Annotated in this window: 43 protein-coding genes, 4 tRNA genes and 1 rRNA gene; 12 read left to right on the forward strand and 36 right to left on the reverse strand. The window is 33.9% G+C overall.

Features of this window, described 5'->3' with window-relative positions:
• Window positions 1-584: 584 nt before the first annotated feature.
• Window positions 585-3,752 (reverse strand): ATP-binding cassette domain-containing protein, encoded by a 3,168-nt coding sequence (locus F9279_RS20860; protein WP_152116128.1) that lies wholly within the window; start codon window positions 3,750-3,752, stop codon window positions 585-587.
• Between the two features lie 377 nt (window positions 3,753-4,129).
• Here F9279_RS20860 and F9279_RS20865 point away from each other — a divergent pair, with 377 nt between their 5' ends.
• Both F9279_RS20865 and F9279_RS20870 read left to right on the forward strand, forming a co-directional pair.
• Window positions 4,130-5,071, forward strand: coding sequence for a DUF1672 family protein (locus F9279_RS20865; RefSeq protein WP_152116129.1), 942 nt, complete (start codon window positions 4,130-4,132; stop codon window positions 5,069-5,071).
• A 64-nt stretch (window positions 5,072-5,135) separates the two neighbouring features.
• The gene (locus F9279_RS20870; protein WP_152116130.1) at window positions 5,136-5,327 is read left to right on the forward strand and encodes a hypothetical protein; all 192 of its coding nucleotides are present in this window, start codon (window positions 5,136-5,138) and stop codon (window positions 5,325-5,327) included.
• Between the two features lie 329 nt (window positions 5,328-5,656).
• On the opposite strand, the gene F9279_RS20875 is transcribed toward F9279_RS20870, so the two are convergent.
• The 25 genes from F9279_RS20875 to F9279_RS20995 all read right to left on the reverse strand — a co-directional run bounded on the left by F9279_RS20875 (window position 5,657) and on the right by F9279_RS20995 (window position 26,891).
• Window positions 5,657-6,640 (reverse strand): macro domain-containing protein, encoded by a 984-nt coding sequence (locus F9279_RS20875; RefSeq protein WP_152116131.1) that lies wholly within the window; start codon window positions 6,638-6,640, stop codon window positions 5,657-5,659.
• A 15-nt stretch (window positions 6,641-6,655) separates the two neighbouring features.
• Window positions 6,656-7,075: a cupin gene (locus F9279_RS20880; protein ID WP_152116132.1), complete on the reverse strand. Its 420-nt coding sequence runs from the start codon at window positions 7,073-7,075 to the stop codon at window positions 6,656-6,658.
• A 173-nt stretch (window positions 7,076-7,248) separates the two neighbouring features.
• Window positions 7,249-7,728, reverse strand: a complete 480-nt coding sequence (rlmH, locus tag F9279_RS20885; RefSeq protein ID WP_152116133.1) for a 23S rRNA (pseudouridine(1915)-N(3))-methyltransferase RlmH — start codon at window positions 7,726-7,728, stop codon at window positions 7,249-7,251.
• A gap of 80 nt (window positions 7,729-7,808) precedes the next feature.
• Entirely contained in the window at window positions 7,809-7,970 is a 162-nt protein-coding gene (locus tag F9279_RS20890) for a CxxH/CxxC protein (RefSeq protein ID WP_152116134.1), read from the reverse strand.
• A gap of 221 nt (window positions 7,971-8,191) precedes the next feature.
• The gene (locus tag F9279_RS20895; protein ID WP_413463234.1) at window positions 8,192-9,412 is read right to left on the reverse strand and encodes a S1C family serine protease; all 1,221 of its coding nucleotides are present in this window, start codon (window positions 9,410-9,412) and stop codon (window positions 8,192-8,194) included.
• A 151-nt stretch (window positions 9,413-9,563) separates the two neighbouring features.
• Window positions 9,564-10,352 (reverse strand): MBL fold metallo-hydrolase, encoded by a 789-nt coding sequence (locus F9279_RS20900; RefSeq protein WP_152116135.1) that lies wholly within the window; start codon window positions 10,350-10,352, stop codon window positions 9,564-9,566.
• Window positions 10,353-10,358: 6 nt separating this feature from the next.
• Window positions 10,359-11,159 (reverse strand): two-component system regulatory protein YycI, encoded by an 801-nt coding sequence (locus F9279_RS20905; RefSeq protein ID WP_152116136.1) that lies wholly within the window; start codon window positions 11,157-11,159, stop codon window positions 10,359-10,361.
• Window positions 11,146-12,474 carry a YycH family regulatory protein gene (locus F9279_RS20910; RefSeq protein WP_152116137.1) on the reverse strand — a complete coding sequence of 443 codons (1,329 nt, stop codon included), beginning with the start codon at window positions 12,472-12,474 and terminating at the stop codon, window positions 11,146-11,148. The genes F9279_RS20905 and F9279_RS20910 overlap by 14 nt, the downstream gene beginning before the upstream one ends.
• On the reverse strand, window positions 12,471-14,300 hold the full coding sequence (gene walK, locus F9279_RS20915; protein ID WP_152116138.1) for a cell wall metabolism sensor histidine kinase WalK: 1,830 nt from the start codon (window positions 14,298-14,300) through the stop codon (window positions 12,471-12,473). The genes F9279_RS20910 and walK overlap by 4 nt, the downstream gene beginning before the upstream one ends.
• A gap of 8 nt (window positions 14,301-14,308) precedes the next feature.
• Window positions 14,309-15,019: a response regulator YycF gene (gene yycF, locus F9279_RS20920; RefSeq protein ID WP_152116139.1), complete on the reverse strand. Its 711-nt coding sequence runs from the start codon at window positions 15,017-15,019 to the stop codon at window positions 14,309-14,311.
• A gap of 607 nt (window positions 15,020-15,626) precedes the next feature.
• A tRNA-Phe gene (locus F9279_RS20925) sits at window positions 15,627-15,699 on the reverse strand.
• Window positions 15,700-15,757: 58 nt separating this feature from the next.
• Window positions 15,758-15,834, reverse strand: a tRNA-Asp gene (locus F9279_RS20930).
• Between the two features lie 32 nt (window positions 15,835-15,866).
• A tRNA-Glu gene (locus F9279_RS20935) sits at window positions 15,867-15,938 on the reverse strand.
• A gap of 20 nt (window positions 15,939-15,958) precedes the next feature.
• Window positions 15,959-16,034 (reverse strand) — tRNA-Lys (locus F9279_RS20940).
• Between the two features lie 173 nt (window positions 16,035-16,207).
• The gene (locus F9279_RS20945; protein WP_152116140.1) at window positions 16,208-17,500 is read right to left on the reverse strand and encodes an adenylosuccinate synthase; all 1,293 of its coding nucleotides are present in this window, start codon (window positions 17,498-17,500) and stop codon (window positions 16,208-16,210) included.
• 231 nt (window positions 17,501-17,731) lie between these two features.
• Window positions 17,732-19,081: a replicative DNA helicase gene (gene dnaB / locus F9279_RS20950; protein WP_193224658.1), complete on the reverse strand. Its 1,350-nt coding sequence runs from the start codon at window positions 19,079-19,081 to the stop codon at window positions 17,732-17,734.
• Window positions 19,082-19,228: 147 nt separating this feature from the next.
• Window positions 19,229-19,678, reverse strand: coding sequence for a 50S ribosomal protein L9 (gene rplI, locus F9279_RS20955; RefSeq protein WP_152116142.1), 450 nt, complete (start codon window positions 19,676-19,678; stop codon window positions 19,229-19,231).
• Window positions 19,675-21,642 carry a DHH family phosphoesterase gene (locus F9279_RS20960; protein ID WP_152116143.1) on the reverse strand — a complete coding sequence of 656 codons (1,968 nt, stop codon included), beginning with the start codon at window positions 21,640-21,642 and terminating at the stop codon, window positions 19,675-19,677. Before F9279_RS20960 ends, rplI begins: the two co-directional genes overlap by 4 nt.
• A 254-nt stretch (window positions 21,643-21,896) precedes the next feature.
• Window positions 21,897-22,133 (reverse strand): 30S ribosomal protein S18, encoded by a 237-nt coding sequence (gene rpsR / locus F9279_RS20965; protein ID WP_152116144.1) that lies wholly within the window; start codon window positions 22,131-22,133, stop codon window positions 21,897-21,899.
• Window positions 22,134-22,174: 41 nt separating this feature from the next.
• On the reverse strand, window positions 22,175-22,690 hold the full coding sequence (gene ssb, locus F9279_RS20970; protein WP_152116145.1) for a single-stranded DNA-binding protein: 516 nt from the start codon (window positions 22,688-22,690) through the stop codon (window positions 22,175-22,177).
• Between the two features lie 57 nt (window positions 22,691-22,747).
• The gene (gene rpsF, locus F9279_RS20975) at window positions 22,748-23,038 is read right to left on the reverse strand and encodes a 30S ribosomal protein S6 (RefSeq protein ID WP_152116146.1); all 291 of its coding nucleotides are present in this window, start codon (window positions 23,036-23,038) and stop codon (window positions 22,748-22,750) included.
• Window positions 23,039-23,159: 121 nt separating this feature from the next.
• Window positions 23,160-24,323: a glycosyltransferase family 1 protein gene (locus F9279_RS20980; protein ID WP_319020781.1), complete on the reverse strand. Its 1,164-nt coding sequence runs from the start codon at window positions 24,321-24,323 to the stop codon at window positions 23,160-23,162.
• Window positions 24,324-24,538: 215 nt separating this feature from the next.
• Entirely contained in the window at window positions 24,539-25,639 is a 1,101-nt protein-coding gene (gene ychF / locus F9279_RS20985; RefSeq protein WP_152116148.1) for a redox-regulated ATPase YchF, read from the reverse strand.
• 197 nt (window positions 25,640-25,836) lie between these two features.
• Window positions 25,837-26,034, reverse strand: a complete 198-nt coding sequence (locus F9279_RS20990) for a DUF951 domain-containing protein (RefSeq protein WP_152116149.1) — start codon at window positions 26,032-26,034, stop codon at window positions 25,837-25,839.
• Window positions 26,035-26,045: 11 nt separating this feature from the next.
• Complete coding sequence (locus F9279_RS20995; RefSeq protein ID WP_152116150.1) at window positions 26,046-26,891, reverse strand: mechanosensitive ion channel family protein; 846 nt, start codon at window positions 26,889-26,891, stop codon at window positions 26,046-26,048.
• Window positions 26,892-27,294: 403 nt separating this feature from the next.
• On the opposite strand from F9279_RS20995, the gene yyaC reads away from it, so the two are divergent.
• Window positions 27,295-27,912, forward strand: coding sequence for a spore protease YyaC (gene yyaC / locus F9279_RS21000; RefSeq protein ID WP_152116151.1), 618 nt, complete (start codon window positions 27,295-27,297; stop codon window positions 27,910-27,912).
• A 46-nt stretch (window positions 27,913-27,958) separates the two neighbouring features.
• On the opposite strand, the gene F9279_RS21005 is transcribed toward yyaC, so the two are convergent.
• From F9279_RS21005 to rpmH, 10 genes are all read right to left on the reverse strand, one after another.
• Window positions 27,959-28,816: a ParB/RepB/Spo0J family partition protein gene (locus F9279_RS21005; protein ID WP_152116152.1), complete on the reverse strand. Its 858-nt coding sequence runs from the start codon at window positions 28,814-28,816 to the stop codon at window positions 27,959-27,961.
• Window positions 28,809-29,570, reverse strand: coding sequence for a ParA family protein (locus F9279_RS21010; protein ID WP_152116153.1), 762 nt, complete (start codon window positions 29,568-29,570; stop codon window positions 28,809-28,811). The genes F9279_RS21005 and F9279_RS21010 overlap by 8 nt, the downstream gene beginning before the upstream one ends.
• A gap of 384 nt (window positions 29,571-29,954) precedes the next feature.
• Window positions 29,955-30,842: a nucleoid occlusion protein gene (noc, locus tag F9279_RS21015; RefSeq protein ID WP_152116154.1), complete on the reverse strand. Its 888-nt coding sequence runs from the start codon at window positions 30,840-30,842 to the stop codon at window positions 29,955-29,957.
• A gap of 205 nt (window positions 30,843-31,047) precedes the next feature.
• A complete protein-coding gene (gene rsmG, locus F9279_RS21020) occupies window positions 31,048-31,767 on the reverse strand; it encodes a 16S rRNA (guanine(527)-N(7))-methyltransferase RsmG (RefSeq protein WP_152116155.1) in 720 nt (239 codons plus the stop codon).
• Between the two features lie 22 nt (window positions 31,768-31,789).
• Entirely contained in the window at window positions 31,790-33,670 is a 1,881-nt protein-coding gene (mnmG, locus tag F9279_RS21025; protein ID WP_152116167.1) for a tRNA uridine-5-carboxymethylaminomethyl(34) synthesis enzyme MnmG, read from the reverse strand.
• Window positions 33,671-33,706: 36 nt separating this feature from the next.
• Window positions 33,707-35,092: a tRNA uridine-5-carboxymethylaminomethyl(34) synthesis GTPase MnmE gene (gene mnmE, locus F9279_RS21030; RefSeq protein ID WP_152116168.1), complete on the reverse strand. Its 1,386-nt coding sequence runs from the start codon at window positions 35,090-35,092 to the stop codon at window positions 33,707-33,709.
• A gap of 334 nt (window positions 35,093-35,426) precedes the next feature.
• Window positions 35,427-36,074 (reverse strand): RNA-binding cell elongation regulator Jag/EloR, encoded by a 648-nt coding sequence (jag, locus tag F9279_RS21035; protein WP_152116156.1) that lies wholly within the window; start codon window positions 36,072-36,074, stop codon window positions 35,427-35,429.
• The gene (spoIIIJ, locus tag F9279_RS21040; RefSeq protein ID WP_152116157.1) at window positions 36,071-36,847 is read right to left on the reverse strand and encodes a YidC family membrane integrase SpoIIIJ; all 777 of its coding nucleotides are present in this window, start codon (window positions 36,845-36,847) and stop codon (window positions 36,071-36,073) included. Before spoIIIJ ends, jag begins: the two co-directional genes overlap by 4 nt.
• Before the next feature lie 103 nt (window positions 36,848-36,950).
• Window positions 36,951-37,298 carry a ribonuclease P protein component gene (gene rnpA, locus F9279_RS21045; RefSeq protein ID WP_152116158.1) on the reverse strand — a complete coding sequence of 116 codons (348 nt, stop codon included), beginning with the start codon at window positions 37,296-37,298 and terminating at the stop codon, window positions 36,951-36,953.
• Between the two features lie 292 nt (window positions 37,299-37,590).
• Window positions 37,591-37,725, reverse strand: coding sequence for a 50S ribosomal protein L34 (gene rpmH / locus F9279_RS21050; protein WP_152116169.1), 135 nt, complete (start codon window positions 37,723-37,725; stop codon window positions 37,591-37,593).
• 808 nt (window positions 37,726-38,533) lie between these two features.
• Between rpmH and dnaA the strand changes: the two genes are divergently transcribed.
• From dnaA to F9279_RS21095, 9 genes are all read left to right on the forward strand, one after another.
• On the forward strand, window positions 38,534-39,877 hold the full coding sequence (dnaA, locus tag F9279_RS21055) for a chromosomal replication initiator protein DnaA (protein ID WP_152116159.1): 1,344 nt from the start codon (window positions 38,534-38,536) through the stop codon (window positions 39,875-39,877).
• A gap of 222 nt (window positions 39,878-40,099) precedes the next feature.
• Window positions 40,100-41,233 carry a DNA polymerase III subunit beta gene (dnaN, locus tag F9279_RS21060; protein ID WP_152116160.1) on the forward strand — a complete coding sequence of 378 codons (1,134 nt, stop codon included), beginning with the start codon at window positions 40,100-40,102 and terminating at the stop codon, window positions 41,231-41,233.
• 214 nt (window positions 41,234-41,447) lie between these two features.
• The gene (gene yaaA, locus F9279_RS21065; protein ID WP_152116161.1) at window positions 41,448-41,660 is read left to right on the forward strand and encodes a S4 domain-containing protein YaaA; all 213 of its coding nucleotides are present in this window, start codon (window positions 41,448-41,450) and stop codon (window positions 41,658-41,660) included.
• A gap of 17 nt (window positions 41,661-41,677) precedes the next feature.
• Window positions 41,678-42,796 carry a DNA replication/repair protein RecF gene (gene recF, locus F9279_RS21070; RefSeq protein ID WP_152116162.1) on the forward strand — a complete coding sequence of 373 codons (1,119 nt, stop codon included), beginning with the start codon at window positions 41,678-41,680 and terminating at the stop codon, window positions 42,794-42,796.
• 20 nt (window positions 42,797-42,816) lie between these two features.
• Entirely contained in the window at window positions 42,817-43,065 is a 249-nt protein-coding gene (gene remB / locus F9279_RS21075) for an extracellular matrix regulator RemB (RefSeq protein ID WP_152116163.1), read from the forward strand.
• A 60-nt stretch (window positions 43,066-43,125) separates the two neighbouring features.
• Window positions 43,126-45,051, forward strand: a complete 1,926-nt coding sequence (gene gyrB / locus F9279_RS21080) for a DNA topoisomerase (ATP-hydrolyzing) subunit B (protein ID WP_152116170.1) — start codon at window positions 43,126-43,128, stop codon at window positions 45,049-45,051.
• A 126-nt stretch (window positions 45,052-45,177) separates the two neighbouring features.
• Entirely contained in the window at window positions 45,178-47,682 is a 2,505-nt protein-coding gene (gyrA, locus tag F9279_RS21085; protein ID WP_152116164.1) for a DNA gyrase subunit A, read from the forward strand.
• 163 nt (window positions 47,683-47,845) lie between these two features.
• Window positions 47,846-48,919 carry an HD-GYP domain-containing protein gene (locus F9279_RS21090; RefSeq protein WP_152116165.1) on the forward strand — a complete coding sequence of 358 codons (1,074 nt, stop codon included), beginning with the start codon at window positions 47,846-47,848 and terminating at the stop codon, window positions 48,917-48,919.
• 316 nt (window positions 48,920-49,235) lie between these two features.
• A 16S ribosomal RNA gene (locus F9279_RS21095) occupies window positions 49,236-49,308 on the forward strand; the annotation flags it as partial.

A 49,308-nucleotide genomic window follows, 5' to 3' on the forward strand; every position in this document is an offset into this window, starting at 1 on the left:
TGTGTTTCACGCTTATGCATTTGGGTCTGCTCATCCAACTACGGGTCTCTCGATTCACCGCATCTCCTTCAAACACTACCTCGCAATAATGCCCTAGATTAGTTTTCATAGGTTGTACCAGTATCCCTATGGGAGGACTTTCACCTCCGAGAGAATCATACCTTCCAGGATTCGGGGCTTGTTATTACCGAAGTAACATCGCCCAACCTATAACAGTAAATTCATGCTTTAAAGCAAAAAGGAGCGACTGCCCGTCGCACAAAGATGACCCCTATTCAATATAGGAATCACCTTCTAGTTGCTTAGTCTCTTTTTTTATTGTGTCCTTGACATGGGTGCCAGTTTAAATCTCCATCTTTTTTTACTAAAACTATGTATGCAGCCATTTAATATAATTTAAGCAAATATTTTTATTAGTTGAACTGAGCTCTATTGCTTTATTCAAAACTTATTATATCCTGGAGAAAAAGGCCTGAACAAATATGATTTATTTGTCCAGGCCTTCATTTATTTCTCTATCATCATTATTGTAGGCTATGCGAGTATATGTCACTACTCAAAATTCATTTATACAACATCATTATTCAAATTTGCTCAAGGCATTGATAAACCGACATCATATCCTGTTTATTTAACTCACGAATACGATTAAAAATCAGGATATCTGCAACATCTTCCGTTAGTAGGCTTTCAGCAACAACATCACTTACTTTGCCTGTTACCCATGTTTGCACGTCTATGCCCTCAACGATTTCCTTGCGCCCTTCATCATTAATGCCACTTGCATAGCAACTTACACATGGAATAGTTAATTTGTACACACCATCATGCAGATTATCTTCTGATATCACTTTCTTTCCTTTACAGAATGGACATGGATGGCTTTTTTTAATTTTATTAATTTGGGTAACTAATTTTTTGTACCCAAATGCTTCATAAACATATGTTAATTTTTTGTATTTTCCATTTGTAAAATACTTATCTATAATCGTTTCTCTTGTTTCATTGATAGCAGGAAAATCACAGATGGTTACTTGATTATTGTTACTGATGGATTCGATATTGTCTTTGATTATATTCCAGAATGGTAAGACATTTTGTAGGACCATTTCATATCCAACAAAGCTTGCTAATTCTAGTTCAAGCATTTTCAGTGCTACTTGTGTTTCCCTTGGTAGCAGAGAGATATCCTCCGTCAAGACCATATCTCCGCCAACAATTGATTTCAATTTTACCAGCTCCGGTAACTTCCCAACTATATTCATTACTTGATCAAGTGGCTGATGAATAATCTCTCGAATATCTGTGTCTCCAAATTGAAGCGGTTTATGGTGATTTAAAACAGTACCATCACAAATGGGGCATGTAATCATTTCTTTAGAAGCTTTCATTTGTTCTTTAATAATTGATTTTGATATGACAATATACCCGCCAATTATGGTGTTAAAGCCTACCCATGTTCTACGTGCCTTACTTTTCTTATCATAAAATGACTTGTCAAAATAACCGTACCAAAATGTATGCTTTTCTTCATCTGACAACTCATTATAGCTTTTTGTGAGATCCTGCCCTAGCTCATTTTTAATCTCTTCAAAGAGAAAATCTATTTTAGGTAATTGATAAAATTTTAATACTTCCATTATTTCTGGATAGAATAGACCATCACAGAATGAAAGATTGCTATCTTGAATCACTAAATCTTTATCAAATATTTCAATCTCAAGACGTCCTGAACATGATGGACAATGATTATCCTGTGAAAAGAAATCAAAACTTCTAGTATTTTTATTAGTTGGATGAGATGCTATTATATGGTTAATCAGACCGCCAATTTCATAAAGAAAACTATACTGGCTATACAAGTGTCTTTCAAGATCAATGGAAATGACTGGTGCAATGGTGTCAGATTCAAATTCACCATAAATCAAACGGGCCATTGATGATAAGCTTTTTAAAATGCCGCCTTTATAGATGTTTTCTGCTCTTTTAAAATACCCTATATGATTTTCTTCTAAATATGTAATGCCATCTTGCTGCTTGAGTGTGGAAGAAATTTTTGATGAAACAGTAAGATCTTCCTTCCTTTTTTCTTCAAAATATTCATCATGGCTGATAACTTCAAGATGCTCCACAGGTGCCGTCTTTCTTTTCCCAAAATCAATTATAAAATCCGAACTTTCTAGCATATAGGCATTATGTTCAATCATTAAGATGGAGACTGATTCATCTTGCAGAATGCCCCTGATACTATCAATGAATTGGTTCAAAATATTTTGCGATAAACCTTTGGAAGGCTCATCAAAAATAAACAACGTATGCGGGTTTCTTGTGTTAGCAAACAACTCTGATACTAAATGAACACATTGAAATTCACCAGTTGATAGTGTTTGTGTTTTTCTTTCTAATGTCAAATAGCCAAGTCCCAGTTTAATCAATAAACTTAAGCGCTTATGAGCGATGTCTTCATTTGGCAGTTCATCAATTATATCTTCAATGGAGCGCTGAAAAATATCATCAATCTCTTCACTATATTTTGTAAGTTTCTTCTTAATATCAAGAAAAGTCGCAACGGTTGACCGATTGGTAATCGATTTGTTTCTGTCTTGACCTACCATAACCAGTTTATCTTTTGGATAACGCTTCAGGAAATCTTTGGTTATACATTCATTGACAAGTGTAGATTTACCGCATCCAGACTCACCCGTAACAGTTACGAGTCTATTTTTGGGAATCTGACATTCAGCCATTTGAATATTACGACAATAAAGGTCATGAAATTGATAGTATTCTGTTGGGATTGCCTGATTTTGTTCCCAATTAATTGGCTGTGGACGTGGTGATTCTTCCACTATTTTTCCACCATATTTTCCACTACCAGGTCCAAAGAACAATTGCTCATCCGTCACATCAAGCACTATGTCAGAATGATCAATGAACCAAATTTGATTCTTATAGCCTAATTGTTTAATTTGTTCTAAAATGTTCAGCAGTGTTTCATGATCAAGACCTACTGAGATTTCATCAATAATAATAACGGTATTTTCACTTACTGCCATGAATTCTGCTAAGTAAAGCCGTGTTAATTCTCCACCTGACAATGTACCCATAATTCGATTTAATGTTAAATAACCAATGTTCATATTGATCATATTTTTAAGAACATGTTGTTTTGCTTCACTAATATGTAAAACTTCTGCTTGTGAAAAAATAGTTTCAATGCTTAAGTTATTGATATCTGAAATCGTATGTGGCTGATCAAATAATTCCATCGTGTATTGTTCCACTTCTTGATTAAAACGTTTCCCCCCACACTTTTTACATTCAACATTTTTGGTCGTTCCACGTCCCTTACAACCTGGACACCAGCCTAATTCATTATTAAATGAAAACATTTCTGGAGATAGCTTAAATTTTTCAGCAAGACACTCACGAATCTCTGTAAACACACCAGTATGTGTGCCAATTGTTGAACGTGGATTGGATGAAATGGATGATCTACCGAGAAAAAGGACTAAAGGCATCTCTTCCATCTTGATAGCACTGAAATTCGTTTCCATAATATTAGAAAACAAATACTGATATTCAGCCTTTGGCAATAAAGAAACAAGACGCTTCTTGGACTCTTCTCCAATGGTTTGACAAAAAGTAGTTTTTCCAGATCCAGACAAACCAGCAATTCCTAATGATTTACCAACTGGAAGCTCTGTATCTAATTTGTCAATATTGTTCGCAATTAATCGGTTTATTTTCATACGTACATCCTCTCTACTCTTATAAGCTCGGTTTTTCCACATTAGTACAGCTACAAATTTAATTGTATTTTTTCGAATCAAAGAACTATTTTATTACTATATCTATTTTATTATTCTTTCACATTGAATTCATTAAAAAACCTATCATTCATCGACAAAAGTTGAGAAGAGATAGGTAAACAATATAATGGAATTGGATAGTCTTCCTTCTTTCTATTATTTCAAGTAACGATATTGAATAGAAAGAACAACTCCCTTAATTTGTTTCCCTATTTATAAAAATGGTAATTCACAACCTTCCTTACTGTAAAGACATCACTATATTCGCTACAATATTAGGTATATGGCACAATCCTTTAGGGAGGATATTCAAAACTATGTACAAGAAGAAAAGAATCTTACTTTGCGGTGTTGGAATAGCAATGATGCTTGGAGGATGCTCAGAAATGGATAATAAAACTACTAATAATGACAATGAAAAGGGAAATGAAGCACATGCTGTACCTTCGAGCGAGACCTTAGTGAGCGTTCAGGATTACACTGGTGAAGGTTATGCTCTTCCATACGGGAAAGAAACCGATAAGCTTGCTGAAGAGAACCGAGATCAGATAGAAAATACAGCTATAAAGTTTTTTAAGAAACAATACAAAACGGATGTTTATATACATAATGTAGTCGGTGCCCTTGATGGGGCTACCATTTTTGTTGAGTCCAAAGAGGAGCCGCATTTCTATACGTATGCGGTTGTACCAATTAATGAACAAGAAAAGAAAGTAATGGCAGATAACATTTGGGTAGATGAATTTAAGGTGGAAAATGCCATTAAAGGTGGTCTGTATCAAATGATTTTTCCTGAAGAATTTAAAAATCTCAATACATACCTCGAATCTCTTGAAGCTAAAGGGGAAGTTACTGGTAAAACAAAAGAAACCCTCCAAAGTGTTGGTGGTCATGGATATATGACTCCCTATTACTTTATAGCTTTAACAAGTAAAGAAGAGGCAATCCAACCAGTTTATGATCTTTATATAAGCAATCCTGATGAAAGTATAGAAAATTTGCATAATGCTTATAATGGAGAATTATTTGCACCTGAAAATTTTAAAATTAACATCCAACTATTTATGAACGACAAGCATGCAAACCCTAGCGTAGATTTATTTAATCAGATCACAAAGGAGCTAGAAGATATGAGCGAGATACCTAAAGGCACCTACAGCTTCTCTCTTAATGATAACTTCATAGATGAACAAAGTGCGGAGGGAGCTAAAGATAATTCACTAAAACGGAGTTATCCGGATTATATTATTAAGGAATAAGTGGGTGAATATGTGAAGATAATGGAGCGGTCACCAAAGGTTAATACAGATAACTTATCCACTATTGGTATTTGAATTACAAATAAGTGGTACCGACTATATAGTATTGGATATTCACTATGAAGATCTAACTGTTCTTGATTCTATGACAGTATTAAATATGGAGATAGAGGAACTATCCATTATTTATGTCGGCACAGTTGCAAGCAGAAAATACGGTAAACAGGTTATCCTTACAGATGACAGCTTTAAGTGAGCTAACTTCAGCAAGAATAGCACCGCGTATATATAGAAGCAGTGCTGTTTCTTTGAAATAGGCAATTTGTAATTGGGTCAGTTAGCAAGTTAAAGAAAATAGTTATCATAAAGAGATTGGGTTGTAATAGTGTTTTCATTTGTAAATTGGAGTTCTCTTTAACATCAATAATAATCTTTAGATATTGTTATAATCTAAAAACCTGAATTACTTATTTATGGTTCAGAGTTATAGTCTAAATATAATATAAAACTGAAATAAAACATAAAAAAATCACTTTTGTATTATTTTAACTTAATTCATAATATTTATTATTAATAATGTCTTTCCTAAACAGCTTCAGCAGTAGGTATATCCCTTTCAATTTCACTTTTAATTTTAGAATATGAAAAACTCCCCATTCCACACTCCATGTCAATATGTCTTTTTATTTCCATAATACTTTCAACTGTTTCAAAATCTTTATAATATATTGAAACTACTAATCTTCTTGCTAAACGGCGTTCATTAATACGTGTGTAATTTGCAAAAGCAGAAATTAAATACTTTGCTACTTCTTCATGTGTTAATGGTCCTCCTGATGATTTCGTACCAATTAGAGGAATTACTAATGTATAATCCGTATAATGATTAGACATTTCTTCAAATAATTTTTCAAGAGAGAAAATTAAATCCTTTCTAGTAGAAGCGAATTTGCCTTGAATATTAGAATTAACCGGTTCACACATTGCTAATAAACCTACTTCATAATGATTATCTTTACTTGGATTTAATGTACACAATGTTCCATATGGATAGATAGGTAATTGATTAATATCATGTTTAATAACTAAATGTTTTAGTTGATTATGTATTTTGCTAGTTAATTGTTGATATTCTTCGTCAGAAAGGATAGATAGGTAATTATTTATTAAACTACTGGAATTGATGTAATCTTTATCGATACAAAAACGATTGTTTACACCCATAATAACAGCAACTCTTTCATTTTCTCCACCATCTCCCTTGAACCTATCAACAACTTCCCAAAAAGAGCCTACTTCATATCCTATTGATACTTTTTTACCTGTTAAATCTAATGAATACCTTTTTTTAAAACTATTATAATTTCGCCATATTTCTAAACTAGTTTTCAGATAATATCCTGTTATTACAATTGCACATAAGATTAGAAACCATTTAATACTTTCAACTAATAGATTATTATCAATATTTTTACAGAATGTATAAACAGCACTGAGAACACCCCATTGACCAAACATTTGAAGTATTCGTTTACCAATTGTTACAGAAATTCTATTTTCTTTACGCACTTTTCATTACTCCCTTTAAATTTCGATTTTTAGCCAAAATTCGGTTGCTGCATCAATTTCAATGACTTGTTTATCATTCAAACTAGGATATTTAAAAAATATAATTTTCGTATTTGCAGCTGACTTTTGTGCATAAGGAGTCTCCTTATTTACAATATAAAAATCACCTTCATGTAATTTAATAACTTCTTCTGTTAATAGATTTTTAATTTCCGAACGTCCTTGTAAAATCATTTGATATTCAGTTACCTCTTTATGAATATGAGGTTTATCAGCTGTAAAATCTTTATAATGAGAAATTCCCACTTCTACATTGTTATCATGAATGTGCGGTAACATTTGTGGAGATTTCAAATTTCCAACTAAATATTGTCGTTCGTTATTTTTTAACACATTATCTAACGTTTCTTTACTTATCTTCTTTATATCCCCCATAAAATCCTCCACTTGTAAATATTGGTATTATAATACTATCATGTCATGTTCTATAAATACATTGCAATATACAATTTAATAAAGAATTCGGTTATTGCATTTATTTAAATAATTCAAAGAACACTAAAAATGTTTTTATGCACATTTTAAGTGTCCCTCTTTGTTAAGTTTATTTACTTATGATACGGTTCCCCCCGATTAATCCGAAACGCCCGATAAACCTGCTCCACCAATATCAGCCGCATCAACTGATGAGGAAACGTCATTTTACTAAAAGATAACTTATCATCCGCTCTTTTCAATACTTCCTCACTTAACCCTAACGATCCGCCAATGATAAAAGTCACCTTACTCTTCCCATATGTAGCGAGCTTATCTAGCATATCTGCCAACTCTTCAGAAGACCTCTGCTTCCCTTCAATAGCCAGCGCAACAACATGTGCATCCACCGCAACTTTCGCAAGTATCCTTTCTCCTTCTTTTTTCTTCACCTGCAGCATTTCTGCTTCTGATAGAATTTCGGGAGCTTTTTCATCTGGTACTTCAATAATTTCTATCTTAGAATAGCTTGATAGCCTTTTTATATATTCTTCAATTCCTTGTTTTAAATATTTTTCTTTTAGCTTTCCAACGGTAACAATTGAGATATTCACATGCTTTCCTCACTTTACGAACAAGATATCCACAAAACTTATCCACATATCCACATTTTTAGTCCACATCTTGTATGGAATCACGTGTTCGCCACCATATATATGGCTGGATTTTTGCAATATTCACAGGCTGTTGATAACTTTTCTTCCTCGGAAACCTGTTCTAAAATAGGGAACGTTTCATGCTCATTTACAATGGTATCTATTGCTATATCAACGTGTTCAGCACAACTATAAATCATTTTTATTTCTCCTTTTAACATACATTTAGTTTGATTTTTCTAAAATAAACTGTGGATAAATAGTTTTACCCACTTACTTTTACTTATCCACATTACATCTTAACATGCTTGCAAAAAACTGCAATACTTTAACCATTCTTTCTATTTTTCACGCAAAATCTTATTGTTATTCTCCAAAAAAAGACACTAACTTGGAATTTAGTTAGTGTCCCCTTTTCTTTTTACATCTGATCTTCTAATAAAATAATTGTCCTTGTTTGTAGCTCACCCTCTCGGTAGAACTTTATCTTCATTTTTTCGCCGATTTTCTTCTCTGTATAAAGATGTTTTCTTAGAGAAATAAGATCTGGGATTTCCTTACCGTCTAATTCTACAATAACATCTAGTTCTTTCAAGCCTGCTTGCTGTGCTGGTGAATCTGGTGTAACTACTTTTACTGCTACCCCTGTTGTTATATCTTCTGGTAGTTTCAGCGCTTCTTGCTGATAATAACCTGGGATATCACTAACAGATTGCAACTCCAAACCCATATATGGTCTTTTCACTTCTCCATATTGCTCTAGATCTTCTATAATAGGAATAGCTGAGTTTATGGGTATAGCAAGACCTATTCCTTCTACTGACGACTCTGCGATTTTCATACTATTAATACCAATCAGCTGCCCCTCTATGTTTACAAGAGCTCCACCACTATTCCCAGGATTAATAGCTGCATCAGTTTGCAGAACTTCCGATTGCCAATCTGCTAATCCATCCTCATTGATATCTACTGGTATTGTTCTTTCTAAACCAGAGATAATTCCTTGTGTTACCGATCCAGAAAAAGTTAAGCCTAGAGGATTTCCAATTGCAATAACAGGTTCTCCAGCTTTTAACGTACTAGAATCGCCAAATTCTGCTACTTTTGATACCTCATTTGCATTTACCTCTACCACTGCTAAATCAGTCCAAATATCTCCCCCAATAAGCTTTGCACTAATCTTTTTTCCATCCGATAAAGTAACCTCTATCTCAGTTGCTCCCTGTACCACATGATTATTGGTTACAATAAAAGCTTTCTTTCCGCTTTTCTTATAAATCACCCCTGAACCAGTACCAGCTTCTTCTGCTGCTGTTTCATCTGCCCAAAATTCAGAGGATTGCAGATTGGTGATACCAACAACAGAATCAGCAGCTTTTTCTACTGCCTTTATAACATCTGTCTCAACACCAACAGAAACTTCTTGAGTGGTAATCCCATCTGAAAAAGAGAGACCATTATTATCTGTTGTATCATACTTAAATAACCCTAAACCCGATAAACGTGGTATCAATAATACTACCATTAATGCTCCAATAACAGCACCAATAAGTCCAGAATAGAAATATCCTTTGCCTGACTTACGTTTTGGACTTCTGCCCTGATTTCCATAATCATAGCCCATGCACTTCATTCCCTTCATATTGTATTAACTACTTGTTATAAATGTAGATTTATTCAAAAGAAAATCTCTGTTTGCCTATCTATTATTTTTCCTTTTTTTTAATAAAAAAAACGAGAATACAAAAGATGGTTGAAATATTTACTCAACTCTAATAAAAAAGTAGCTATCTCTATATAGCCATTAGTTTAGTTGGTACTTTTGGATCTGTATCAAATAAGTTCAATTGCTCTCCTAAGCCAACTCCTCGGCTTTCTAATGTCTGAGCAACAGACATTCTAGCTAAATCCTTCATATTATTATCTAAGCTTAAGTGAGCAAGATAGATATGCTTGGTGCGGTCACCTATTACTTCACTCATTGCAATCGCAGCATCCTCATTACAAACATGTCCTACATCACTTAGAATTCTTCTTTTTATATTCCAAGGATATTTTCCCATTCTTAACATTTGCACATCATGATTACTCTCAAAGACATAAGAATCTGCATTTGAGATAATCCCTTTCATACGATCACTCACATAGCCAGTATCTGTTATCAGAACTAACTTGCTTTCTCCTTGATGAAAGATATAAAACATCGGCTCAGCAGCATCATGTGACACACCGAATGATTCAATAGATAAATCTCCAAATGTCTTGACTGTTTCCATATCGAACTGAAACTTTTGCTCTGTTGGTACTTCTCCAATTAAAGGATTCATTGCTCTCCATGTCTTTTCATTAGCATATACAGGTAATTTATACTTTCTAGCGACAATTCCAACGCCCTTTATATGATCACTATGCTCATGTGTGACTAATATTCCTGACAAATCACTCATTTTTCGATCAATGCCTGCAAATAGACTTTCCATTTGCTTACCACTTAACCCTGCATCTACTAAAAATGAATGTTCCCCTGATTCTACAAATATGGCATTTCCCGTACTGCCACTTGCGAGAACGCTAAAACGCATTTTCTCTCACTCCACTTTCAATTCCTCTGTTTCTGGTTGAATAATTTCTCCAGCTAGTGCATTTACATAATAATTCTTATCATCTACTGTTATCTTCCATGTTGGTGTGAGTAGCTGTGCTGATGTATCTAGCTGTGTATAATAACCTAATTCCATTTTGCTTACAAAAGCATCACTATCAATATAGCTGTTTTTAAATAAAGAGAGAATAACTTCTAATGGTGAAATAATATTTTCTTTTTCATCCATTTCTTTTATATTCTCAAGATATGTTTGATTATAAGAAACAATCTTATTCTCTTCATTTAAGTTAAAGATTAATGCACCCTTTAAATTACGATAAAGTGTTTTTTGGCCATATTGCTGGTAATAGGTTATAGTATTTCCTTTCTTCTCCCAAAAGTGATACTCTGTCCCATTGTAAACCTGATTAGATAAAAATTCTGCCAAATCACCTGAGCTAAAATCATCTTCTACTTCGATGGGCTTTTCCAAGACAGATTGTAGATTAATACTATCTCTTATCGTTATGACTTGGTCTTTTAAAATTCCTTTTTCAAGCTCCTCTAGTTCTTCTACACTAAAGGTCTTTGATTTTGCAGATAGATATTGATCCTTTTGTTTATTCATAGGTATATTCTTTTTGTCATAATCAATACCTAATTGAGCAAGTATATTCGCTGCTGATTCTTCTGTATTATCATCTGCTTTTTGCGATTCTTTTAGCTGTGTATATTCGTAAATCAAATATATATCTAGTAATAAGAAGGCAATAATGAATATTGTCTTTATCTTACTCCAATCCATCTACATTGCCTCCTGTTCCATCTGAGGATAACTGATACCACTTATTATCATATTGATAAAACCAGGTAGGCTGTAAGGAAACAATGCTCTGTGAATCTACTTGCATATTATAACCTAGTACAATATTCTGGATTTTTTCTTGCTTCACTTTTTTATTATTTTGGAAATAAAGTAAAACATCTTGTCCAGATGATACTGTTTCTTTAGAAAAATCAAATGGTGTATTTGTATTAATGATGACTAAATTATTGGTAAAAAGTCTTTGTGCTATGCTATTCTCCCAATCTAACCGAATATCAGATATTTGTGTAGTTAAGTTAAATACTGGCATTCCATTGGTGTTATATAAGCGAAAAGTTACTCTTGTATCATCATCATTACCTACATATAAGTAATTATTAATCCAGCCTCCACGCTGATTCATCAATTCAATGCTATTACTGATAATATGATTTTGATTGTTTAGCTCATTCGTTATCCCTGATGGTTTAAAGAAGCTAACAACATGTGTATCTTTGTATATTCTCAATAACCCTGAATCATCGGTATACTCTTCCCAGTTTGAATATATTTCTTTTTGAGCAATACTAGGATTACTGAATAATGCTCTTTTCAAACGAATGGATTCAATTTTTCTTGTAAAATACTTATATTTATTTACTTCTACTTTTTCTTTCGGTAAATAAATTAAGTATTGATCATTCGGTCTGTAAGCAAAATACGTTAGATAAGCGGACTCTGCCTCTTTCACATGCTTTTTAAAAGCTTCTAATTTCTCCACGTCTTGAGCAACTATCGACGTTTCATAAACACGCTTATTGGATTGAGAGATAAAGTATACTGCCGCTTTATTTTCTGCATTAAGCGTATACGATAGGATAATAGTATCAAAGTCGAAGGAATTATCTCCTTCCATACCTAATATATTTTTATATATTCCAAAAGGAACGTCTCCTGGAAATCTTAACTCTATACTATTCGTACGATTCTCCATAAATTGAGAGACATTCTCTACTTCCGAGGAGATATTTTGAAAACTATCAAAACTGAATTGCTTTAATAAATCTACTAATGAATTCAATTCCTCTACAGAAACTGTACCATAATGATCGCCTTCCATGTGCTGGTAAATTCTATCTGGTTTAACCACTTGGCCAATTTCCTTGGTTGCACCTATTCTTTCTTGCTCCATGGTAGAGCCACTATCTACTGCTTCAATATTACCACCTTGATCTGTCCAAAGTAGATAATATAATAGCAAACTAAGAGCAATAAGAAATATTAATATTCCACTTTTTGCGCTCTCATATTTCATCCCCAATCATCCTCTTCAGATGGTATATAAGGAAGGGTGAAGGAGATTTTTGTCCCTTTTCCTTCTTTACTAGAAGCCCAAATTCTTCCCCCATGAGCCTCTACCATTTCCTTTGCTATTGCAAGACCTAAACCTGTACCTCCAAGCTTACGTGTTCTGGCCTTATCTACTCTGTAAAAACGGTCAAAAATTTTCTCTATATTTTCTTTAGGTATTCCTACCCCATTATCAGAGACACTTACAATGATTTGCTGCTCTTGTTCTTTAATAGAGAAGGTTATTTTTCCACCCTCTGGTGAATACTTCATCGCATTAGAAATAATATTATCTAGTACCTGTGTTAGCTTGTCTTCATCAATTTCGACAAAAGCCACCTTCTTCGGTAACTTTCTTACAAATGTAACATTTTGCTCTTTCGTTAATTCAAATCGATCAATTATTCGATTATAAAATACGATGAAATCAATTAATTCTTTATTTAATTGGTAATCACGACTATCCAGTTTAGATAATTGCAGTAAATCATTTACTAAACGAATCATTCGCTCCGTTTCATTCTGGGTTACATTTAGGAATTTTGGAGCTAATTCATCATCCTTCCATGCGCCATCAGAAAGAGCCTCTACATAGCTTCTCATGGTCGTTAACGGTGTTCTTAACTCATGTGATACGTTCGCAACAAATTCTTTTCTTTCCATATCTATTTTTTCTTGCTCTGTAATATCATGTAACACTGTAATTAAGCCATTAACAAAACCTGTTTCCTTTTGAATTACAGAAAAGTTAGCTCTTAAAATATAAGGTTCATAGTGTGTACTATAATCCAATATGACAGACTCTCTTTCCTCTAACAGCTCATCAAAGGTATATTTTCCATTCAAATCAAGAAGATTAATAATAGGTTCACTGAGTACTGTTTCACGTGAAACATCTAACATTTTAGCCGCAGGCTCATTAATTAAAATAATACGCCCTTTTCGATCGGTAGCAATTACACCATCAGTCATATAAGATAGCACGGAGGATAACTTTCGCCTTTCGCTTTCTGTAGTTGCCTGTGATTCTTGGAGCTTTTTCGTTAAATTATTAAAAGTAATAGCAAGCTGACCAATTTCGTCGAAGCCATATACCTTTACCTTCCTAGAAAAATTTCCTCTTGCTAAGGCAAAAGCATGTTTTTGCATATCGGAAATAGGCTTGGTAATAGTCCTCGCCAAGAGTACACCTAAAACTGCTGTAATAATAAGGGTTATGCCTGTCCCCTTTTGGAATATTTGATTGATATTTTCTATCTGTTTATAAACATTTTCAATCTTTCCTTCTAGATAAATGGCACCAACTATTTGATCTCCTTCTGTTTTGATAGGAGTAATTTGCACATAGATAGTGGAACCTTGTTCTTCCTTAATAGGATTATCTTGCTGACTTGAATTGGTTAACACTCTTCTTACCGAGTTATTGACCATTTTCTGGCCTACTAGATTTTGATTTTCAGGCTCAGATGTTCCTACAATTACACCGTTACTGTCTACTACTCTTATTTCTTTAATGTCACTGGAATTATTATCACTAAGTATTCTTCTTATATCTTCCTCTAAAGTAGCATCGCCTTTTTCAGAAGAACGCTCTTTTACCAGTTGCTCCTCTAGGTAAATAGATAAGATATTTACTTTATCCTGGATTGATGTTTTAAAACTATCTAGCAAAGTATTTTGCAAGGTTTGAGCAAAATACACACCTATAATTTGAATGGAAATAAGAATAAGTAACACAATAACCATCACCAGTTTTACATGAATCGAACGAAAAAAACCGACTTTCTTCATTAATTCTATTACTCCTGTTCAGGGTTTCTTAAATAATATCCTACACCTCTTCTTGTTACGATCCAAGATGGATGACTAGGATTATCTTCTATTTTTTCTCTTAGTCTTCTTACTGTTACGTCCACTGTTCGTACATCTCCATAGTAATCATAGCCCCATACTGTCTGTAAAAGGTGCTCACGTGTCATTACTTGACCAATATGTTTAGCTAAATAATGGAGAAGTTCAAATTCACGATGTGTTAATTCAATCATTTCTCCCCTTTTTGAAACAATATAAGCATCAGGGTGAATAGTTAAGGCACCTACATCTATTTCATTAGTTTCTTTTTCATCCTCCACTGCAGCAGGAACCTGCTGATGTCTTCTTAGATTTGCTTTAACACGAGCAATTAATTCTCTTGTGCTAAAAGGCTTTGTCACATAATCATCTGCACCAAGCTCTAATCCTAATACTTTATCTATTTCTGAATCCTTAGCTGTAAGCATAATAATGGGCATTTCATGCTTCTTTCTAATTTCACGACATACTTCCATCCCATCACGTTGTGGTAGCATGATATCTAATAACACCAAGTCAGGATTAATTTCTTCTACCTTTTCTAAGGCATCATTTCCATCGTATGCACAAGTAACTTCAAATCCTTCTTTTTTTAAATTGAATTGTAATATATCTGCAATTGGTTTTTCATCATCAACAACTAGTATTTTCTTATTCATATTCTCATTCTCCTTATTCGAAGTAATCTATGTCTTTAGTTTTTATCTATATTGTTTACTACTACTGTCTACTTTACCAAATTAAATTTATATAATCACTTTTTTTCTATTTAGTAAAAAAAAATCCCTCTAAAAGAGGGTTTCACATGTATGGAGATCATACTTATCCAACTAATTGAAGAAATAATACATTTTTTTATTAATTTTTGAAACTTTTTAGATGAGCTAATCGTCTAATAGATGAGTTTCATTTTCCCTTAATTTTGGCAAAGAGATATTTATATCTCTTTGTCCTTTTTTATTTCTATTGCTATTTCTTCTATTTTTTTCTTCCTCTAATTGTCTAGAATGATCACTTCATTATTTCACTTTAACATAAAATAATATAAATATTAGTTTTGCCATTAGATTGTAATATAATTGTTGTCTATTTAACATGATGAGCCTAGTCTTTTTGTAAGGTAATTAAATAAGGAGTAAACTAAGTTTCCTATTGGTAAACAATATAGGAGTATAACTGATCATTTATGAGGGATTAGTTATTTACGGGGAAATAATTTTGAGCATAAAAAAACAACTAACTGAAAGTCGTTGTTATTATTAAAGGTGGCTCAGGACGGAATCGAACCGCCGACACAAGGATTTTCAGTCCTTTGCTCTACCGACTGAGCTACTGAGCCATACTATTTATTATGTATAAAAGAATCTATTTTACTATGCTTTGCATAGTAGGGAAAATGGCGGTCCGGACGGGACTCGAACCCGCGACCTCCTGCGTGACAGGCAGGCATTCTAACCAACTGAACTACCGGACCATTTTTTTATATTCTTCTATTTTAAGAGAATATGACCCATACGGGATTCGAACCCGTGTTACCGCCGTGAAAGGGCGGTGTCTTAACCGCTTGACCAATGGGCCTTAATAGTATTATTTAAAAATGGTGAGCCATGAAGGATTCGAACCTTCGACCCTCTGATTAAAAGTCAGATGCTCTACCGACTGAGCTAATGGCTCATACATATGAGCATTTCACTTGCAAAATTTATTTCATTTGCGACGCTTTTTATATTATCACAGGTTCTAACTAAATAGCAATAGTTTTTTTAAACTTTTTAAAAAAAAACTATTATTTCATAACAGAATCTCAATAGAATGCTTCTTCTATTGAGATTCTTTGCTATCTTCTATTAACTTTGTCTCCAAGGACTGTGTACTACATTTGTTTGCATACGATCAGGTCCTACTGAGAAAATAGACAATGGGATACCTGTTAGTTGAGATACTCGCTCTAAATAATGACGAGCATTTTCAGGTAACTCATTTAATGTTTTACAACCAGTAATATCCTCTGACCAACCTGGAAGTTCCTCATATACTGGTTCACACTCTGCTAAAATTTTCAAGCTTGCTGGGAATTCTTCCATCACTTCCCCTTTGTATTTATAAGCTACACAAATTTTCAGCTTTTCTATACCAGTTAATACATCGATAGAATTTAAAGATAAGTCTGTAATACCACTTACACGACGAGCGTGACGAACCACTACACTATCAAACCAACCTACGCGGCGTGGTCTTCCCGTTGTAGTACCATATTCGCGTCCAACTTCTCTAATTTGATGACCGATTTCATTATCTAGTTCTGTTGGGAATGGTCCATCCCCTACTCTAGTTGTATAGGCTTTTGAAACACCTACTACATGTTTTATTTTTGTCGGACCTACACCAGATCCTATTGTAACCCCACCTGCAACTGGATTGGAAGAAGTAACAAATGGATATGTACCTTGGTCGATATCTAACATTACACCTTGAGCACCTTCAAAAAGAACACGACGTCCATCATCTAAGGCATCATTTAATACAACAGATGTATCACAAACATATTGTTTAATTTGTTGACCATATTCATAATATTCATCTAGAATATCCTCAATTTTAAACCCTTCTGTCTCATAGATACGCTCTAATAAACGGTTCTTCTCTTCTAGGTTTCTCGTTAATTTTTCTTCAAATGCTTCACGATCTAATAAATCAGCTATACGAATACCTACGCGAGCCGCTTTATCCATGTAAGCCGGACCAATTCCTTTTTTCGTTGTACCAATCTTATTAGCACCTTTACTTTCTTCCTCTACCTCATCTAATTTCAAATGATATGGAAGAATAACATGTGCACGATTGCTAATTCTCAAGTTATCTGTGCTAACATTACGATCATGTAAGTACTTTAATTCAGCGATGATTGCTTTTGGATCAACAACCATTCCATTTCCTACCACACTAATTTTATCTTTATAGAATATTCCAGATGGAATTAAGTGTAACTTATATGTTTCACCATTAAATTTAATGGTATGTCCCGCATTATTACCGCCTTGATATCGTGCGATTACTTCTGCATTTTCAGATAAGAAATCGGTAATTTTACCTTTTCCTTCATCTCCCCACTGCGTTCCTACGACTACTACTGATGACATCCTAGAGCACCTCCAAGGTTTCTATATCTTTTATTATAAGCCAATCAAACATTCCTATTTTACCAATTATAATAGAGAAAAGTCAATAAAACACGAACAATCATTTTACTAGTTATCTAATACGTTCGTAATTATACAATAAAAAAATAGTAGCATCGAAGCTACTATTTTAAAAGTTACTATGCTATAAAGGATGATATTTAGCAGTTTATAAAACTTCTAATCTATCTTTTATGCTCCTGCTGGTACAACGGCATCGTCAAATCGCCGTTCTAAGTTTACGAATTTATTATATTCTTTTACGAAGGCAAGCTGTACGGTACCCGTAGGACCGTTACGTTGTTTAGCAATTATAATTTCTATTATGTTTTTACTTTCTGATTCTTTATCATAGTAATCATCACGATATAGAAAGGCAACAATATCTGCATCCTGCTCAATACTCCCTGATTCCCTAATATCAGACATCATTGGACGTTTATCTTGGCGTTGCTCTACACCCCTAGAAAGCTGTGATAAGGCTATAACAGGTACTTTTAATTCACGAGCAAGCTGCTTCAGTGAACGTGATATCTCGGATACTTCTTGTTGTCTGTTTTCACCAGCTCGTCCACTACCAAGAATCAACTGTAAGTAGTCAATTAAAATCATACCAAGTCCGTGCTCTTGTTTAAGACGTCTGCATTTTGCTCTTATATCGGTTATTTTCACTCCTGGGGTATCATCAATAAAGATTCCTGCGTTTGATAAGCTTCCCATAGCCATGGTTAGTTTACCCCAGTCTTCATCTGTTAGAGAACCTGTGCGGAGTCTTTGAGCATCAATATTTCCCTCTGCACAGAGCATACGCATTACAAGCTGTTCTGCTCCCATCTCAAGACTAAAGATAGCTACATTTTCACCTGTCTTCACAGCCACGTTTTGGGCAATATTTAAGGCGAAAGCTGTCTTACCAACGGAAGGTCTTGCTCCCACAATAATAAGGTCATTTCGCTGAAATCCTGCTGTCATTTTATCTAATTCAGCGAAGCCCGTTGCAATTCCCGTAATATCTCCTTTACGATTATGCATTTCTTCAATATTATCATATGTTCGAACGAGTACATCTTTTATATTGTGAAAGGCTCCAGCATTTTTTCGCTGTGCAACCTCTAATATACTTTTTTCTGCTTCACTAAGTAATGCCTCTACTTCATCTTCACGTGAATAACCATCTTGAGCAATAGTCGTAGCTGTTCGAATTAATCGGCGAAGAAGAGATTTTTCTTCTACTATTTTTGCATAGTATTCAATATTAGCAGCTGTAGGTACACTAGCAGCTAGTTCACTTAAATAACTAACTCCGCCGGTATCCTCTAAATTATTCGTCGCTGCCAATTCTTCTGTTACTGTGATTAAATCAACGGCTTTTCCTTCATCATTTAATTTTAACATGATGGCGTAAATACGTTGATGTGCACCACGGTAGAAATCTTCTGGAATCAATATCTCAGAAGCAAGTGTTAAACTTTGCGGTTCTAGAAATATAGCACCTAATACTGCTTGTTCTGCTTCCATATTTTGAGGTGGAACACGATCCATCAATTCACTCACTATTAATGACCTCCTTGTATGTGAAGAGGGTATTTTTTCTTACAAAAAGAAAAAATGTGACCAGTTAATCTGTATCACATTTCTTATCGTCTTATCCTATTCTAACATGTTTAAGTTTAAATGCTACTTCCAAAATTAGTTTAATTCTTTTACATGTACATTTAAAGTAGCTGTTACTTCTTGATGAAGCTTTAAAGGTACCTTAGTAACCCCAAGAGAGCGGATAGCATCTTCCATCTCAATTTTTCTTTTATCTACTTTAATATTATGCTTTTTATTTAATTCATCAGCAATTTGCTTACTAGTAATAGAACCGAATAATCTTCCGCCTTCACCAGATTTTGCTTGAAGTTCTATTGTAAGTTTTTCTATTTGTTCTTTTAATTGTTTTGCTTGGTTTAATTCTTCGATTGCTAATTTTTCTTCTTTTTTCTTTTGTGCATTTAATGTACTAACAGCACCGTTATTAGCTTCTACTGCTAATCCTTGTTTAATTAAGAAGTTTTGTGCATAACCATCTGCTACATTTTTAACTTCCCCTTTTTTCCCTTTACCTTTAACATCTTTTAAGAAAATTACTTTCATCCTTTTCTTCTCCCTTCGAAATACTCATCAATAGCTAACTTTAATCTAGCTTCTACTTCGTCTAAGGACATGTCAGCTATCTGTGTGGCTGCATTTGTTAGGTGTCCTCCACCATGAAGACTTTCCATTATGATTTGTACATTAATATCGCCTAATGAACGGGCACTAATTCCTATAATAGAATCTCCCCTAGGTGCTATAACAAATGAAGCTACAATTCCCTCCATAGTAAGCAAAGTGTCTGCTGTTTGAGCAATAAGGACATTATCAGCCATATCTTTTGCAAGCGCAATAGCAACTCCTTCTTTATAGAAGCTGACATTTTGGATAATTTTAGCTCTTTTTACATAATTGTCAAGATCTTCCTTTAAGAACTTTTGAACTAGAACAGTATCTGCTCCTAACCCTCTTAAGTAAGAGGCTGCATCAAAAGTTCTTGCGCCTGTTCGTAAAGTAAAGCTTTTAGTATCTACTATTATTCCTGCTAAAAGTGCTGTTGCCTCTAGCATTTCAATCTTAGCTGTTTTTGGCTGATATTCTAGCAGTTCTGTTACTAACTCTGCAGTAGAAGAAGCATATGGCTCCATATAAACGAGTAATGGATTATCAATAAACTCCTCTGCACGTCGGTGATGATCTATTACTACTACATCCTCTATTCTATACAATAATCGTTCATCAATCACTAAAGAAGGCTTATGGGTATCTACTATCACTAATAAAGTATCACTTGTAGCCATCTCTAATGCCTGTTCTGGAGTTATAAATCGTGAGTAAAGTGCTTCCTGTTTCTTAATCTGGTTCATAAGTCTTTTCACAGCGGTATCGATTTCTTGGAAGTTAATTACAATATAGGCATTTTTGTTATTCATTTGGGCAACTTTATTGATACCTATTGCTGCTCCGATAGCATCCATATCAGGATTTTTATGACCCATGATGATAACTTTATCACTCTCTAGCACCAATTCTTTTAATGCATGAGAAATAACTCGAGCTCTAACTCTTGTTCGCTTTTCCACTGGATTTGTTTTTCCACCATAAAATTTAACCTTACCATTAAGCTGCTTGATGGCTACCTGATCTCCACCTCTTCCTAATGCTAAATCAAGGCTAGATTGTGCAATATTTCCCAGCTCAGGAAGTGAAGAAACCCCAGCTCCAACTCCTATACTGAGTGTTAAAGGTACATTTTGCTTAGTAGTTAACTCTCTTACATCATCTAGTATGGTGAATTTCCCTTTTTCTAGGGACTGAAGGATATTTTCATTAAAGACAGCAAAAAAACGCTCAGATGATATTCTTTTTAATAAAACCCCATTATCCTTTGCCCATTTGTTTAATATGGAAGTCACACTATTATTTAAGCTACTTCTTGTTTGATCATCCATGCCTTGCGTTAGTTCATCATAATTATCCAAGAATATAATAGCAATAGCTGTTCTCTCATCTTCATATAATTTTTCGATTTCAGTCTGTTCTGTTACATCAAAAAAGTATAATAGTTTTTCTTCTACCTTATGAATCACTCTAAATTTCCGCTCATTTAAGGTAATAATCTCTGTTTCCACTTCTTGTTTAATCAAAGGGATAATGGAAGGGGAGACATCATAAAGAGATCTTCCTACTAAAGTATCCTCTAGAAAACAAGAAGCTACAAAGGGATTAGTCCACTCAATGTAGTAATCATCATTTATTAACATGATTCCGATTGGCATTTCCATTAAAGCTTCTTCTCCTACCTTCTTTACCCGGTAAGAAAGAGTAGAAATATAATCTTCTGTTTCTTTTCTTTGGCGAATATCCATCCTTAATATTAAATAATAAGGGATGATGGATATTAATAAACCAAGTAGTGAAAACACCCAATTATAATAAGAGAGGATTCCAAGCAGAATGATGGTAATACCAACCAAGCATATCAGCGGATATCTAATGGACCCTTTCTCTAAAAATGTAGGCAATTTTTCTCCTCCTAATAATAATGGAATATAGTATGTTTCTCTTTATTAAATACTATGTATAAGTGTTACCTTCTATTATTATACCCCATACCAATTAATTAAAATATATAAACAATAATTATACAAAAAATATTACAAAGCTTCTATTTTACTCTTTTCAACATTTAACTTAATTCCTAATTACAGGAAACAGATATCATAAATGATAATAAAAACCCCTATTAGAACAGAGTCTAATAGGGGTTTTGTACTAATTACTCACCACTTACGTATGGTAGTAATGCCATAGTACGAGAACGTTTAATAGCAATCGTTAATTTACGTTGGTATTTAGCGCTTGTACCAGTTACACGACGAGGTAAAATTTTACCACGTTCTGATATGAATTTTTTAAGTAAATCTACATCTTTATAATCGATGTTAGTGATACCGTTAGCAGTAAAGAAACAAACTTTACGGCGTTTAGCACGGCCACCTCTGCGTCCACCCATTGCCATGAGATTAACCTCCTTTTTTAATTACCAAGTCTATCTTAGAATGGAAGATCGTCGTCTGAAATATCAATTTGACCGCTATTTGCAAACGGATCTTCATCCATTTTCGTATAATCCTGGTTATTTCTGTTATTTTGAGGTCGCTGATTCTGATAATTGCTAGATCCACCGAATGGATTATCCTGATCTCTCGGAGCATTAAAATTCATGTTGTCATTTCTATTAGCAGAACTGTTTCTTGGTTCTAAGAACTGAACACTTTCCGCTAATACTTCTGTCACATAGACACGTTTTCCGTCTTGTCCATCATAACTACGCGATTGAATTCGACCATCAACACCTGCTAAACTCCCTTTTTTCAAGAAATTAGCAACGTTCTCAGCTGGTTTTCTCCAAACTACACAATTAATGAAGTCAGTTTCTCTTTCCCCTTGCTGATTCGTAAAAGTACGGTTAACAGCTAGAGTAAAAGATGCCACAGCAACTCCGCTTGGTGTATAGCGTAACTCTGGATCCTTTGTTAAACGGCCAACAAGAACTACCCGATTCATCATATCAGTTTCAACTCCCTTCTATTTTTTAATGTTTCACGTGAAACAATATTTAAATTATTATTTTGCTTCGTCTTTAACGATAATGTGGCGAATGATATCTTCGCTGATTTTAGCTAAACGAGTGAACTCTTCAACTGCTGCAGCTGGAGCTGTCATTTTAACTAATTGGTAGTAACCATCACGGAAATCATTGATTTCGTAAGCAAGACGGCGTTTACCCCATTCTTTAGCTTCTGCTAATTCCGCACCATTATCAGTAAGGATGCCGTTAAAACGCTCAACTAGAGCTTTTTTAGCCTCATCTTCAATATTTGGACGGATGATGTACATAACTTCGTACTTTTTCATCACTTTCACCTCCTTTTGGTCTAAACGGCCCATTATGGGCAAGGAGCAACTATACATTACTCACAATATGAAATTATAGCATATAGAATTGAAAATAGCAATGAAACATACCCTTCAATTTTTATGCATATCTTTTATCTATTATATTTTTAGATAGTATAACTTCCTTATAATCATCCACTAATTGGTTAAAAATACTATTCCAAGACTGTGTTAATGCATAATCCCTTGCATTTATTCCCATTTTTTCTCTTCTCTCGCTATTTGAAAGTAGTTCTGTAATAGCATTTGTAAACTGTTCCACATTCTCTTTTTCACATATAATTCCATTTTTTCCATTCTCCACAATCTCTGTTACACCGCCTACATTAGATACTACTGCAGGTGTACCACAAGCTAGTGATTCTAACACTACATTTCCAAAGGTTTCTGTGAAAGATGGAAAGATAAAAAGATCAGCTCCTGCATATATTTTAGCCAAATCTTCACCCTTTATATAACCAGTAACAGTTATATTTTCCTGTTCTGCTGCCTTGGCTTCCCACATTTCTTTATTAGGTCCATCTCCCACAATCAACCAGTGAACAGAGTCACTTATATGATCTGGTAATTGCTCTATAACATTGTTCAATGTCACTAAATCCTTCTCTGGTGCTAATCGTCCAACATATAAAAGAATATATTCCTCTTTTATCTTATATTGTTGTTTTAATGCTTGTTTTTCATTAGGATATGGCTGAAATATGTCACAGTTTATGCCTCTTCCCCAAAGCTCGAGTGAATAAAAGCCTCTTGTTTGTAGCTTTCTTTTAGTATCCATGCTTGGGACAAAGATTTTTTCTGTAGATTGGTGGAACCATTTTAAGTATTTCCATAAAAAAGGAGCTAATAAGGAAGCATGATAGTACTTAAGATATTGATCAAAATTAGTATGGTAAGATGATACAACAGGGATATTCAGTTTTTTAGCTGCAAATAGACCATAAAGTCCCATCATATAAGGGGTAGCAAGATGGATAATATCTGGTTGAAACTGCTTAAGACTAACTTCAATTTTTTTTGGATTTGTAATAACAGTTCTACATTCAGGGTATAAAAAAGTTGGAAGGCTACGAAATTGTTGTAAATTAGGGTATGTAGTAGAATGATCGTCATTTTCTGGAGAGTATAGTTGGTATGATATTTGCTTGTCTTCTAAGTGACCTATCAGCCTTTTAAGAGTTTGTGCTACACCATTTACTTGAGGATAATACGTATCTGTAAAAATAGCAACTTTCAACGGCATTTTCTCCCTTCAGCATAAAGGTTGGCTTCTAGATATAATGGTAGCATCTCTTTAGTAAGGGAAATTTTAAGGAAATGTTAAATTAAATTTAAATTATGTTGATACATTTTATACCTAGTGTTATTAGTAAATTATCCTATTCCTTTTCAACTAAAAAAATGTCTTGTAAAGCCTTCCCTAAAAGGGATTATGCTTTACAAGACATTGGCTATCAATTAAACGTTAAAGCGGAAATGAATAATATCTCCATCTTTTACAATGTATTCTTTGCCTTCTAAACGTACTTTACCAGCTTCTTTGGCAGCTACCATGTTTCCGCTTGTCATTAAATCATCATAAGAAACTGTTTCTGCGCGAATAAATCCTCTCTCAAAATCAGAGTGAATGATTCCTGCACATTGTGGAGCCTTCATTCCTTGCTTAAATGTCCATGCACGAACTTCTTGAACACCTGCAGTAAAGTATGTTGCTAAGCCTAAAAGATGATATGCAGCGCGAATTAGCTGATCTAAACCTGATTCTTCAATTCCAAGCTCTTGTAGGAACATTTCTTTTTCTTCCCCTTCAAGCTCAGCAATTTCCTCTTCAATTTTTGCACAAATAACAATTACTTCTGCGTTCTCTTTAGAAGCAAAATCTTGAACAAGTTTCACATACTCGTTATTTTCTGCGTCAGCTACTTCATCTTCACCCACATTAGCTACATATAATACAGGCTTAATTGTTAATAAATGTAACCCTTTTGCAATTTTTAATTGCTCTTCTGTAAAGTCAACAGCTCTTGCAGATTTTTCTTCTTCAAATCCTTCTTTTAGTAGCTCTAACACTTCTAATTCTGCAACTGCTTCTTTATCTTTTTGTTTGGCAAGCTTGCCTACACGTGCAATTCTTTTCTCTACCGATTCTAAATCTGCTAAAATTAACTCTAAGTTAATTGTCTCAATATCAGATATAGGATCTACTTTTCCAGAAACATGTGTGATATTATCATCTGCAAAGCAACGAACAACTTGACAAATTGCATCTACTTGACGGATATGAGATAAGAACTTATTACCAAGTCCTTCTCCTTTACTTGCTCCTTTTACGATTCCAGCAATGTCTGTAAACTCAAATGTAGTTGGTACTGTTTTCTTTGGTTGTACTAGTTCTGTTAGTTTATTTAAACGGTGATCAGGTACTTCTACTATCCCAACATTAGGATCAATCGTACAGAACGGATAGTTTGCTGACTCTGCACCAGCTTGTGTAATTGCATTAAATAATGTAGATTTACCAACATTAGGTAAACCAACGATTCCAGCAGTTAACGCCATTATGCCACTCCCTTTTCATATATAAACTCCCTAAATAAACGAACAATAGGAAGAAGTAATTCTTATAGACCTTTACCAATTATAGATTTAACAAGCAAAAAAGACAAGTAGTACTAGAATTTAGAACATAGTAAAAAAGATATCTCATAGAAGATTTTGTTCTAGCTGTCTTCTATGAAATATCTTTTTTTATCCTTTTATTCTTCATGCTTTACTAAAACCTTCTTCATCTTTCTTGAAAATTCTTTTCTCGGGATGAGAACACTGTGACCGCATCCCTCGCATTTTATACGAATATCCATACCAAGACGAATGATTTTCCAACGATTTGCTCCACATGGATGGGCTTTTTTCATTTCTACTATATCATTTATATTGAATTCTTTCGCTTCCATATATCCTCCTTTTAAGCTTGTTCTGGTGCAGAATACATAACCATCTTTGGTAGAGGGCTCTTAATTCCATTTTCATCCAAAACATCTTTTATCTCTTTACGTAGTATTCTAGCTATTCCATGATGTTCCATTGGTAATGTTTCCGCCACTACTCTTAGAATTACCTCTGATGCTTGTATATTTTGCACACCTAATAACTCGGGTTTACCTACTAGTTGTTCATACTTTAATGGTAACTTTTCTATTAACGCCTGTATTACTTCTTCTGCGTTACTAATATCATCCTGATAAGCAATACTTATATCTACTATTGCTCTACTATTATGAATAGAAAAGTTTGTTACTTCAATAATACTTCCATTGGGAATGATATTAACTTCCCCCGTATAGCTTTTTACTTTTGTTGTTCTCAATCCTATTTCTTCAACTACTCCTTGGAATGGACCGATTTGAACAACATCCCCTACAGAAAATTGATCCTCCAAAATAATAAAAAATCCCGTAATAATATCTTTAACAAGACTTTGAGCTCCAAAGCCTACAGCTAACCCTACAATCCCAGCTCCTGCTAATAAGCCTTTAACATCAATATTCATAACAGATAATATCATCATAAATGCTATGAAATAGACTACATAGGAAACAGTATTTTCGATTAGCTTCACTAAAGTAGCTTCTCGCCTTTCTGAAATTCTTAACGAAGCATGTGTTTTTATTTTTAAAATATTATTAACAGCTACTTTAGATATTCGGATAACTATGATACTAATTAGCCAAATAAGAAGAATCTTAAGGGCACCACGGCCAATATTACTCCATAAACTCTCATTACTCACATACTGAATCAATTCTTCCATTTACTCACCTCTGTTTATATTTCGATAAATAGAATGATAGCAAATTAGTTTATAAAGACTAGCTTGTCTCATATTTAGTATGCCATTATTCTTTTAATCTTTAGCAGAATGGATATCTTTATTTTATCAGTATATTGGTCATTTTGAATAGCTATTTCCTATACATGGATAAGTAGGACTTTATTCCTTTCGAATCTTCGTATTTCCTATTTTTTACTCACTCTTTCTTCCTGTATTTAGCATTGAAATGTATAGAAATCAGCTTTTTTCCATATACTAAATACTATTAGTACTGCTCGTTCTAAAATAAACACCTTTGAAACAATAAAGCTATAAAATTAATGAATTTTATATTCAATGTAAGTTCTTCATCCTCATCTAAATTGTAAAAGGAGTAGATTCCATGAACCTTTATTCTAGTATTTTCGATAAAAAAGAGCTACCTGTTAGAATAGCCTATGATGAGCAACTTGCATCTTATAAAATTGCTGAAAATTTATCCAAGTATTTACCTAAAAACCACTCCACACAGCCCATTGTTTTTATCTGTATTGGAACAGATAGATCTACAGGGGATTCACTTGGCCCTTTAATTGGCACCTTATTAAGTGAAAAGAGTGTCGCTCCATTTCATGTATATGGAACATTAGATGATCCTATCCATGCTCTTAACTTAGAAGAAAAATTAAAAGAAATTCATCTTAAACATATGAATCCTTATATAATAGGCATCGATGCTTGTCTTGGAAGAATGAAAAGTGTTGGTGTTATTCAGATTGGAGATGGTCCTGTTAAGCCAGGTAGTGGAGTAAAAAAAGAGCTTCCACCTGTAGGAAATATTCATATTACAGGGATAGTTAATATTAGTGGGTTTATGGAGTTTTTAGTATTACAAAATACTAGATTAAGTTTGGTCTTAAATATGGCGAAAATTATTTCTAAAGGAATCTATCAAGCAAGCCTCCGTTATATTCATAGAAATGAATTTGAGGAATTGGCAATAAAAGAAAGACCAGTTTAAAAAGAAAGGAAGACTCCTACTAGTTGGTAGAAGTCTTCCTATTTTATTATAGCTCATTTTCTAATTCAAAGAGCTGAAGAATACGATTCAAATCATCATTTGAGAAAAATTCGATTTCGATTTTCCCCTTATTCTTATTCTGTTTAATGTGTACAGTAGTCCCAAATCTTTCTCGTAAATAAGATTCCTGTTCTCTTATATAAACATTTTTTGTTTCTTTTTTTTCTATATTTGTTTCACGTGAAACATTTTCGTTTAATTGCTGTATTAAATGCTCCAGCTGCCTAACATTTAATGATTCTTTTAAAATTTTATCAACAAGTACAGGTAACTTGTCTTTATTTTTCAAACCAAGCAGTGCTCGTCCATGTCCCATTGAAATTTTTCCATCATTAATATAATTTTGTACTGCCTTAGGTAAGGAGAGTAATCGCACAATATTAGCAATATGAGGTCTACTTTTTCCTAGTCGGTTAGCTAGCTCTTCTTGTGTGAATTTTAGTTTTTTCATTAATGTTTGATAAGCTAGACCTTCTTCTATTGGAGATAAATCTTCTCTTTGGAGATTCTCAAGTACAGCTAACTCCATCATCTGTTGTTCGCTTAACTCACGAATAACGGCAGGTATAACCTTTAGATTTGCTGCTTTAGCTGCCCGAAATCTACGCTCACCAACAACAATCTCATATCCTTTGATGCTTTTTCGAACAATGATTGGCTGAAGGATTCCGTGCTCTATAATAGAATTTTTCAATTCTTCAATAGCTTCTTCATTAAAGACCTTCCTTGGTTGATATGGGTTAGGTCTTAACTCGTTAATAGCTACTTCTTGAATAACTTCTCCCTTATCTGCTTCCATTTTTGGAAAGAAAGCATCTAGACCTTTTCCTAGTCCCTTAGCCACTAGTCACCACTTCCTTTGCTAGGTCTAAATAAACTTCTGCACCACGTGATTTTGGATCATATATGATAATCGGTTCTCCATGACTTGGAGCTTCTGATAATCGTATATTTCTTGGGATAATTGTTTTATAAACTTTGTCTTGGAAATATTTTTTTACTTCTTCTATTACTTGTAAACCTAAGTTGGTTCTTGCATCTAGCATAGTTAGAAGAACACCTTCTATTGCTAGTTCATGATTTAGATGTTTTTGGACAAGGCGAACAGTGTTAAGAAGCTGACTTAAACCTTCTAAGGCATAATATTCGCACTGAACGGGAATAAGGACTGCATCTGATGCTGTTAAGGCGTTAATCGTTAATAAGCCCAAGGAAGGAGGACAATCTATTAATACATAATCGTAGTTTCCTTTTACTTCATCTAATGCTCTTTTCAGCCTTACTTCCCTCGAAATAGTGGAAACTAGTTCTATTTCTGCCCCAGCCAATTGTATGGTTGCTGGTATCACTTCTAAGTTTTCTACATTTGTTTGTTTAATCACTTTACTTGCTTCCACATCATCAACCAAAACATCATAGATACAGTGATCAACGTCTGCTTTTTCAATACCTACACCGCTAGTAGCATTTCCTTGTGGATCAATATCTACTAGTAGTACGCGTTTTCCTATATATGCTAAACAAGAGCCAAGATTGACTGAGGTAGTTGTTTTTCCCACTCCACCTTTTTGGTTAGCAACAGTAATAATTTTACCCATGATGTCACCTACCTTTAATTCCATACATACTAATAGATTTTATTAGCGATGGCTTATCATTATAGAATAGATTCGAAAATTAATAGCTTATATGTTTACTATAAAGAAAAAACATTACTTTAACTACACAAAATTGATTACAAATGTATAAAAATTAACATACATATAATCTCGTTTATATTTTATCACGAAAACTTGCAAATATCGTCTTTTTTCTTTTTTATGTGACTTAAATTGGAATATAAAAGGAGAAGAAGATGAAATTAGGGTAATTTTCAGGAGATAATGGAAAGAGGATTTACATCTAGAGGTTACTATAGTACAAAAGAGTAAAAAGGAGATCCTAATTACTCTTTTGACTATTGATTTATATTTATAATATAGCTATTTCTTTTTTGGTATTTTAATAGTAAATTGATAAAAATCTTCGAACTCTTCTTCTTCTGCATTTAAATTGATACCACTATCAGAAACCATTGTCAGTGACTGGCGAATCGTATTTACAGCTATACGCATATCCTTACTAAAAGCCTTTCTTTTTGGTTTTGGCTTTTGCTTAGATTGTTCAAGCATTTTTACAACTCTTTCTTCTGTTTGCTTCACATTTAAGCTTTTCTCAATTATTTCTTGTAATAAATATACTTGCTTTTCTTTTTCCTTAAGTGGAATCATAGAGCGAGCATGACGTTCAGAAATTTGTTTACTTAATAAAGCATCTTGAATCTCTTCTGGTAATTTCAGCAATCTTAGCTTGTTGGCAACAGTGGACTGACCTTTTCCTAATCTTTGTGCAAGTGCCTCTTGAGTGAGATTATGTAATTCTAATAACTTCCCATAAGCAACAGCCTCTTCAATCGGAGAAAGCTCCTCTCGCTGAAGATTTTCAATTAGGGCCACAGAAGCTGTTTCGGTATCATTCATATTCTTAATAATAGCTGGTGCTTCATCCCAGCCTAAAAACTTCATTGCTCTCCATCTACGTTCACCGGCAATGATTTCATATTTACTTTGCTCAAACTCTCTTACTACTATTGGTTGAATAATACCATGTGTATGAATGGTTCGAGCTAATTCTTCAATTTTTTCATTGTCAAACACGGTTCTTGGCTGAAAACGGTTAGGAACAATCTGATTGATTGGGATTCTTTTTACCTCTTCATTATGACCCATCATCTCAATCTCCTCTTGAGCACTATTTGCTTCTAATGGATTATTATTTACTTGATCTCCCTTTTCGCCTAGGCCAAAAAAGCGTGAGAAAGAAGGCTTCATCACCCTGCACCACCTTTACGAAACTCCCTATTTATAATTCTCTGAAAACACGTAACAATCCCTACAAGTCTTGCAATATATAATAAACTTCAACTATCACTTTACACAGTTTGCACGATATCCCACTATTTAAAGCTTCTAGATGAAGGAATATTCTTTTTTTATAGAGGAAGCCTTTGCTATAAGACTGCCTCTACTATTTTTATCATTCAATAGGTTCTTTATTAGGTGTTCCTGCTTTTCTTGGATATTTCTTTGGTGTTCCTTTTTCTTTAGAAATAACAAGTATATTTCTTTCACTTTCTTCTATAGGTAACATGAAAGAATGAGTAGCTGTTATTTTTCCTCCTAATAAGGAAACAGCCTTCTTCCCTGCTTCTGTTTCTTCCTTTGCACTCGCTGCTTTCATAGCTACAAAGGATCCTCCTACTTTAACAAGAGGTAAGCATAACTCGCTTAAAACAGATAATCTAGCTACCGCTCTAGCTGTTACTATATCAAATGACTCTCTAAAATTTGGATTTTGGCCAAAAGTTTCTGCTCGATCATGGATAAATTGAACATGTTCTAATTCTAAAACACTAGCTAAATGTTCTAAAAATCCGATTCTCTTTTTTAAAGAATCTACAATAGTAACTTGTAATTCTGGAAAAACAATTTTCAGAGGGATGCTAGGAAACCCAGCACCTGCACCAACATCACATAAACGCGCATTGGTGCGGAACCCCTCAAAATAAAAGCCCGCTGTAATAGAGTCATAAAAATGCTTTAGATAAACATCTGGTTCATCAGTTATAGCTGTCAGATTCATCTTTTCATTCCAGCTGACTAATGTTTCATAATATTGTTCAAATTGTTTCAGCTGCTTCTCTGATAAGGTGATTCCCTTTTCTAAAAGCATGTTGATAAATAGTTCCGTATTCATAGAAGTACCCTTTCTACAGTGGTTATACTCGAGCAACCTTGCCTTGTTCTAAATATACTAGCAAAATAGAAATATCTGCTGGATTAACACCTGAAATTCTAGAAGCTTGTGCAATAGAAAGTGGACGTACATCTTTCAGCTTTTGCTTGGCTTCTGTTGCTAAACTGGAAATAGCATCATAATCAATGTTTTCCGGTATTTTTTTATTTTCCATTTTCTTAAGTCTTTCTACCTGTTGTAAAGACTTTTCAATATAACCTTCATACTTGATTTGAATTTCTACTTGCTCTTTAATATCATCTGTTAAAGCTGCTTCACTTGGAGTCAGCAGAGAGATATGCTGGTAGTTCATTTCTGGTCTTCTTAAAAGATCTGCTGCTTTTATTCCATCTTTTAACTCACTACCACCTTGTTCTCTAATAGTAGATTGAACTTGTTCATTAGGTTTGAGTAACACTTCTTTTAATCGTTGCTTTTCTTCCTCAATTAATCGTTTTTTCTCAGAGAAGCTAGCATAACGCTCTTCTGTTATTAGTCCAATTTCATAACCAATATCTGTTAGGCGTAAATCAGCATTATCGTGACGAAGTAGCAAACGGTATTCGGCTCTTGATGTTAATAGTCGATAAGGCTCGTTTGTTCCTTTTGTTACTAAATCGTCTATTAGAACACCAATATAAGCATCTGAACGACTTAAAATAACTTCTTCTTTGCCGATTGCATTTAAACCAGCATTCATACCAGCCATCAACCCTTGACCTGCTGCTTCCTCATATCCAGAAGTACCATTAATTTGACCTGCTGTGTATAGGTTCTTAATTTTCTTTGTTTCTAGTGTTGGCCATAGTTGAGTTGGCACAATTGAATCATACTCAATGGCATATCCAGCTCTCATCATCTGCACATTTTCTAAACCAGGAATTGTTCGTAAGATTTCTTGTTGGACATCTTCTGGCAAGCTAGTAGATAGGCCTTGTACATAAACTTCTTGCGTGTTTTTCCCTTCTGGTTCAAGGAAGATTTGATGTCTTGGCTTATCATTGAAACGCACTACCTTATCCTCGATAGATGGGCAGTACCTTGGACCTGTCCCTTTAATCATTCCTGAATACATAGGGGAACGGTGTAGATTTGCATCAATAATTTGGTGAGTAGATTCATTTGTATATGTTAACCAACATGGTAGCTGTTCTGTAATATAATTCGTTGTTTCATAAGAAAAGGATCTTGGGACATCATCACCTGGTTGAATTTCTGTTTTACTGTAATCAATTGAATGACTGTTTACCCGTGGTGGTGTACCCGTTTTAAAACGTACTAAATCAAAACCTAGTTCTTGTAAATGTTCTGATAATCGGACAGATGGCTGCTGATTATTAGGACCGCTTGAATATTTTAGTTCCCCTAAAATAATTTCTCCACGTAGGTATGTGCCTGTTGTAATAACCACAGTATTAGCACGGTATATTGCACCTGTTTTTGTGACAACACCTTTTACCACTTGGTCCTCTACAATTAATTCTTCTACCATTCCTTGTATTAAAGTTAAATTAGATTCATTTTCTAACGTCTTTTTCATTTCGTGTTGATATAAATATTTATCAGCCTGTGCTCTAAGGGCACGAACTGCAGGGCCTTTTCCTGTATTCAACATCCTCATTTGAATATATGTTTTATCAATATTCTTTCCCATTTCTCCGCCTAGAGCGTCGATTTCCCTTACAACTATTCCTTTTGCTGGTCCACCGACAGACGGATTACATGGCATAAAAGCAACCATATCTAAATTTATGGTTAGCATTAACGTTTTTGCGCCAACGCGAGCTGCTGCAAGTCCCGCTTCACAGCCAGCATGTCCTGCCCCAATAACGATAACGTCAAATTTTCCCGCTTCATAATGCATCATGATGCCTCCTTTTATCCTAAATTCCGTACTTTCTTATTTTCCTAAACAGAACTGTGAAAATAACTGGTCAATTAAACTTTCATGAACACTATCACCAATAATTTCACCAAGTAGTTCCCATGTTCTTGTTAAATCAATTTGAACTATGTCAATTGGCGTACCATTTTCTGCACCCTCAATAGCTTCACTTATAGAGCCTAAAGCTTGATGTAATAAAGAGATATGTCTTGAGTTAGAAACATATGTCATATCACTAGACTCAATTGTTCCTTCGAAAAATAAGGAAGCGATAGCCTCTTCTAGAAGATCAATGCCTTTATCCTCTAATAATGATGTAGTGATAATTTTTCGATTTCCTGCCAATTGCTTTACTTGCTCTAAATCAATTTGTTGTGGCAAATCTGTTTTATTAACAATGACTATAAAGTCCATACCCTCTGCTGCTTTAAATATGTTTCTATCCTCTATCGTTAATTCTTCTGCGGAGTTTAATACTAATAATATTAAATCTGCTTCTTTTAATACTTTTCGAGATTTTTCCACACCGATTTGTTCAACTATATCTTCTGTTTCTCGAATTCCTGCTGTGTCTAATAAACGAAGCGGAACTCCTCTCACATTTACATATTCTTCAATAACATCTCTAGTAGTTCCAGCAATATCTGTAACAATAGCTTTATTCTCTTGTACTAGACTATTTAAAAGAGAAGACTTCCCTACATTTGGTCTTCCTACTATTACTGTTGCTAAACCTTCTCGCAAAATCTTTCCTTGCTGAGATGTCTGCAATAATTTATTTATTTCATCACGAATATAGATAGATTTCTCCAGCATTAAGCTCTGTGTCATTTCTTCTACATCATCGTATTCAGGATAATCAATGTTAACCTCTACTTGTGCTAATGTTTCTAATATTTCTTGGCGCAAATGTCTAACTAATTTAGACAATCTACCTTCCATTTGACCTAAAGCCACATTCATTGCACGATCTGTCTTGGCTCTTATTAAGTCCATTACTCCCTCTGCTTGAGAGAGATCTATTCTTCCATTAAGGAAAGCTCTTTTTGTAAACTCTCCTGGTTCAGCAATTCTTGCACCATGGATGATTGTTAGTTGTAATAAACGATTTACTGAAGCAATGCCTCCATGACAATTGATTTCAATAACATCTTCTTTTGTAAATGTTCTTGGCCCTCTCATCACTGAAATCATTACTTCTTCTACCACTTCTTGTGTTGCTGGATCAACTATATGACCATAGTGAATCGTATGAGTTGCTACTTCACTCAATTTTTTTTGATTTATGCTTTTAAACAGTTTATCTGCAATTTGAACTGAATCTGGCCCACTCATACGAACAATTGCTATCGCTCCCTCACCCATTGGAGTCGATATTGCGGCAATCGTATCTAAATCCATTCTATTCACCTCGAGTTTCTTCCAAATATCTATATATAACTTTCGTAAGCATCTTTGACATGACTACAATAGATTAGATTAACATATCCACAAGTTTAAAAAAAGAAAAAAATCCGCGCAATTATCCACAACATACTTGTCTATTTCCTTTTATTTTATCTTATCCACATGTGAATAACAATAAAACGAAAAAGAAATATATTATCTTAACAAAGAAAAAAATTATTTCTTGTCAAAAAAGAGTCTGAGACTGCCCTTAATTGAAATGACCGTAATAAAAATCGGTAAAAAAAACGGAATGAAGCATCTAGCTAAACTAGAGCTTCATTCCGTTTTATTGTCTTTCCTTTATTATTTTACCTTTTTGAATGAATGGTGCGATAATAATATGACGCTTAACGTCCTCGCCTGACGAATATGTTCTAACGCCTTTAAAACGAACCAACGCAGAATGAATCGTTTTTCTCTCATTCGATGGCATCGGTTCTAGTGGTATTTCTTTTCCTAGTTTTACTACTTTATGAGCAATTCTTTCAGCAAGCTGTATAAGAGCTTGCTTTCTTCGCTCCCGATAACCTTCTGCATCTAAGGTAATGTTATAGTATTCTCTTGCTTCCTTGTTAATCACTAATTGTGCTAAATATTGAAGGGAGTTAAGGGTCTGACCACGTTTTCCTATTAAGAGTGCTATTTTGTCTCCAGACAGCTCATATAGAATATTTCTACCATTGGTCTGAATTTCTATGTGAACTTGAATCCCCATTTTTTCACAAACATCTACTAGAAAGTGTTTAACAAATTCTACTGGATCTATTTTTCTCTTTACTATTACTTTTGCAAAACGAGCACCAAATCCCAAAAAACCTTTTTTTCCTTCATCAACAACAATGATTTCAACTTGATTTCTTGTTGTTTTTAACTGAGCTAAAGCTGACTCCACTGCTGCATCGACATTTTGTCCTACGGCAGTAACTTCTTTCACTTTTTCGCTCCTCCTGCCTTACTTGTTTGAGCTGCCTGTTTAATTTCAGGTCCTTTAATAAAGTATGTTTGGATAATAGTGAAAATATTACCAACTACCCAATAAAGAGATAATGCAGCTGGGAAGTTAATGGCAAATACAAGAATCATAATTGGCATAATCCAAACCATCATTTGCATTTGTGGATTTGCAGGAGTACCTGCCATTGTCATCTTGGTTTGAATAAATGTCGTAATACCTGCAATAATCGGTAGTAAATAATAAGGATCAGCTTCACCTAAACTAAACCATAAGAAATCATGAGAAGCGATTTCTCTTGTTCTAGAAATAGCATGGTAGAATCCGATTAGGATTGGCATTTGTACAATTAATGGAAAACAACCTGCTAATGGATTTACTTTATTCTCTTGGAATAGCTTCATTGTTTCTTCTTGAAGCTTTTGTTGAGTCTTTTGATCTTTAGAACTATATTTTTGTTGCAACTCTTTCATTTTTGGCTGAATAGCTTGCATTGCTTTCGCATTTTTCGTTTGTTTAATCATAAGTGGCAGAATAACTAGGCGAACTAGTATTGTAACAATGATAATAGATATACCATAGCTACCGCTTGCAAACTCTGCTGTTTTAATAATTAATTGTGATAATGGGTAAACAATCCATTCATTCCAAAAACCTTCACTCTTAGAGGTGATTGGCTGATTGAATTCTGAACAGCCAGCTAGAATAGTCATCAAAAAAATGAGACCGACTACCAATAATAATTTCTTTTTCAAGCTGCAAATCCTCCTGTGATACAAGATTTTATATTAAAAGAATCTCTTTCTATTATTGTAACTGATATTCTGATGTTAGGAAACGCTTAAACATATTTTCCTATTAATTCTTTCTTGATAGTACCTTAGCAATCTTTAATATATGTTCTAAACTCTTCTTTAACTCTTCAAATTCCATATCTGAAACCGGTTTTCTAGCAATAATAACATAATCAAATGTATGCTCTAATTGACCTTCTAATTCTAGAAATGCCTGTCTAATATATCGTTTCACTTGATTTCTCATTACTGCATTTCCAATCTTCTTGCTAACAGATAAACCTATTCGAAAATGCGATTGCTCTTTTTTTGCTAGCTTATAAATAACAAACTGCCGATTAGCAAAAGATTGTCCTTTTTTAAAAACTAGCTGAAATTCTTTGTTCTTTTTTATTCTAAATTCTTTTCTCAAATTTTTTACTCCTTCAGATCCCTCAAGTTATTGGCTGACTTTTCATTAATCACAGGAAATAGCTTTAAACCAATATAATAACCTGAAGAAATTAGTCCTATTTTCATAATAGAGAGAAGGGGAATTATTTAATGAATAAAAGTTAGCCACTAGTTTCTTTCCATGCAAGTAGTGAATTACCACTACTATTTATTGACCAAAACTAAAATTGGCATTCTTCATTCAAGCACCTTTTTAAGTTTTTTAATCTTTTTTTCTATAATTGAAAAAAGACCACTGACGTTTCAGTGGCCTAAGCTGATAATACTTTTCTTCCTTTGCGTCGACGACGTGCTAAGACGTTACGTCCATTTGCACTACTCATACGGCTACGGAATCCGTGAACTTTACTTCTTTTACGTTTATTTGGTTGAAAAGTTCTTTTCATTGTATATGACACCTCCCTGAGGAATAGCTGTTACAGACAGTCCTTACAATTATATAAACATAGGTAATTAATTGTCAACTATCATTTAATTTTCTTTTTAAAATCTATCTAGTAGTTAGTATCCTTTTTTCTTAGATCTTCTTCTAAATAAAAAATAATCGCTCCTCTAAACTTTATCCTCGTCCGTTTATTATACCCCTAATTCCTTATAATAACTTACTTTTATCATAACATTTTACCATTTTTTCGACGATTGTGGATAAATTTCGACGTAAATATTCTATCCACAACTGTTACTGACAACTTTTCAACAAACTAAAACCCTGTGGACATTTTTTACTAACAAGTTAATTAGCTTGTGGATAAGATATTAAAAAGCATTGCAGTTATTGCTGTTTTTTGATATTATAGTTTTGTTTTCACATTTGAATAAATTATGTGCATAACTTCAATATCCACAGACTGTGGATAAACTGTGGACATCTTATTCTAACTATCTGGACAGAGTTGTCCACAATTAGTGGATACTGTCGAAATACCACTTATCTTCCTTATTATATATTTTTCCACATCTATTTTTAGATAACGTATTTTATTTCTACCTATTTTGATATACGTATCTTCAATTTAGGTTTAGGCACAATAATATCGATTAGAAAAAATAAAAATTTCATTTAACATTTATGTCGAAATAAAGTGCAAAAAATGTCTATACCCCCACTATTTTGGGCATGGACATCTTTTTATTCTGCACGTTAAAAAGAATTATTTAACCTAAAAAAATCTTTGGTAAAGGAGGCGAAGCTAATTGAAAAACATTACCGATCTCTGGAACAATGCTCTTCGTAATATTGAGGAAAAAATTAGTAAGCCTAGTTATGATACTTGGCTTAAAGCAACAAAAGCTCATTCATTACAAGGAGATCTATTAATTATTACAGCACCAAATGAATTTGCTCGTGATTGGTTAGAAGAAAGATATTCCCAACTTATTTCAGGAATTCTTTATGAAATCACTGGTGAGGAACTTATGGTGAAATTCATCATCCCTCAAAATCAAAAAGAGGAAGAGTTTGATCAACAGATTTCTGCGAAAAATAAAAAAATTAAAGATGATGAAGTAGTAGAACAAACCATTTTAAATTCAAAATATACATTTGATACTTTCGTAATAGGTTCTGGAAACCGATTTGCTCATGCAGCATCACTTGCAGTTGCAGAAGCTCCAGCAAAAGCATATAACCCTCTATTTATTTATGGAGGAGTTGGACTTGGAAAAACCCACTTAATGCATGCAATTGGGCACTATGTTCTAGACCATAACCCTACAGCAAAGGTGGTTTATTTATCATCTGAGAAATTTACGAATGAATTTATCAATAGCATTCGTGATAATAAGGGTGCGGAATTCAGAGATAAGTATAGAAATGTAGATGTTCTTCTAATAGATGATATTCAATTCCTCGCTGGAAAAGAATCGACACAAGAAGAATTTTTCCATACTTTTAATACTCTTCATGAAGAAAGCAAGCAAATTATTATATCCAGTGATCGACCACCTAAGGAAATTCCAACTTTAGAAGACCGTTTACGTTCTCGTTTTGAATGGGGATTAATTACAGACATTACTCCTCCTGATCTAGAAACGAGAATTGCTATTTTAAGAAAAAAAGCGAAAGCAGATGGATTAGATATTCCTAACGAAGTGATGCTTTATATCGCTAATCAAATTGATTCAAATATTCGTGAATTAGAAGGAGCACTTATTCGAGTAGTAGCCTATTCATCCTTAATCAATAAAGATATCAATGCTGATTTAGCAGCTGAGGCACTTAAAGATATTGTTCCAAGCTCTAAACCAAAAGTTATTACTATTCATGATATACAAAAAGTAGTCGGAGAACTATTTAGCATAAAGTTAGAAGACTTTAAAGCCAAAAAACGAACGAAATCTATTGCTTTTCCTAGACAAATTGCTATGTATTTGTCTCGAGAATTAACAGACTTTTCCTTACCTAAAATAGGAGAAGAATTTGGTGGAAGAGACCATACTACTGTTATACATGCACATGAGAAAATATCTAAGCTGCTTGTTAGTGATTCCAACTTACAAAAGCAACTCAAAGAAATCAATGAATTGTTAAAGGTATAGCCAATTATCTTATATACAACTATAGTTGAATTATGTGTATAACTTTTATATACTTAAACACAGTCTATCCACATGTGGATAGACTGTGTTTCCTTATTAAAACTCACTTATCCACATACTAACAGGACCTACTACTTATACTACTATTTTTTAAAAGAAATATATTATTAATAATAAGCATTTAGAACCTATCAATTAAAACTTTTTTACGGAGGATTAGTCATGAAATTCATCATCCAAAAAGAGCATCTTGTTCAAAGCGTTCAAGATGTTATGAAAGCTATTACTAGTAGAACAACAATCCCTATTTTAACTGGAATAAAAATAGTAGCTAGTGAAGAAGGCGTAACATTAACAGGATCTGATTCAGATATATCTATTGAATCTTTTATTCCTAAAGAAGAAAATGATCTGGAAATAGTGGAAATAAAAAAACCGGGATCTATTGTTTTACAAGCTAAGTTTTTTAGTGAAATCGTAAAAAAACTACCTACAAGCCAAGTAGAAATAGAAGTAGACAATTTACAAACGGTTATTCGCTCTGGAAAATCAGAATTCAATCTAAATGGACTAGATTCTGAAGAATATCCTCATTTACCTGAGTTATCTGAACAGAACTTATTTAAGATTCCAGCAGACTTACTGAAGAATCTTATTAAACAAACAGTATTTGCAGTGTCCACCTCAGAAACACGCCCTGTGTTGACAGGTGTAAACTGGAAGGTGGAAAATGATGATTTAATCTGTATTGCAACAGATAGTCATCGACTAGCACTAAGAAAAGCTAAGTTAGAAACGACATTAGAACAGTCCTTTAATATTGTTATTCCAGGAAAAAGTTTAAATGAATTAAATAGAATTTTAGATGATCATGATGAATATGTAGAAATAGTGGTAACTCAAAATCAAATATTATTTAAAACAAAGCATATTCTTTTCTTCTCTAGATTATTAGAGGGAAACTACCCTGATACTAACAGACTGATTCCAAATGAAAGCAAAACAGATATTGTTGTGAATTCGAAAGAGTTTCTTCAATCCATTGATCGTGCTTCTTTATTAGCTCGTGAAGGCAGAAACAATGTAGTTAAGTTTTCTACTGTTGGAGAAAATGTAGTGGAATTATCCTCTTTTACTCCTGAAATAGGAAAAGTAGTTGAGGAATTAGTGAGTGAATCAATCGTTGGAGAGGAACTGAAAATATCTTTTAGTGCTAAATATATGATGGATGCATTGAAAGTGTTGGAAGGATCGGAAGTTAAAATTAGTTTTACAGGAGCAATGAGACCTTTTGTTCTTCATCCTACGAATGATGATTCCACCTTACAATTAATTTTACCAGTAAGAACTTATTAGAAAGTGGAAAAGGTGTTCTGATTAAAGAACACCTTTTCTTTTTCACCTAGGGTGTTTGAATAAAAATACAAGGAGGTTTATAAAAAAAGGATTAGATTTCGCAGTTTTTTATGGATTTCCTTTGGAGAAAGTAGAAATATTTCACTTTTCTTTGTGCTTCTACAAATTATTTAGTAAAATAGAAAGATACGATTAAACTTGAAAGAGTGAAGAAATGGATAATCAAATTAAGATTAAGACGGAGTATATTACCTTAGGTCAATTTCTGAAAGTGGCAGAAATAATACAATCAGGTGGAATGGCTAAATGGTTTTTAAGTGAACATGAGGTGTTCATAAATGGTGAGCAAGATCAGCGTAGAGGACGTAAGTTAAGAAGCGGTGATTCCATAACGATTCCTTCATTTGGCACATACACGGTTTTATAAAAAGGGTGAACTCAGGGATGTATATTGATAAGTTACTTTTGAGAAATTACCGAAATTATGAGGAGTTAGAAATCTCATTTGAAAATAAGGTGAATGTCATCCTTGGAGAAAATGCTCAAGGAAAAACCAATGTGATGGAATCTATCTATGTTTTAGCAATGGCTAAATCACATCGTACTTCTAACGATAAAGATCTTATTAAATGGGATACAGATTATGCTAAAATAGAGGGTACATTAGTGAAAACACATGGGAAAGTACCCATGCAGTTAGTTGTGTCCAAAAAAGGTAAAAAGGCTAGATATAATCATATTGAGCAGCGGAAATTAAGTCAGTATATAGGGAATATGAATGTAGTGATGTTTGCTCCAGAAGATTTAAATCTAGTAAAAGGAAGCCCTCAAGTTAGAAGAAGATTTATTGATATGGAGATTGGACAGATTTCACCTATCTATTTACATGATATGGGACAGTATCAAAAGATATTACATCAGCGTAATAGTTTTCTTAAACAAATGCAATTGAGTAAAAATAAAGATGAAACGATGCTTGAAATATTGACGGAACAATTTATTGAGCTAGCCGTTAAAATTGTGGCAAAACGATTTGAATTTCTCCGTTTATTACAAAGTTGGGCAATTCCCATTCACCAAGGAATATCGAGAGGTTTAGAAACTCTTGATATTCGCTATAAGCCATCTGTAGATGTATCAGAAGAACAGGAATTGTCGAAAATGAAAAGTATATTCGAAGATAAATTCCAAGCATTGAAAAAAAGGGAAATAGATAGAGGTGTGACGATGTTTGGCCCTCATCGAGATGATGTGCTGTTCTATGTGAATGGAAAAGATGTTCAAACATTTGGGTCTCAGGGACAACAAAGAACTACAGCGCTATCCATCAAAATGGCTGAAATCGAATTGATACATTCGGAAATTAGAGAATACCCCATTCTTCTTCTGGATGATGTTCTTTCAGAGCTAGATGATTACCGCCAATCTCACCTTCTCCATACGATTCAAGGAAAAGTGCAAACATTTGTGACAACTACCAATATAGACGGTATAGATCATCAAACATTAAAGGAAGCAACAACGTTTCAAGTGGATTCGGGGACGATTAAGATGGGCCATTAAATTCCTTCTGAGGTGAGAGAATGTACGTTCATATTGGTGAAAATATTCTTATAAGAAGCACAGATATCATTACTATTTTAGATAAACAAACGGTAGAGGCTTCCCCTATTTCACTAGAATTTATGGAAAAACAGAAGAAATTGATTTCTAATATAAAAGGTTCTATTTATAAATCCATTGTGATTACAAAAGATACCATATATTTATCTCCTATAGCTTCTAATACGTTAAAAAAACGATCCATGCAATTAATGGATCATGAATACTAGTGAAAAATGAATTCTGTTAAAAATTTGATGTAAATGGAAAGTTAGGTGAATTATATGTCAATGGAACAAAATCCTGTTGAACAACAATCTTATGATGAAAGTCAGATACAAGTTTTAGAAGGCTTAGAAGCAGTTCGCAAAAGACCTGGTATGTATATTGGATCAACTAGTGGAAGAGGATTACATCATTTAGTTTGGGAAATAGTTGATAACAGTATTGATGAAGCATTAGCTGGTTTCTGTGATGAAATCAATGTGATTATCGAAAAAGATAATAGTATTACAGTGAAAGATAATGGTCGTGGGATTCCTGTTGGTATACATGAGAAGATGGGAAGACCAGCTGTTGAAGTTATTATGACAGTGCTCCATGCTGGCGGAAAGTTCGGTGGTGGAGGATATAAAGTATCTGGTGGTCTACATGGTGTTGGTGCATCTGTTGTAAATGCTCTTTCAACAGAGTTAGAGGTTTTTGTTCACCGTGATGGCAATGTGTATTATCAAAAATATCAAAAAGGGGTACCAGCTGCCGATTTAGAAATTATTGGTGAATCAGATAAAACTGGTACTATTACTCACTTTAAGCCAGATGCGGAGATATTTAAAGAAACACTAGAATATGAATACGAAACACTAGCTAATAGGATTAGAGAGCTTGCTTTCTTAAATCGAAACATTCGTATTACCATAGAAGATACACGAGAAGGAATGGAAAGACGAAAAGAATACCACTATGAGGGTGGAATAAAGTCTTATGTGGAGCATTTAAACCGTAATAAGGAAGTTCTTTTCGAGGAGCCAATTTATATTGAAGGAGAAAAAGACGGTATTACGGTTGAAATCTCTTTTCAATATAATGATGGATATACAGGTAATATTTTCTCATTTGCGAATAATATTAATACTCATGAAGGTGGAACGCATGAATCTGGCTTTAAAACAGCATTAACTAGAGTCGTAAATGATTATTCAAGAAAAAATGGCTTAGTAAAAGATTCAGAGACAAATCTTTCTGGTGAGGATGTAAGAGAAGGAATTGTAGCAATCGTATCCATTAAGCATCCTGATCCTCAATTTGAAGGACAAACGAAAACTAAATTAGGTAATTCAGAAGTACGTGCTATTACAGATACCATATTTTCAGAACACCTAGATAAGTTTTTATTAGAAAATCCTACTGTCGCTCGTAAAATCGTAGAAAAAGGGCAGATGGCATTAAGAGCACGAATAGCTGCTAAAAAAGCACGTGAGTTAACTCGTCGTAAGAGTGCATTAGAGGTTTCTAGTTTGCCAGGTAAATTAGCAGATTGTTCTTCTAAAGATCCATCAATCAGTGAATTATTTATTGTAGAGGGAGACTCAGCAGGAGGATCAGCTAAATCAGGAAGAGATCGTCATTTCCAAGCAATACTACCTCTTAGAGGGAAAATACTTAATGTTGAAAAGGCGAGGCTAGATAGAATCCTTTCTAATAACGAAGTACGTTCTATGATAACTGCTATTGGGACTGGAATAGGTGATGATTATGATATTTCAAAAGCTCGATATCATAAAATCGTTATTATGACAGATGCGGATGTTGATGGTGCGCATATTCGTACTTTATTATTAACCTTCTTCTATCGATATATGAGAAAGATAGTAGAAGCAGGTTATATCTATATTGCTCAGCCTCCTTTATTTAGTATTAAGCAAGGAAAAAAATTAGAATATGCATATAGTGATAAACAACTTCAAAATGTATTAAGCTCACTACCTGCTAATCCAAAACCGAACGTACAACGTTATAAGGGATTAGGAGAAATGAATGCAGATCAGTTATGGGATACAACAATGGATCCTGAGACAAGAATCTTACTTCAGGTTAGTTTAGATGATGCGATTGAGGCAGATGAAACGTTCGAAATGTTGATGGGTGACAAAGTAGAACCACGCAGAAACTTTATTGAAGAAAATGCGACATATGTTAAAAATCTGGATATTTAATTAAATAAATGTTGAGAAGTATCGTACTTCTCTTTTTTAAAACAAGTGTCCATAATTTATAAGAAATAAACCTAGTTCCTTCTAAGGTAACTAGGTATGGTTATTTCTTAAGGAGGTTTCCTTACCATGGCGGATATGCCGAATTCTCAAATTCAAGATAGAAATATTAGTAAAGAAATGCGTGATTCTTTTTTAGATTACGCAATGAGTGTTATTGTATCTCGTGCTCTACCGGATGTAAGAGATGGATTAAAACCAGTACACAGACGTATTTTATATGCGATGCATGATTTAGGTATGCACTCTGATAAGCCATTCAAAAAGTCTGCTCGTATTGTTGGAGAAGTAATTGGTAAGTATCACCCTCATGGTGATAGTGCTGTTTATGAAACAATGGTACGTATGGCACAATATTTTAACTATCGCTACATGTTAGTGGATGGACATGGTAACTTTGGTTCTGTTGATGGTGACTCAGCAGCAGCTATGCGTTACACAGAAGCAAGAATGTCCAAGATTGCTATGGAACTATTAAGAGATATTAATAAAGATACGATTGACTATAAGCCTAACTTTGATGGAGAAGAGAAAGAACCAGTAGTCTTGCCTTCTCGATTCCCAAACTTACTTGTTAATGGTACAAGCGGAATAGCAGTAGGTATGGCAACAAATATTCCTCCTCACCAACTAGGAGAAATAATTGACGGTGTTCTTGCGATTAGTAAGAATGAGGATATTACTATTCAAGAACTAATGGAAATCATCCCAGGACCTGACTTTCCTACATATGGAATGATTCTTGGCAAAAGCGGCATTAGAAAAGCTTATGAAACAGGACGAGGATCTATTATTCTTCGCGCTAGAGTAGAGGTTGAAGTTAAACCTAATGGTAAGGAAGTTATTATTGTTAAAGAAATTCCTTATCAAGTAAATAAAGCAAGACTAGTAGAACGTATTGCTGAATTAGTTCGCGATAAGAAGATAGATGGTATTACTGATTTAAGAGATGAATCAGATCGTAACGGAATGCGAATCGTTATGGAAGTTCGAAAAGATGCTAATGCCAATGTTTTATTAAATAACTTATATAAACATACAGCTATGCAAACAAGCTTTGGTATAAACTTATTAGCATTAGTAGATGGACAACCTAAGGTTCTAAACTTAAAACAATGTCTAGCTTATTATTTAGATCATCAGAAAGTAATTATTCGTAGAAGAACAGAATTTGAATTAAGAAAAGCAGAAGCAAGAGCTCATATCTTAGAAGGTTTACGTATTGCCTTAGATCATTTAGACGAAGTGATCAAATTAATTCGTAGTTCACGTACAACTGATATTGCGCGTGAAGGATTAATGACTAACTTTAATTTATCAGAAAAACAAGCTCAAGCAATTCTTGATATGCGTCTTCAAAGATTAACTGGATTAGAAAGAGAAAAAATTGAAGAAGAATATCAAGAACTTATTAAGTTGATTTCTGAACTAAAGGCAATTCTAGCAGATGAAGAGAAAATATTGGAAATCATCCGAGAAGAATTACTAGAATTGAAAGAAAGATTTAATGATAAACGCCGCACAGAAATTGTTGCAGGTGGTCTGGAAATGATTGAGGATGAGGATCTAATCCCACAAGAGAATATCATTATTACCTTAACGCATAATGGGTATATCAAGAGATTACCAGCATCTACTTATCGTGCTCAGAAACGTGGTGGAAGAGGAATCCAAGGTATGGGTACTAATGAAGACGATTTTGTAGAACAGCTAAGCTACACGTCTACTCACGATACTATTCTTTTCTTCACCAATAAAGGAAAGGTATATCGATTAAAAGGGTATGAGATACCAGAATTCAGTCGTACTGCAAAAGGTATTCCAATTATTAACCTTCTTGGTGTAGAAAAGGATGAATGGGTAAATGCTATCATTCCTGTTTCTGAGTTTGTAGATGATTGGTCTTTATTCTTTACAACTAAAGAAGGGGTATCTAAGCGTTCTCCTCTTTCTTCTTTTGCCAATATAAGAAACAATGGATTAATTGCTGTTAATTTAAGAGAGGGAGATGAATTAATCTCCGTTCGGTTAACAGATGGATCAAAAGAGATTATTATTGGAACTAAGAAAGGTCTACTTATCCGATTCCCAGAGACAGATGTACGCTCTATGGGTAGAACAGCTACTGGTGTAAAAGGAATTACATTATCAGAAGGTGATGAAGTAATTGGAATGGAAGTATTAGAAGAGAATACGGAAGTTCTAGTTGTTACTAAGTACGGTTATGGAAAAAGAACATCAGCTGAAGAATATAGAGTGCAAGGTAGGGGCGGTAAAGGTATTAAGACCTGCAATGTCACGGATAAGAATGGTGAACTTGTTTCCATGAAAGCAGTGACAGGCGAAGAAGACTTAATGATTATCACCACGGGTGGAGTTTTAATTAGAATGGCAGTAGGCGATATTTCTTCAATGGGAAGAAGCACGCAAGGTGTTAGATTAATTAAACTGAATGAAAAAGAAGAAGAGTTTGTAGCTACCGTAGCTAAGGTAGAAAAAGAAGATGATTCTGAAGAGGATGTAGAATCAACTGAATCAAACTCTCTAGAAGAAGAGCAAACTACAGAGGAATAAAAAGAAGGCTATCAGAAAATTATCTGATAGCCTTCTTTTTGATTAGTAATACCTATAGATGATTTAAATGAAAAAGTACTTTTAGATTATAATAATGGTTAACTTTTCAAATTAAATGCATTAAAATAGTAAAAAAGTCCGAAAATCAAAAAGGTGGATGTAAATGGATATTCATATTGCAGATTTAAAGCCTGGCTGCATTTTAGCTGAAGATATTTTCAAATCAACAAATAGACCCATAATGAAGGCTAATACAGTAATTAATAGTGAGCATATAGAATTTTTAAAAGCATTCTTAATTGATCAATTGGTAATAGAAAATACACTTATTGATGGTTCTCAGTTTGTAAAATCTATGGAGCTACCAGTTGCAGCAACAAATGAAACAAAAACTCCCTTCTTTGAGAAGTTTCTTCATTCTGTTCAGTTGTATAAGAAGGAATTTATCTCTTGGCAATCTGGATTGCCGGTAGATATAAGTAATGTCCGAAATCTACTATTACCCTTGTTAGAGGATTTAGATGAGCTTTCAAAGGAATTAGTCTCTCTCTATCACCTATCTAATAAAATGGAGTATATCTATCAACATTCGGTAGCTGTCGCTATTATAAGTGCATTAATTGCAAAAAAAATGGATTATTCTTATGGAAATATCGTTCAAGTAGCATTAGCTGGTTGTTTAAGCGATGCAGGAATGGCAAAAATCAATGGGCGCTTGCTACATAAATCAGAACCTTTAACAGAAGAAGAATTTAACGAAGTGAAAAATCATACTAAATATAGTTTGAGTATGATTCCTGAACATTCACTCTTAAAAAAGGAAACAAGACTAGCTATCTTTCAACATCATGAGAGAATAGATGGAAGTGGTTATCCTTTAGGGAATGTAGATAATATGATTCATTCATTTGCAAAGATTATAGCAGTTGCAGACACTTTTCATGCGATGACCTCAGAACGCTTATATAGAAAGAAGCAATCTCCTTTTAGAGTAATAGAAAAGATTCAACAGGATCATTTTGGGAAATTTGATTTAATTGTTGTTCAAACATTATGTAGTGCTATTATGCAATTTACCACGGGAAGCATTGTTAAACTATCAAATGGAGAGAAAGCAGAAATAATGTTTATGGAAGCTAACTCTGTAAGACCTTTAGTGAAAATACTAGATAATGATAATATATTAGAATTAGAAAGAAATAGACATCTGTTTATAGAAGAAGTAATTAGATACTAAATTTATCCACATTCGTATAAATAGTAAAGGCAGCTTGCTTGTACAGGAAGCCGTCTTTTTTTATTTTAAAATATATTAAAAAAGTTGTTGCAATAATATTTAATCGTTGCTATAATAATACAAGTCAGCAAGTTGCTGATAAAAAAATATAAAAAGAGATTGACATATATAAGAACAAATGTTAATATATAAAAGTTGTCTCTAATAAGTATTTGCTCTTTGAAAACTGAACAATAAACGTCAACAATAGTCGTTCTTAAATGAACGAAACAAGTAATACAAAAGCTAGAGTTTAGCAATGAGCTAATCTTACTCTTTATTGGAGAGTTTGATCCTGGCTCAGGACGAACGCTGGCGGCGTGCCTAATACATGCAAGTCGAGCGGACTT

The sequence above is a fragment of the Bacillus sp. B1-b2 genome (assembly GCF_009183415.1).
Lineage (GTDB): Bacteria > Bacillota > Bacilli > Bacillales > Cytobacillaceae > Niallia.

Coding starts and splice junctions, on each gene's coding strand:
- dnaB (WP_193224658.1), bottom strand. CDS start 19,081: ATGGATCGTGTTCCACCTCAAAATATGGAAGCAGAACAAGCAGTATTA.
- F9279_RS20980 (WP_319020781.1), bottom strand. CDS start 24,323: ATGCCGTTGAAAGTTGCTATTTTTACAGATACGTATTATCCTCAAGTA.
- F9279_RS20905 (WP_152116136.1), bottom strand. CDS start 11,159: ATGGATTGGAGTAAGATAAAGACAATATTCATTATTGCCTTCTTATTA.
- F9279_RS20910 (WP_152116137.1), bottom strand. CDS start 12,474: ATGAAATATGAGAGCGCAAAAAGTGGAATATTAATATTTCTTATTGCT.
- F9279_RS20865 (WP_152116129.1), top strand. CDS start 4,130: ATGTACAAGAAGAAAAGAATCTTACTTTGCGGTGTTGGAATAGCAATG.
- rpmH (WP_152116169.1), bottom strand. CDS start 37,725: ATGAAAAGAACTTTTCAACCAAATAAACGTAAAAGAAGTAAAGTTCAC.
- mnmG (WP_152116167.1), bottom strand. CDS start 33,670: ATGCATTATGAAGCGGGAAAATTTGACGTTATCGTTATTGGGGCAGGA.
- F9279_RS21010 (WP_152116153.1), bottom strand. CDS start 29,570: ATGGGTAAAATTATTACTGTTGCTAACCAAAAAGGTGGAGTGGGAAAA.
- mnmE (WP_152116168.1), bottom strand. CDS start 35,092: ATGGATTTAGATACGATTGCCGCAATATCGACTCCAATGGGTGAGGGA.
- gyrA (WP_152116164.1), top strand. CDS start 45,178: ATGGCGGATATGCCGAATTCTCAAATTCAAGATAGAAATATTAGTAAA.
- yaaA (WP_152116161.1), top strand. CDS start 41,448: ATGGATAATCAAATTAAGATTAAGACGGAGTATATTACCTTAGGTCAA.
- yyaC (WP_152116151.1), top strand. CDS start 27,295: ATGAACCTTTATTCTAGTATTTTCGATAAAAAAGAGCTACCTGTTAGA.
- F9279_RS20900 (WP_152116135.1), bottom strand. CDS start 10,352: ATGCGTTTTAGCGTTCTCGCAAGTGGCAGTACGGGAAATGCCATATTT.
- F9279_RS20895 (WP_413463234.1), bottom strand. CDS start 9,412: ATGAAGGGAATGAAGTGCATGGGCTATGATTATGGAAATCAGGGCAGA.
- rplI (WP_152116142.1), bottom strand. CDS start 19,678: ATGAAAGTAATTTTCTTAAAAGATGTTAAAGGTAAAGGGAAAAAAGGG.
- gyrB (WP_152116170.1), top strand. CDS start 43,126: ATGGAACAAAATCCTGTTGAACAACAATCTTATGATGAAAGTCAGATA.
- rsmG (WP_152116155.1), bottom strand. CDS start 31,767: ATGAATACGGAACTATTTATCAACATGCTTTTAGAAAAGGGAATCACC.
- F9279_RS20880 (WP_152116132.1), bottom strand. CDS start 7,075: ATGGGGGATATAAAGAAGATAAGTAAAGAAACGTTAGATAATGTGTTA.
- yycF (WP_152116139.1), bottom strand. CDS start 15,019: ATGAATAAGAAAATACTAGTTGTTGATGATGAAAAACCAATTGCAGAT.
- rpsR (WP_152116144.1), bottom strand. CDS start 22,133: ATGGGTGGACGCAGAGGTGGCCGTGCTAAACGCCGTAAAGTTTGTTTC.
- F9279_RS21090 (WP_152116165.1), top strand. CDS start 47,846: ATGGATATTCATATTGCAGATTTAAAGCCTGGCTGCATTTTAGCTGAA.
- dnaN (WP_152116160.1), top strand. CDS start 40,100: ATGAAATTCATCATCCAAAAAGAGCATCTTGTTCAAAGCGTTCAAGAT.
- F9279_RS20995 (WP_152116150.1), bottom strand. CDS start 26,891: ATGGAAGAATTGATTCAGTATGTGAGTAATGAGAGTTTATGGAGTAAT.
- rpsF (WP_152116146.1), bottom strand. CDS start 23,038: ATGAAAAAGTACGAAGTTATGTACATCATCCGTCCAAATATTGAAGAT.
- remB (WP_152116163.1), top strand. CDS start 42,817: ATGTACGTTCATATTGGTGAAAATATTCTTATAAGAAGCACAGATATC.
- noc (WP_152116154.1), bottom strand. CDS start 30,842: ATGAAGCCTTCTTTCTCACGCTTTTTTGGCCTAGGCGAAAAGGGAGAT.
- F9279_RS20990 (WP_152116149.1), bottom strand. CDS start 26,034: ATGGAAGCGAAAGAATTCAATATAAATGATATAGTAGAAATGAAAAAA.
- walK (WP_152116138.1), bottom strand. CDS start 14,300: ATGAAGAAAGTCGGTTTTTTTCGTTCGATTCATGTAAAACTGGTGATG.
- recF (WP_152116162.1), top strand. CDS start 41,678: ATGTATATTGATAAGTTACTTTTGAGAAATTACCGAAATTATGAGGAG.
- ssb (WP_152116145.1), bottom strand. CDS start 22,690: ATGATGAATCGGGTAGTTCTTGTTGGCCGTTTAACAAAGGATCCAGAG.
- F9279_RS20945 (WP_152116140.1), bottom strand. CDS start 17,500: ATGTCATCAGTAGTAGTCGTAGGAACGCAGTGGGGAGATGAAGGAAAA.
- F9279_RS20860 (WP_152116128.1), bottom strand. CDS start 3,752: ATGAAAATAAACCGATTAATTGCGAACAATATTGACAAATTAGATACA.
- F9279_RS20890 (WP_152116134.1), bottom strand. CDS start 7,970: ATGATTTATAGTTGTGCTGAACACGTTGATATAGCAATAGATACCATT.
- ychF (WP_152116148.1), bottom strand. CDS start 25,639: ATGGCGTTAACTGCTGGAATCGTTGGTTTACCTAATGTTGGTAAATCT.